This is a genomic window from Angustibacter peucedani (genome assembly GCF_054779595.1).
Window position 1 is genome coordinate 1 of sequence record NZ_BAAGXY010000027.1, and the last position, 55,448, is coordinate 55,448.

Genomic DNA, 55,448 nt, shown 5'->3' on the forward strand with positions numbered 1-55,448 from the left:
GCGACGGCGGCCTCGAGCTCGCCGCGCGGCACCAGCAGCTCGCGCCACGCGCGACCGGCGGCCGGGTGGTCGGCGTCCTCGACGGCCGCGTACGACACGCTGCCCGGCGCCACGGTCGGCCAGGGGTCGCGCCAGACGACGGGCTCGCCGTCCGCGCCCTCGCGCCCGACCGGCTCGCCCAGCACCGCGACGTCCGCGGTGCGGTCGGTGGTCTCGACGCGCAGCATGAACTGCATCGAGCGCAGCCAGCCGGTGAGGGCGTCGCCCGTGCCCGGCTCGGCGGTGATCCAGGTGGTCTCGCCGTCGTCGACGACGTGCAGCGCGTGCTCGACGTGGCCCTTGGGGCTGAGCACCAGCGCCTCGGTGGACGTGCGCGGCGCCAGACCGGTCAGCGCCTGGGTCGTGATCGAGTGCAGCCAGCTGAGCCGGTCGGGGCCGGTGACGGTGACGACCGCGCGGTGCGAGAGGTCGACCACCGCCAGCCCCTCCTCGAGCAGCCGGGCCTCGCGGGTGGGGTCGCCGTAGTGCCAGGCGACGCCGGCGTCGGGGCCCTCGGCCGCGACGGCGCCGGGACGCGCGAGCAGCGGGCTGGCCACGGTGTCGACGCTCATGCCGGGGTCAGCGTCCGCGGGCGGTCGGGCATTCCGCGACCCCGCTCAGGAGACGCGCTTGAGCTGCGCGGAGGCGTGCGACTGCATCGGCTGCCCCACGGCCGCCATGTCCATGACCCACATCAGGTCGCCGTCGACCAGGCCGTACATGCGGCTGGCCGCCGTGTACTCCTTGGCGCTCGGCGTGCGGGCGACCAGGTCGGTCTGCAGCTGGATGCGCGGGCCGTCGGCCTGGCCGACGTAGATCTCGACGTAGCCCGTGGGGTGCGTGAGCAGCACCTCGAGGTCGCCGCCCTCCTGCGGGCGCCAGAACCCGGTCTCGCTGGCCAGCGGGCGCACCTTGGCCCCGGCGTCGTCCAGCAGCCAGGCCTGGCTGGAGTAGTGCAGGAACGGGCGGCCGTCGTGGCGGAACTCGACCTCCTGGCCGAAGTTCACCGAGTCCATCGTCGGGTAGCCGACGACGCCGGCGCCCTCCCAGCGGCCGATCAGCCAGGCCAGGGGGACCAGCGGGGTGGGCAGGTCGGGAGAGATCTCCATCGCGGTGTCCGTCCGCCCGCTCAGCGCTGCCCGCGGTAGAGGCGGTAGACGACGAAGCCGGCGAACCAGGTGATGACGAGGGCGCTGGCGACCAGCAGGCTGGTGTAGAAGATCTCGAGTCCGCTCACGAGCCCGATGCTACCGGCGGCCCGGGCGGGGGCCGCCCGCGCGGCGGTTACCGTGAGCGCCATGGCGCGCTCCCTCGTGGTCAAGGTCACGGCCGGCTCCGACGCGCCCGAGCGGTGCGCCCAGGCCTTCACCGTGGCCGCCACCGCGGCGGCGTCCGGGGTCGCCGTCAGCCTGTGGCTGACCGGCGAGGCCAGCTGGTTCGCGCTGCCCGGGCGGGCGGCGCAGTTCGAGCTGCCGCACTCGGCGCCGCTGCCGGACCTGCTCGACGCCGTGCTCGCTGCCGGGCGGGTGACCTTGTGCACGCAGTGCGCGGCCCGGCGCGAGATCGGGCCGGACGACGTCGTGCCGGGCGTGCGGGTGGCGGGCGCGGCGGTCTTCGTCGAGGAGGCGCTCGCCGACGGCGCCCAGGCCCTCGTCTACTGAGCCGCGACCGCCGCAGCGAGGGCCCGCACCGCGGGCGCGAGCGCCTGGGTGGTGCGGCGGTAGTGACGGCGGGACCGGCCGTAGGGGTCGGGCACCTCGTCCCGGTCGAGCGGCGCCACCCCGCTGCGCCGCCGGACGGCGCGCGCCGCCAGCCCGTCCAGCCCGAGCGGGGGCGTCCAGCCCGTCTCGGTGGTCTCTGCGAGCAGGTGTGCGAGCTCGAGCAGCAGGAAGGTCTTGTGGACCGCCTGGGGGTCGCGGTCGACCACCCAGGAGCGGTGCCGCCGTTCGGCCGTCAGGACGAGGTCGGCCTCGGCGATCATCGCGTCGGTGAGCTGGCGTCCTCGGTGGTCCTGCGGCTGCAGGCCGAGCGAGCGGGCCTGCTCCACCGCCTGCGGGGTCATGGGCTCGCCGACGAGAGCCGCCACGCCGGCGGACGACACCTGCACGCGGTCGGGCCCCACGCCTCGCCCGTCCAGCTCGTGGCGCAGCAGCTGAGCAGCCAACGGGGAGCGGCACACGTTGCCGGTGCAGACGAGCAGCACCCCTCCTCCGCTCATCCGAGCGTGAGGCGCAGGGCGACGTAACCGGCCATGGCCGACGTCGCCAGCGGCGCGACGGCGAGGGCCAGCCAGCCGGGCGCGCGGCCGGCGGCGGGCAGCGGCTCGAGCAGCCGGTGCACCATCAGGGCCACCGCGGTGGCGACGCCGCCGCACAGCAGGCCGGCCACGACCGTGCCGTCGTCGAACAGGCCGCCGAGCAGGCCGCCGACGAGAAGCCCCACCAGCACGCCGAGCGGCAGGGTGAACCGCCGGGGCAGCGGGGCGAGCTGCACGAGCGAGCCGGCCACGACGGGCGCGGCCCACGTGACGACGCCGGTGGCGGTCGAGGGGCTGTCGGGCAGGGCCAGCACCGAGGCCGCCGACCCCAGGACGACGACGCCGGCCACCGTGCCCGACACCGACTCGACCAGGCGCGGGCGGCCGTCGCGGCGCAGCAGCTGGTGGACGAACTCGGTGACCACGCCGCCGGCGAGCGCCAGGGCCAGCCACTCCAGCCGGGGCTCGGCGTCGGCGCGGGCCACGGCGACCGCGGACGCCGCGCCGCTCAGCGCGAGGACCGCCGTGGTGCCCCGCGGCGAGGGCAGGTCGAGCAGGCGCGACCAGCCGCCGGCGAGCAGCAGCGCGAGGACGACGACGGCTGCGAGCGCCATCACGTCACCGGCGAACGCGCCGAGGCAGACGAGCGCGGCGACCACGGTGGTCAGCCCGGCGGTCCACAGCCGCACGGCGCCGACGGGCGCGGACGGCAGGGCGGGGACGACGTCCACCCCCTGCTGCTCGTCGGCGCTCATGGGCGCTCATCCTGCCAGGTCGGGGGACGCCGTCCGGCCGCGCGCGGCGTCACCCGCCGGCGAAGGGCGGCAGCACCTCGACGGTCTGCCCGTCGTCCAGCGCGGCGTCCAGGGCGTCGTCGCGGACCACTCGGCCGTCGACGAGCAGCGAGCTGCGGCGCACGACGGCGTCGAGCGGGGCACCGCGCGCGGTGAGCTGGTCGACGACCTCGCGCACGGACGCCGCCGCGACCGGCTCGTCGTCGACGCCGGCCGCCTCGCGGGCCCCGGCCCAGTACCGCACCGTCACCTCGGCCACCGGTCCGTCTCCGTCCGTCGTCGTGCTCGCTCGTGTCTCACCCGCCGGGACGACGGGCCGCCCCTCGGGACGCCATGCCCTATCCTGCCTGCAGTCGGCCGCCGACGCCCGACCCCGATGGGTCGCGAGCGCGCGGACGACGGCACGACTGCACCGCCTGCGCCGCCCGGCCCGCCCCACGCCGGAAGGAGGGCCCGCCATGGCGAGACTGCTGCTGCTGACGAACGACCTGTCGCCCAGCGCCGAGGTCCTGCCCGCGCTCGGGCTGCTGGCCCACCAGGTGCGCGTGCTGCCCGCGGAGGCGAGCGCCCTGGTCGAGACCCCGCCCACCGACGTGGTGCTGGTCGACGGCCGGCGCGACCTCGCGCCGTCCCGCTCGCTGTGCCGGCTCATGCGCACCACCGGCGTCTCGGCCCCGGTGCTGCTCGTGGTCACCGAGGGCGGGCTCGCCGCCGTCACCGCGGAGTGGGGCGCGGACGACGTCCTGCTGGCGACCGCCGGACCGGCCGAGGTCGAGGCCCGGCTGCGGCTGGCGATCGGCCGCTCGCTCATGGCGACGGACGGCGAGGACGACCTGGCCCCCGAGATCCGCGCCGGCGACGTGGTGATCGACGAGACGACCTACTCGGCGCGCGTGCGCGGCCGGGCGCTCGACCTGACGTACAAGGAGTTCGAGCTGCTCAAGCACCTCGCGCAGCACCCGGGGCGCGTCTTCACGCGGGCCCAGCTGCTGCAGGAGGTCTGGGGCTACGACTACTACGGCGGCACCCGGACGGTCGACGTCCACGTGCGGCGGCTGCGGGCCAAGCTCGGTCCGGAGTTCGAGCAGCAGATCGGCACGGTGCGCAACGTCGGCTACCGCTTCGTGCCGCCCGGGCGCGATCACCAGGCCGGCTCCGACGTCCCGGCACCCGCCCTCCCCTGACCCGCTGGCCCTTCCCTCACCCAGGCCGCGGACGTGCGACGGCCCGGCTCCCACGAGGGGGGCCGGGCCGTCGCCGTCCGGTCAGGACGGGTGGCTCACCGGGAGGTCAGGGGACCTGGGTGATCCGGTCGGCGTCGATCGGCGTGTACGGCGAGTGGGCCGTCAGGTACGTCGCGAGGGCGTCGATGTCGAGCCCGCCGAAGTACTTGTTCGTGCCGACCAGGCCCGGGAAGTTGTCGCCGCCGTCCGAGAGGAAGGAGTTGACCGCCACCCGGTAGGTCGCCGTCTTGCTGATCGGCGTGCCGTCCAGCGCGACCGAGCCCGGCACGACCTTGGAGCCGGCCGGGGCCGAGGCGCTCCACGAGTACGTGAAGCCCTCGCTCACCTGCAGGATCTTGTTGGCCGAAGCGTTGGGGCCGGACCACTGCTGCTCGAGCGTGTCGTAGATCTGCTGACCCGTGAGCGTCTCGGACACCACGTAGTTGTTGAACGGCTGCACCGTGAACGCGGCGCCGAAGGTGACGTCGCCGTTCGGCTGGGGCACCAGGTCGGCGCGGATGCCGCCCGGGTTCATGAAGGCGATCTGGGGCGCCACCCCGCCGGTCACCGTGGTCGCGTCGTCCTTCTGCGCGTCGGCGATGAGGCGGCCGAGGGAGGTCTCGACGTCCGCACCGGTCTTGGGCAGCGTGGCGCCGCCCGCGACCTGGCCGATCACCTTGTTGGCGATGGGCTGCACCAGCGTGTTGTAGGTGTTGATGATCGACGTCTGCGCGGCGTCCTTGGTGACGTCGCGGGACACGACCACGTTCGTGCCGCTCACCGACGCGCGGCGGATGTCACCGGCGCGCAGGTCGTACGCCAGGTCGGTCTCGGTGAAGAGCCGGCCGAACGACGAGGCGCTGGTGATCAGGCGCTGCTGGCCGTTGCTGTCGCGCTGCGAGCAGATGTACGGCTGGTGCGTGTGGCCCGAGATCACCATGTCGATCTGCGGGTCGAGGTGGCGCGTGATGTCGAGGATCGGGCTGTCGTCCTTGAGCTGCGCACCCTTGACGCCGTTGCGCGTCGCGGTCGAGCAGGTGGCGTCGAACGGCGGGGCGACGTTGTACGTGCCGTGCGCGGCCTTGTACGTCGTCGTGGCCGGCGTACCGCCCTGGTGGATCAGGACGACGATCGCCTTGACGCCCTGCGCCCGCAGCACCGGCACGAGCTTGTTGGCCGTCGTGGCCTCGTCCTCGAAGACCAGGCCCTCGATGCCGGACTTGGTGACGATGCTCGGGGTGTCCTTGAGCGTCATGCCGATGAAGCCGATCTTGGCGCCGCCGGCGAAGGTCTTGATCCAGTAAGGCGGCAGGATCGTCTTGGTCGTGTTCTTGTACCGCACGTTCGCGGCCAGGATCGGGTAGTCAGCACCCTTGAACGCGTGGGCGGCGCAGGAGTTCTGGTTGTTCGCGCCCGCGCCGTCGTCGATGCAGCCGCCGTCGGCGATGCGCTGCAGCTCCTTGTACCCCTCGTCGAACTCGTGGTTGCCCACCGACGTCACGTCCAGGCCCAGCGAGTTCATCGCCTCGACCGTGGGCTCGTCATGGAACGCGGCCGACAGCAGCGGCGACGCGCCGATGATGTCGCCGGCCGCCACGGTCACCGAGTTGGTGTGGCCCGCGCGCGCCTGCTTCAGGTGCGTGGCGAGGTACTCGACGCCACCTGCCGGCACCGTCGTGCCCTTGGCCGAGAACACCGAGGTGACCGGGTCCTGCACCTCGGTGTAGCTGGTGGTGAGCGTGCCGCTCGAACCGCCCGGCGCCTCCAGGTTGCCGTGGAAGTCGTTGAACGAGAGCAGCTGGATCTGCAGCTCGCGGGGCCGCGGGTTGCCGGGGGCCGCGGTGGCCGATCCGGTGGACGACATCGTGGCGGCGAGCGCTGCGGCCGAGGTGACGGCCAGCACGCTCGCGAGCCGCTTCGAGCGACGCGTGGACATGGAGCTCCCTGAGGGTTCGATGAGGACCGGTGGGTCAGCCCCGCACGCTAACCGTCGGAGGCGTCGTCCGACAGACCTTCGACGTCACGAAACGCGAACGGACGGCGACCGGCGGGCGACCGCCCGGCGGCGGCTAGGCTCGCCGACGTGCCGCCCGACATCGACGCCCGCGTGGAGGTGCTCGAGCAGCTGCCCGCGGACGATCTTGCCGCGGTGAACGCGCTGGTCGCGGCGGCCACCGAGACCGACGGCCTGCACCCGCTCAGCGAGCACGTGATGCTGCACCTGCCGTCCGGCCGGCCCGGCCCCGACCGGCACCTGCTGGTCTTCGCCCGCCGGGTCGGGGGCGAGGATGACGGCGACGGCGAGGAGCGCCTGGCCGGGTACGCGCACCTCGACCCCACCGACGCGGTCGAGGGCTCGAGCGTCGAGGTCGTCGTGCACCCCGAGCTGCGCGGCCAGGGCGTCGGGCGGCTGATGGTCGAGCACCTCGAGCAGCTGTCCCCCGACGGCCGGCTGCGCCTGTGGGCGCACGGCCAGCAGTCCCCCGCGCGGGCGCTCGCCACCTCGCTCGGCTACCTGTCGGTGCGCGAGCTGTGGCAGATGCGGCGCTCGCTGCGGGCCGCGCTCCCGGCGGTCGAGCTGCCCACCGGCTACTCGCTGCGCACCTTCAGGCCCGGCGTCGACGACGAGGCCTGGCTCGCCGTCAACGCCGCCGCCTTCGCCGACCACCCCGAGCAGGGCAGCTGGACGCTCGACGACCTGCAGCACCGGGTCGCCGAGGACTGGTTCGACGCCGAGGGCTTCCTGGTGCTCGACGGCCCAGACGGCGACCTGGCCGGCTTCCACTGGACCAAGGTCCACGGCGCCACCGACCACGACCACGACCCGATCGGCGAGGTCTACGTCGTCGGCGTCGCCCCCGCCCACCAGGGCAAGGGCCTCGGCCGCCAGCTCACCGTCGCCGGGCTGCGGTACCTGCGGGCCGCCGGGCTGACCCAGGCGATGCTGTACGTCGACGCCGACAACACCGCCGCCGTGCACACCTACCAGCGCCTGGGGTTCAGCCGCTGGGACGTCGACGTGCAGTTCTCCCGGCCCGTCGGCGGCGCCGACCGCTGACCGACGGGTGGGACGTCCGCTACCCCTCGTTCACCTGCGGGTGGCAGCATCGAGAGCATGAGCCTGGTGACCGAGCCCGCAGCGGACGACGCCGCCACCGACCAGACCGCCGTCGCCGCGACCGACGAGCCCGCTGGTGGCGCGCCCGCCGCCGAGGCGCCGGTGCTGCAGGACCTCGACCCCGAGCGGTTCCTGGACCGCGAGACGAGCTGGCTGCAGTTCAACGAGCGGGTGCTCGAGATGGCCGAGGACACCTCGGTGCCGCTGCTCGAGCGGGTCCGCTTCCTGGCGATCTTCGCGAGCAACCTCGACGAGTTCTTCATGGTGCGCGTCGCCGGGCTCAAGCGTCGCATCGCCACCGGCATCGCCGTCCGCTCGGCCGCCGGGCTCGAGCCGCGCGAGGTGCTCGAGCAGATCAGCGCCCTCGCGCAGGACCTCATGACCCGGCACGCGCGCGTGTTCCACGACGACGTCCGGCCGCAGCTGGCCGCCGAGGGCATCACCGTCGTGCGCTGGGACGAGCTGAGCGGCGACGAGCAGGAACGCCTGCACGAGATGTTCCGCGCGCAGGTGTTCCCGGTGCTGACGCCGCTGGCGGTCGACCCCGCGCACCCGTTCCCCTACATCTCCGGGCTCTCGCTGAACCTCGCGGTGATCGTGCGCAACACCAAGACCGAGAAGGAGCACTTCGCGCGGGTCAAGGTGCCGCCGCTGCTGCCGCGGTTCGTCGCGGTCGAGGACGTCGACGGCACCGCCACCGGCGTCGACCCCTCGCTGGCCGACCCCTACAAGTCCCGCTTCGTGCCGCTCGAGGACATCATCGCGGCGCACCTCGACCAGCTGTTCCCGGGCATGGAGGTGCTGCAGCACCACAGCTTCCGGGTCACGCGCAACGAGGACCTCGAGGTCGAGGAGGACGACGCCGAGAACCTCCTGCAGGCGCTCGAGAAGGAGCTCATGCGCCGCCGGTTCGGCCCGCCGGTGCGCCTCGAGGTGGCCGCCGACACCGACGACCACGTGCTCGACCTGCTGGTGCGCGAGCTCGGCGTCTCGCACGGCGAGGTCTACCGGCTCCCGGCGCCGCTCGACCTGCGCGGCCTCAACCTGGTGGCCGACCTGGCCCGCAGCGAGCTGCGCTTCCCGCCGTTCGTGGCCGCCACGCACCGCGACCTCACCGAGGGCGTCGAGACCAGCAAGCCCGGCGACATCCTGGCCGCCATGCGGGTGCGCGACGTCCTGCTGCACCACCCGTACGACGCGTTCTCGACGTCGGTGCAGGCGTTCCTCGAGCAGGCCGCGGCCGACCCGCGCGTCCTCGCCATCAAGCAGACGCTCTACCGCACCAGCGGTGACTCCCCGATCGTCGACGCGCTCATCGACGCGGCGGAGGCCGGCAAGCAGGTGCTGGCGATCGTCGAGATCAAGGCGCGCTTCGACGAGCAGGCCAACATCAGCTGGGCCCGCAAGCTGGAGCAGGCCGGCGTCCACGTCGTCTACGGCATCGTCGGGCTCAAGACGCACGCGAAGCTCGCGCTCGTCGTCCGGCAGGAGGCCGACGGCCTGCGCCGCTACTGCCACATCGGCACCGGCAACTACAACCCCAAGACGGCGCGCCTCTACGAGGACCTCGGCCTGCTGACCACCGACGAGAAGGTGGGCGAGGACCTCACACGGCTGTTCAACCAGCTGTCGGGCTACGCGCCGCGCACGCGCTTCAAGCGGCTGCTCGTGGCGCCGCGGTCGTTGCGGGGCGGGCTGGTCGAGCAGATCCAGGCCGAGCAGGCGCACGCCGAGGCGGGGCGTCCGGCCGGCATCGCGCTGAAGCTCAACTCGATCGTCGACGAGGCCGTGATCGACGCGCTGTACCGCGCCTCGCAGGCCGGCGTGAAGGTCGACGTCGTGGTGCGCGGCATCTGCGCCATCCGTCCGGGCGTGCCGGGGCTGTCGGAGAACATCCGGGTGCGCTCGGTGCTCGGCCGGTTCCTCGAGCACTCGCGGGTGTTCCTGTTCGGCAGCGACGAGCGCGAGGACGGGCGCACCTGCTGGATCGGCAGCGCCGACATGATGCACCGCAACCTCGACCGCCGCGTCGAGGCGCTGGTGCGGCTCGAGGACCCCGCGCACGTCAGCGAGCTGCGCCAGCTGCTCGACACCGCGATGGACGACGGCACCTCGTCGTTCCACCTCGCGGCCGACGGCACCTGGACCCGTCACCACGTCGACGCCGACGGCGCTCCCCTGCTGGACCTGCAGCAGGCCGTGGCCGAGCGGCTCGGCAAGCAGCGACGCAAGGCCCGGCGCCGGTGACGTCGGTCGCGCCGCTGGTGGCCGAGCCGGTGCGCGACGAGGGCGTCGTCCGCGCGGCCGGCGCGCTGCTGTGGCGCGAGCGCCCCGGGTCGGACGGCAGCCCCGAGCTGCAGGTCGCGCTGGTGCACCGCCCCAAGTACGACGACTGGTCGTGGCCCAAGGGCAAGCTCGACCCCGGTGAGTCGTGGGCCGCGGCCGCCGTCCGCGAGGTGCTGGAGGAGACGGGGCTGCACGTGCGGCTGGGCATCCCGCTCCCGCACGCGACGTACGAGGTCGGCGGCAACGGGTCGACCCGCCCGAAGGTCGTGCACTACTGGGCGGCGCACGTGCTGGCCGACGGCGGCGAGCTGGCCGACGAGGTGGACGAGGTCGTGTGGACCACGTTCGCGGAGGCGCGCTCACGGCTGGACTACCGCCGAGACCGGTTGCAGCTCAAGGCCTTGCGGGCCGCGGCGCGCGAGAGCCGGCTCGACACCTGGCCGCTGCTCGTCGTCCGGCACGCCAGCTCGGTCGGACGGCGGCGCTGGAAGGACGACGACGCCCGGCGCCCGCTCGACGACGCCGGGCACGCCCGCGCGGCCGACCTGGTGCCGGTGCTCTCGGCCTACGGCGTGACCCGGGTGGTGACGTCCGACGCCGAGCGGTGCGCGGCCACGGTGGCGCCGTTCGCGCGCGCCGCTGGCGTGCGGTTGATCGGTCGCCACTCGCTCAGCGAGGAGGGCTTCGCCGACGACCCCGCTCGGGCAGTCGCGACGCTGGGCAAGGTGCTTTCGCGCGGAGAGCCCGCCGCCGTGTGCACCCACCGGCCCCTGCTGCCCGCGGTGCTCGGCCACCTGGCCGAGCACGCGCCGCACCCCGACGTGGCGGCCGCGCTGCGCGAGTCGGCCGGCCCGGGCCTGGTGAAGGGCGAGGTGCTCGTCGCGCACGTCGCGGGTGTCGGCGACGGCGCGAGCGTCGTGGCCGTCGAGCGCCACGGGGTCTAGGGCGCGGCGAGCTCGAACCGCACCTGCTGCTCCCCCTGCGGCACGATGCGCTCGATCCCTTGCGGCAGCTCGGGTCTCATCGACGTCGAGGGCGTGCACGGCGTCACGCGGTGCGCGCGGCGCGGGCTCTCGCTGTAGGTGATGAGGCAGCTGGTGACCGCACCGGAGGGTGCCGTGACCGTGAGCGTGCGGACGTCGAGGTACTGCCCGAGTCCCTGCACGACCACGACGCGCCGGCCGTCGACCGTGGGGACGAGGGCGGTAAGGTCGTAGGTGGACCCGTTGCGCCGCAACGGCTGGAAGCCGACGTCCGCCGTGCCGAGCGGCTGCCCGCCGGACTGCGCCTGCGTCCACTCGAGGTCCTTGCCGGTGCCGGCGGGACCGGGCAGGTCGGGCCCGTCGAACGGCGGCGCGTCGATCGTGTAGGGCTCGTCGACCGCCCCCGCCGCGACGCGCACCGGCGCCTTCACCTCGCCGGTGGGCCGCAGCACCAGGTGCACCTGGGTGCCGTCGGCGACCGGCTCGAGCGCGAGGGTCGCGTCGACCTGCACGACCTCGTCGTCGTCCGGACCGTTGCCCCGCAACGCGTACCAGAACCCGACGCCGACGGCCGCGACGAGGACGAGCGCGACGACGACGCCGATCGCCACCGCGATGCCGACCGCCCGGCGGGGCGACGGCTGCGTTCCGAGCGTCACCGCTCGTCGTGCAGCGGGCTGCGGGCGAGCACCAGGCCGACGCCGAGCACGACGCCCAGCACGCCCTCGAACCACTGCCCGAGGCTGCTGCCGCCGACCGCGCCGAGCAGCACCGTGACGACGAGCGCAAGCCCTCCGGACCACACCGCGGCCACGGCGCGCGCGTGCCGCGCCGGACGTCCGGCCGCGCGCAGCCGGGTGCCGGTGACCAGCCCGCCCGCCAGCACGGCGACGACGACCGAGACGACGCCGAGCACGCCGACCGCGACCGTGCGCCCGGCGGGCACGTCGCCCTCGGCGTAGCCGGACACCAGCGCGTAGCCGAGGAACCCGACGACCACTGCCGCCACCAGGCCCACCACGAGCTGCGCGAGCGCGCCGATCGCCAGCGGCCGAACGTACTCGCCCGGCTCCGCGTGCAGCGCCAAGTCGTCGCGCCAGCCCTCGCCGTCCAGCCGCACGCTCACGCCTGGCCCGCCGAGCTGGACGGGGTGGCAGAGCCCGTGGGGCTGGTCGACGGCGTCGACCCCGGCGTCGACGGCAACGGCGTCGCCGCGGTCACCTCCGACCCGGTGAACCCCAACGACCGGACGACGGCCTCGACCTGGCAGGTCTGCGCCTGGTCCTCGCGGGCAGCTGCCGACAGCTGCACCAGGCCCTTGCCCTGCGTGAGGAAGCTGCGCGACCAGACCTGCACCCCCTGCGTGCGGCCCACCCCCGCGCTGGCCGGCGTCGTGTGGTGCGTGAGCCAGCCCGACGCCGTCCCGTCGGGGCCGGGTCCTTGGTCGTCGACGAGCACCTTGCCGCCCTCCATCTGCTCGACGCGCGTCTTGAGCAGCTGGCGCTCGTTGTCGGGGAACGGCTGGGTGTAGTCGGGCTGCTGGACGAGCGTGACGACGCAGAGCGCGCTGCTCGGGTCGGGGGCGTAGCGCCAGGTGCGCTGGCCGGCGTCGTCCTGCACGGTCGGGGGCGCCTCGACGAAGGCCACGCCCGCGGGCAGGTCGAACTGCGCAGCGCCGTCGGTGACGTGCGTGCCGCCGCTGATGGGCACGGTCTGCGACGTGCTCTGCGCGGCGGACCCCGCCGCCGTCCCCGTCGCGGACGCGCCGGCGGACGGCGAGCCGTCGGCCCCGTCGTCCGACGAGCCCGAGCACCCTGCCACCGCCATCAGCACCACTGCTCCGCAGACCAGGCCGGACCGGCCGAAGGTCATCCGCCGCACCTCCTCCAGGGGACCATCCCCTTGGCCGGGTCATAGTAGAGGCTCGTCACGGCCGACTGGTTGGACGTCGAGACCTCGCCGCCGGCCCCGAAGGTCAGCAGGTCGCCGCCGAAGAAGCCGACCTGGAACTTGCCGTCGGACCCCTCGTACTTCTGCGCCGTGATGGACGCACCCCCCGCGGGACCGGCGTTCTTGAACCGGTCGACCAGCGCCTGGGTGGCAGTCGCGGGGTCCTGGTAGCCGGGCGTGCCGTCGGCCGTCATGACCGGGATGCCCACGCTGTTCAGGACGTCGGCCACCGCGCGCTTGTTGTCGGAGTTGGTCAGGTCGAGGGTGAGCGCGACCTTGCCCTGCTCGGTGCCGGCCACGTCGACCCCCAGGCTGCCCGACGCCTTCGGGAGGTTCTTGCCCAGCGGGATGTCGCCGAGGTCGCCCTTGCCGAGCAGCGAGCTCTTGACCTTGCCGGCGGTCTCGAGGCTCATCTCGACCGGCTGGCCGTTCTCGTAGCTGATCCCGATGACGCTCTCGCCCTCGAGCTCGCCGGTGGGACCGACGCCGAGGATGCCGAGCTCGCCGTTCAGCTTGGAGTTGCCCTTGACGTAGACGGTGTAGCGGTCGGGCTTGGTGCTGCCGTCGGCCGCGGTCTCGCCCTTGGTGACCTTGACGCCCAGCAGCTCGGCGCCCTCGGCCCCCACGCCGGCCTCGATGCCGGCCTCGGCGTTGGCGCTGCCGCTGATCTTGGTGCCGCCCTCGAAGAAGTACTCCTTGGGACCTTCCTTCGGCTCCTTGTACTCGGTGCCGGTGATCTTGTCGAGGCCCCACTTGGCGATGTCGCCGACGCCCGGCGGCAGCGACGCCTTGACGCCCTGCTTGCCCACCTCGGCCGCGCTCGCCTCGATGAACGCCCGGGCGTCCTTCTCGTTGTCGAACGCGAAGGTGCGCGAGCCCTTGCCCGTCAGCCCGGCCTTGACCTGGGCGCCCAGCCCCTCGCCGAGGCCGAACTTGCCCTCCTCGCCGAACATGATGTGCGCGCCGACGTCAGCGCCGACCTGCTGGTCGACGAGGTAGGTCTTCTTGCCGTCGGCGCCGATCACCTCGCGCAGCGCGAGCTTGCCGTTCGCGCCGAGGTTGACGCTGAAGACCGTGATCTCGCCCTTGACCGCGTAGTCCTCGCTGTAGACCTCGCAGTCGGGCAGCTTGGCCTCGAGGTCGGTCGGGCCGTTGCCGGCGCAGCTGCCGTTCGTGACCTTGCAGATGACGGTGTTGACGGCCTGCACCATCTTGGTGTCCAGCCCGAGCGCGGACCCGCCCATCACCGCGAACACCAGGCCCATGAGCACGGCCACGCCGACGTACTCCAGGGTGCCCTGCCCCTGGTCGCCGCGCAGCCGGCGCCTGATTATCCGCATGGCAGCAGCCTGGCAGCGGGCCCGCGCCCGGCCCCAGGGCCCGTGGACCCATCACGGGCCCATCCCGGGCCCGCCCGCCGACGTCCGGGACGCTCGTTCACCTGCTGCTCAGCCGGGGTCCGACCACCGGACGACGACTCGCCCGCGGTCGTTCACCCGCCGTTCACCCCGGGCCATCCGGCCCTTCACCCGGCCTCCCTAGCGTCCCCGGTGACGCCGCACCCGCGACGTCCACGAACCTGCACGGAAGACGGACATCACTGTGACGATCAAGCGGATCGGCCGCTTCGCCGGCGTCGCCCTGGTCGGGGCCCTCGCGCTCGCGGCCTGCGGCTCCGACAACAACACCGCGGGGGGCTCCAGCACCAGCGCCTCCAGCGACTGCCCGACCGGCACGCTGAACGCCGAGGGCTCCTCGGCGCAGAAGAACGCCATCGACCAGGCGATCGCCTCCTACGGCGAGCAGTGCGCTGACGTGACCGTGAACTACAACCCGACCGGGTCCGGCGCGGGCATCAAGCAGTTCAACGCCGGTCAGGTCGACTTCGCCGGCTCCGACTCGGCGCTGAAGACCGAGGAGAAGGACGGCATCATCGAGGCCGACGAGGCCAAGAAGCGCTGCCAGGACAACCCCGCGTGGGACCTGCCCATGGTCGCCGGCCCGATCGCCATCGCCTACAAGCTCTCCGGCGTCGACAGCCTGACCATCACGCCCGAGGTCGCCGCCAACATCTTCAACGGCAAGATCACGACCTGGGACGACGCGGCGCTGAAGCAGATCAACCCCGACGCCACGCTGCCGTCCAGCCCGATCAAGGTGTTCTTCCGCTCGGACGAGTCCGGCACCACCGAGAACTTCACCAAGTGGATGAACAAGGCCGCCCCCGACGCCTGGACCGCCGAGCCCGGCAAGAAGTGGACCGGCAAGGGCGAAGGCAAGGAGAAGTCGGCCGGCGTCACGGACGGCGTGAGCTCCACCGAGGGTGGCATCACGTACGTCGAGTGGAGCTACGCGCGTGACGCCAAGCTCGGCATCGCGAAGGTCGACAACGGCGGCGGCGCCGTCGAGCTGACCGCCGACACCGTCTCCAAGGCCGTCGAGGCCGCGAAGCAGAAGGGCACGGGCAACGACCTGGCCCTCGACCTGGACTACGCCACCAAGGAGCCGGGCGCCTACCCCGTCATCCTCGTCACGTACAGCGTGGTCTGCAGCAAGGGCCTGGACGCCGACAAGACCAAGCTCGTCAAGTCCTTCCTGAGCTACTACGCGAGCGAGGACTTCCAGAAGACGCTGCCGGACATCGGGTACGGCCCCATGCCGGACGCGCTGCGCACCAAGGTGGCCGCCGCGGTCGAGGCGATCAGCTGATCGTCGGCTGACGACCTGAGCACCACCGGCGACGTCGCCCTTCCCGTGACCGGGGCAGTCATGGGAAGGGCGGCTCGCTTCCCCGCCCACGACCCCACGAGGACCTGCCGATGACCGCCGTCACCCCGCCGGCCGACCTGCTCGGCGAGGACCCGCCGCCGCAGGGCGACGGCGCCTCGACCGGACGGCTCGGTGACCGCCTCTTCTCCGGCGCCGCCCACGGCGCGGGCCTGCTGGTCATCGCGATCGTCGTCCTCGTGGGCGCCTTCCTGGTCAGCCAGGCCGTCCCGGCGCTGGCCAAGGACCAGGTCAACTTCCTCACCGCGCGCGTGTGGGAGGTGGACGGCGCGCAGCTGCGCTTCGGCATCCTCGACCTGCTCTGGGTCACGGTCATCTCGTCGGCGGTGGCCATGCTCATCGCGGTGCCGGTCGCGATCGGCGTCGCGCTGTTCCTCACGCAGTACGCGCCCAAGCGGCTCTCGAAGCCGTTCGCCGCGCTGGTCGACCTGCTGGCCGCGGTGCCCTCGATCGTCTACGGCCTCTGGGGCATCAAGGTGCTCGGGCCGCACGTGAAGGGCCTGCAGGACTGGCTGTCCGGCGCGTTCGGGTTCATCCCGCTGCTCGACCCCGACACCACGATCAGCTCGGCTGGCACCATCTTCCTCGCCTCGATCGTGCTGGCCATCATGGTGCTGCCGATCATCACGGCGCTGTCGCGCGAGGTCTTCGCGCAGACGCCCACGACCCACAAGGAGGGCGCGCTCGCCCTCGGGGCCACCCGCTGGGAGATGATCCGCACCGCCGTCCTGCCCTTCGGCAAGCCCGGCGTCATCTCGGCGTCCATGCTCGGCCTGGGCCGGGCGCTCGGCGAGACGATCGCCGTCACGATCATCGTCAGCAAGCTGGCCGACGGCACCCCGTGGTCGTTCTCGCTGTTCAACGGCGGCGAGACCTTCGCGAGCCGGATCGCCAACAACGCCGCGGAGTTCGACACGCCCACCAAGGCCGGCGCGTTCATCGCCGCGGGCCTGGTGCTCTTCGTCCTGACGTTCGTCGTCAACGCGATCGCCCGGATCATCATCGAGCGCAGGAAGGCCTTCAGCGAGTGAGCACCCTGACCTCGAGCCCGGCTCCGGCGTCCGACGTCGTCGTCGACCACCTGTCGCACCGCTCGCGCGGGCGCACCCTCCGCAACGGTGCCGCGACGGTGCTGGTGACGCTGGCCTTCGCCCTGGCGGTCGTCCCGCTCGCGTGGATCCTGTGGACGGTGGTGTCCAAGGGGTACCACCTGCTGCTCGACCAGAGCTGGTGGCTGAACTCGCAGCGCGGCATCACCGCCCGAACCGTCGGCGGCGGCGCGTACCACGCGATCATCGGCACGCTGCTGCAAGGCCTGGTGACCGCGCTCATCTCGGTCCCGATCGCGGTGATGACCGCGGTCTACCTCGTCGAGTACGGCCGCGGGAAGCTCGCCCGCGCCGTCAGCTTCATGGTCGACATCCTCACCGGCATCCCGTCGATCGTCGCCGCGCTGTTCGTCTACGCGCTGTGGGTGACGACGCTGGGCTTCGACCGCGTCGCGTTCGCGGTGTCGCTGGCCCTGGTGCTGCTCATGGTGCCGGTCGTCGTCCGGTCGACCGAGGAGATGCTCAAGCTCGTGCCGAACGAACTGCGCGAGGCGTCGTACGCGCTCGGCGTGCCGAAGTGGCGCACGATCGCCAAGGTCGTGCTGCCCACCGCCTTCAGCGGCATCATGACCGGCATCCTGCTCGGCCTGGCCCGCGTCATGGGCGAGACGGCGCCGCTGCTGATCCTCGGCCCGTACTCGAAGTCGATCAACACCGACCTGTTCTCGGGCTTCATGGCGGCGCTGCCGACCATGATCAACCAGGACCGCACCGAGATCCTCGCGCCCGCCGTCGAGCGGGTCTGGGCCACCGCCCTCACCCTCGTGCTCCTCGTCCTCGTCCTCAACCTCGCCGGGCGGTTCATCGCGCGCCTCGGCTCGGTCAAGAAGTAGGGAACCCCTCATGGCCAAGCGCATCGACATCAAGGACCTCAACGCCTACTACGGCGGGTTCAAGGCGGTCGAGGACGTCACGATGACCGTCGAGCCCCGCTCGGTGACGGCCTTCATCGGGCCCTCGGGCTGCGGCAAGTCGACGTTCCTGCGCACCCTCAACCGGATGCACGAGGTGATCCCGGGGGCGCGCGTCGAGGGCTCGATCATGCTCGACGACCGCGACCTCTACGGCGGCGAGGTCGACCCGGTCGGCGTGCGGCGCACCGTGGGCATGGTGTTCCAGCGGCCGAACCCGTTCCCGACGATGTCGATCTTCGACAACGTGGCGTCGGGGCTCAAGCTCAACGGCGTGAAGAACAAGGCGCGGCTCGGCGAGGTCGTCGAGAAGTCGCTGCGCGGCGCCAACCTGTGGAACGAGGTCAAGGACCGGCTCGACAAGCCCGGCGCCGGGCTGAGCGGTGGTCAGCAGCAGCGGCTCTGCATCGCGCGGGCCATCGCGGTGGAGCCGCAGGTGCTGCTGATGGACGAGCCCTGCTCGGCGCTCGACCCGATCTCGACGCTCGCCATCGAGGACCTCGTGTCGACGCTGAAGTCGACCTACACGATCGTCATCGTCACCCACAACATGCAGCAGGCGGCGCGCGTCTCGGACCGCACGGCCTTCTTCAACCTGGCAGCGACCGGCAAGCCGGGCCGGCTCATCGAGATCGGCGACACCGCCAAGATCTTCAGCAACCCGGTCGAGCGCGCCACCGAGGACTACATCTCCGGCCGCTTCGGCTGACCCCTTTGCGCCACCCGAACCGCTTTCCGCCGCCGGAACCGCTGCCGAGTGGCGCAAAGCGGGTCGGGCGGCGCAAAGGTCTGTGGATGGCGCGCACGCAGGGGCGGCCGCACTGGGCAGGCTCGTGCCGTGCCCCGAGATCCTGACCTGCCGCTGCTGATCAGCCGAGAGGTCGCCCTCGCCGCGGGCCTGACCCGGCACCAGGTCACGCAGCGCCTCAGGTGCGGGCGGTGGCACGTGGTGCGGCGGGGCTGGTACGTCGACAGCGACCGCCTCGCCGATGCCGACCCGCGCGAGCAGCACCTGCTCAGGCTGTGCGCAGCCCTGGCCCTCCGGGGCGATCGCGACGTGGCGAGCCACCTGTCGGCCGCGGCCGTGCTGGGGTGGCCCGCACCGTTCGACGGCTTCGGTCCGGTGACCGTCACGAGCACCGACCTGCAGCGGTCAGCCCGGCGGCGCGAAGGACTCGTCGTGCAGGTCGCCACCACCCCGCCGTCCGACGTCCTGGTGCGGCACGTCGACGTCGGCGGCGAGCGGATCGACGTCCGGCTGACGTCGCCGGCTCGCACCGCGGCGGACTGCCTCCGCCACCTCCCGCGCGAGGACGCCGTCGCCGTCGTGGACGCCGCGGTGCGCGGTGGCGCGACGACGGCCTGCGAGATCCAGCGGGTGCTCGACCGCCAAGAACCCTGGCCCTACCTGGCTCGTGGTCGCGGCGCGCTCGAGCTCGTCGACCCGCGGCACGAGTCCTACCTGGAGAGCTACTCGTTCGCCCGGCTGGCGCGAGCCGGCATCCGCAGCGAGCCTCAGGTCGTGGTCCGGGACGAGACTGGTCAGTTCGTCGCCCGGGTCGACGGATGGATCGGCAGCGCTGCCGTCGCGCTCGAGTGCGACGGTCGCGGGAAGTACCTCGGGGCCGCCGACGACCCGACCGACGTGGACGACGTCGCCCGCAGTGTGAGGTCGACGACGCGCGACGAGATGCGCCGTGAGCAGCGGCTGCAGCGGCTCGGCGTGGCCGTCGTCCGCTGGGGCACGGCGGACGTCGTCCGGCGTCCAGAGCAGGTGACGGCCCGCATCCGCGCGGCAGTTCACCGGGAGCGCGGCGCCTTCACCGGCTCCGCGACGCCCACCGGTCGCGCCTGACCGTTTCCGCCACCCGAGCCGCTTTGCGTCGGCCAGCAGCGGCACTGGCGGCGGAAACTGGCCGCGGTGGCGGAAAGGGTCAGAGGAGGAGGGAGATGAGGGCGTAGCTGGCGGCGGCGACGAGGCCGGCGCCGGGGAAGGTCAGCACCCAGGCGCCGACGATGTTGCCGGCGACGCCCCACCGCACGGCCGACAGCCGTTTGGTGGCGCCCACGCCCATGATCGACGAGGTGATGACGTGCGTGGTCGACACCGGCGCGCCGAAGGTGATCCCGGCGACGTACAGGATCGACGCCGCGGTGGCCTCGGCCGCGAAGCCGTGCGGCGGGTCGAGGTGGATGATCCGGCGGCCGAGCGTGCGCATGATGCGCCACCCGCCGGAGTAGGTGCCGAGCGAGATGACGACCGCCGACATGATGAGCACCCAGGCCGGGATGTGGTCTCCCGACTGGTACCCGCCGACCGTCAGCGCCAGGACGACGACACCGGCGGTCTTCGAGGCGTCCTGCAGCCCGTGCCCCAGCGCCATCGCCGCGGCCGACACCGTCTGCGCCAGCCGGAACCCGCGCGAGACGCGTCCCGGGTTGGCCCGCCGGAACAGCCACAGGATGGCCAGCATCACCAGGTACCCGAGGACCACGCCGATCACCGGCGAGAGCACCATCGGGACGACGACCTTCTCGAGCACCCCGTGCCACTTGACCGTCGCCGAGGCCGCGATCGCCGCGCCGCCCAGCCCGCCGATCAGCGCGTGGGACGACGACGACGGCAGCCCGAACCACCAGGTGAGCAGGTTCCACCCGATGGCACCGACCAGCGCTGCCGCGCAGATGGCGAGCCCCTGGCTGCCGGACGGCGCCTCGATGATGCCGCTGCCCACCGTCTTGGCGACCTTGGCGCCGAAGAACGCCCCGATGAAGTTCGCGCAGGCCGCCATCAGCAGCGCCACCCGCGGCGTCAGCGCGCGCGTCGAGATGGACGTCGCGATCGCGTTGGCCGAGTCGTGGAAGCCGTTGGTGTAGTTGAAGCCCATCGCCAGCGTGATGACGGCGATGATCGGGATCAGGTCCACGTGGGTCAGGACTCCTTGACCGCGATGCTCTCGACCGTGTGCGCCACCGTCTCGAAGGCGTCGATCGCGTGCTCGAGGCCCTCGACGACGTCCTTGAGCTTCAGGATCGCGGTGGCCTTGAGCTCGCCGTCGAACAGCTCGGCCAGCAGCCGCCGGTAGACCTGGTCGCCCTGGTTCTCGAGCCGGTTGATCTCGATCCAGTACTCGGCGAGGTCCTTCATCGAGCGCAGCCGTGGCATGGCCTCGGCGGTGAGCTCCGACATCCGCACGAGCACCTCGACCTGGCTGGCGACGCCGTCCGGCAGGGTGTCGATCTGGTACAGCATGATCCGGTCGACCGCGGACTCCATGTGGTCCATGCAGTCGTCGAGGTTCGAGGCCAGCGAGTAGATGTCCTCGCGGTCGAACGGCGTGATGAACGAGGAGTTCACCTTGCGCATGATCTCGTGCGTCGACTCGTCGGCCGCGTGCTCGAGCTCCTTCATCTCCTTCGCGAGCGCCTCGCGGCGGCCGGCGTCGGCGCCGAGCACCTGGCCGAGCAGCGCGCTGCCCTTCACCAGGTGCGAGGACTGCTGGGAGAACAGGTCGTAGAAGCTGTTGTCCTGAGGGGTCAGGCGGAATCCCACGTGGTGCTCCGAACAGGTCGGCGGGCAGCGTGGCCGGGGCAGGCGGCTGCGGGTCGGGTCGTGCGGCGGCCGCGAGGGCGGCCCCGACGATGGTAGGTGCACCGGCACCCCCCGTGTCACCTGCCCGCCACCTCGGGTGCACGTGCCGCACGGCCGGGGCGCGCCGACGTGACCGAACGCACGGGACGACGGCCCGTCGTCCGCCATGATGGGCGCCACCGCGCACGGCCGCGCGGGCCCGACGGGGGTGTGCTCGATGACCAGTCCTGCGCTCGAGATCCAGGGCCTGCGCAAGACCTACCGCCGGCGGCGCAAGCCGCCCGAGCGGGCGCTGGACGGCCTCGACCTGCACGTGGACGCCGGCGGCGTGCACGGCTTCCTCGGCCCGAACGGCTCGGGCAAGACCACCACGATCCGCGTGCTGCTCGGCCTGGCCCGCGCGGACGGCGGCACCGCGCGCCTGTTCGGCCACGAGGTGCCGCGCCAGCTGCCGGACGTCGTCGGGCACGTCGGCGCGCTGGTCGAGAACCCGCTGTTCCTGCCAGGCATGAGCGGGCGCACCCAGCTGCAGCTGTTGGCGCAGTCGGTGGGCGTGCCCCGCACCCGGGTCGAGGCCGTGCTCGAGCGGGTGCGCCTGGGTGAGCGCGCCGACGAGCGGGTGAAGGGCTACTCGCTGGGCATGCGCCAGCGGCTCGGCATCGCCGCGGCCCTGCTCAAGGACCCCCGCCTGCTGATCCTCGACGAGCCGAGCAACGGCCTCGACCCGGCCGGCATGAAGGAGATGCGCGAGCTGGTGCGCGAGCTGGGCGCCGACGGCCACACGGTGTTCCTGTCGAGCCACCTGCTCGGCGAGGTCCAGCAGGTCTGCGACCACGTGGCGATCCTGTCCAAGGGCCGCTGCCTGGTGCAGGGGCCCGTGCGCGAGGTGCTGAAGGCGCACACCACCGGCGGGGTGGTGGTCGGCGTCCCGGACGTCAACGCCGCGTACGCCGTGCTGCGCGAGGCCGGGTACGACGTCTACGGCCTGCCGGACGGGCGGATCCAGGTGGGCACGACCGGCAAGCGGCTCGAGGACCCCGCGCTGGTGACCCGCCTGCTCGGCGAGCGCGGCCTGTGGGTGAGCGAGCTGTCGCCGGTGGCCGCCGACCTGGAGAGCGCCTTCCTCGAGATCACCCGAGGTCAGGGCCTCGGCGACGACGGGAGCCAGCCGTGACGACCCTCGAGCGCACGGCGGACTTCGTGCCGCCGTCCGACCCGCGCCCGCGCGCCGCCACCGGCCGCGGTCACCTCCTGCGCGCCGAGATCGGTCGGCTGCGCCGTCGCCGCCTGGTGCTGCTCGTGCTGGGGCTGGCGACGCTCGCCCTGCTGGGCGCGATGGTCGCGGTGTTCTTCACGCACAGCAACGACCTGGCCGGGGCGCGCGCCGATGCCGTGCAGCAGGCGCAGCAGGCGAACGAGGACCAGCAGGCCTACCACGACCAGTGCCTGAAGGACCCGACGATCCCGGACGCCGACAAGCAGGCCGGTGCGTGCGGGCCCGACCAGACCGAGGCGCAGCCCGCCGACGCGTTTTTCCAGGACCCCCGGCTGCGCGCGGACGTCGGCCTGCCCATCATCGCGATCGCCGTGGCCGTCGCGGGGGCGCTGGTCGGCGCCCTGGTCGGCGCCACCGCCGTCGGCGCGGACTGGTCGAGCCGGGCGATGCTCACGCTGATCACCTGGGAGCCGCGGCGGGTGCGGCTGCTGACCGCCCGCTTCACGGCCGTGGCCGTGGTGACCGCCGTCGTGGCGCTCGTCGCGCAGGCCGTCGCCCTCGGGCTCGGCGCGCTGGTGGTCGCCACGCGCGGCACCTGGCAGACGTCGCCGCAGCCCGACGGCGACGCCGTGTACTACTCGCAGCCGGCGATCATCGGGCCGGCCCACTTCTGGCGCGACCTGGTGTCGCTGCAGGTGCGCGGGGTCGGGCTCGTCGTCCTGGTGGCGGTGACGTCGGCGGCCGTGACCATGCTGACCCGGCACACCGCGGCGCTGCTGGGTCTGGGGTTCTTCTGGGTCGCCATCGTCGAGAACGCCGTCCGGGCGCTGTTCGGGTCGCGCGGCTGGCCGCGCTGGCTGCTCACCGAGAACGTCGTGGCCTACCTGCAGCCGGGAGGCTCGCACCTGTCGGTGGGCCAGCACGTCGACCGCACCGGCAGCGTGGTCGAGAAGACCGTGCTGGTCTCGAACCTCGACGCGCTGCTCTACCTGGGCGTGGTGGGGGCGGTCTTCGTGGTCGCCTCGGCCGTGCTGCTGCGGCGGCGCGACCTGTAGCTCACTCGAGCCCGAGAGCCTCGTCGATCTCGTCCTGCGACAGCGGGCCGTCGTGGGCCGTCGCCGCGACGACGAGGTCGCCCACGAGGGTGATCTCGTCCTCGAGCGGCGCGTCCCGCAGCGAGTCCTCGGTGTCGGTCAAGAGTCCTCCCAAACCCTGGAGCTCCAGCGTACGCAGCGGGTGCTCCGGCCGAGTGATCTTGACCAAGTCATTACCCAACCGCGGGCAGACCGGGGGACCGAAGCCGTCTGCACCGCCACGAAAGGGACGGGGTCAGGGCGTCGCGGACGCCGGGCTCGAGGTGGACGTGGTGGCCGTGGGCGTGGGCGTGGGCGGGTTGACCTCGTCCTTCGGCACCAGCGTGCGGTCGATGCTGACCGACGTCAGGCCCAGCCCGCCGACGGTCACGGCGTCGTACGCGAGCAGGCGCCCGGCGTCCGGGCCGGTCTTGGCGAAGTACAGCAAGGTCGCCTCGAGCGGCACCGGCTTGCCCTCGGTGAGCCGGTCGAGGCCGCCCGCCGTGAGGCCGGCCCCACCGGTGGAGCCCTCGACCATGACCCGGGTGCCGGCGTCGTAGGTGACCGAGCGCTCGTGCATGTGCCCGGACAGCACGAGCGGAACCTTGCCCTGCAGTGCGGCCAGCCGCGTGGGGTCGTGGACGACGGCGATCTGCACCCCGGCGTCCGGGTGGGCCGCGTCGTAGGTGTCGACCACGCCGGCCAGCCGGTCGACCGAGGCGGCGACGTCGTCCTTGCCCTGGTCGTCCTTGCTGCCCTCGGCCGGCAGGTCGCGCGGGTCGGCCACCCCGGCGATCCGCAGCCCGGCGACGTCCGCGACGTCGCCGTCGAGCACCACGGCCCGGCGCTGGCGGGCCACGGCGTCGGCGATGGCCTGGCTGTCGTGGTTGCCGCGCACGAACACGTACGGGACGCCGAGGCTGCCGATCCGCCCGACGAAGCCCTCCTCGGCGGTCGTGCCCCACGTGCTGAGGTCGCCCGAGTCGACGACGGCGTCGACCTTGAACTGGTCGACGAGCCGGTCGGCGAGGTCGAAACCGATCGGGTTCAGGTGCAGGTCGCTGATGTGCAGCACCGTCGTGACCTCGCCGTCGAGCCCGCTGTCGACGCGCGGCAGCTGCTGGCCGACGGCGTAGAGCGTGGTGACCGACTGCACGAAGTCGGCCAGGCCCGAGCGGTAGGACTCCAGCCGCGCGGCGAGCGTCTCGGTGCGTCGCTGCACGTACGGCGCGCTGCTGAGCAGGCCGGTGAACTGCGGCTGGGCGAGCTTGGCGCTGTCGAACGTCGCGGCCGTCGCGACGCCGAGCAGGGTCGTCGCGACGCCGACCACGGCCAGCCCCAGCCCGAGGCCCCGCCAGGTACGGGTGGCGAGGAACGACAGCAGCGCCGCACCGGCGAGCGCCAGCAGCAGCGAGACGGCGAGCGCCCGCGCCGCGGCCTTCTTGACCTGGTCGGGGGCTTCGTCGGAGACCTGCTGCAGCAGGGCGGGGGTGTTGATGACCTTCTGCGCCTGCTCGACGTCCACCGAGCGGATCGACGCGCTGATCTTGACCGGCGTGCGGTGCGTGGCGAACCGCACCGACCCGACCGGCGGCAGGTCGACCGACGCGCCGGACGGCAGCCCCGGACGCACCCGGACGTCGACCGAGAGCGGCCCGACGTCGGTGTGGGCGGCGGGGGCGACCGCGGCGCCCACCAGCGCGCCGAGCAGGGCCAGCAGGCCCACGGCCACCCGGCGAGCCACCCGTCGGCCCTGGGGGGAGGTCAGAGGTCGTCGCAACCGCATGATCACCCCACTGTGCCGTGGACGGTGCCGCGGCGCACCGGCAGAGGGGTCGCACCGGCGGGTACGACGGGGGGTGGGCGTCGGGCTGGGAGCGCCTCACGGCGCGCGGCCGCTCGTAGCGGCTCCAGTTGGGACCCGGGGCTACCGCAGCCCGACGCCCGGGTGCCCCGAGGGGCACCACGATGGTGCACAACCACCGACCGGCCCCGCAACTTCCCGCGGCACGGTCGACGTCCCGTTCATCGGCTCGCGGGGGCCCCTGGTTGAGCCGGTCAGGGGCTCAGGTCAGGTCGCCGGCGCGCCACGAGCGGGCGGCCGCCTCGAGGTCCTCGGCGGTCTGCTGCAGCGAGGCGGCCCGCCGGGTGAGCACGACCGAGTCGTCGTGGTCGGGCAGGTCGTCGGCCCGGACGGCGCGTCCGGCCGACACCACGCGGCAGAAGGCGGCGGCCCGTTCGAGGGCCACGGCCAGGTCGCCGGAGTACACGCCGGTGAGCACGGCGTCGGCGAGCGCCCGCACCTCGTCGGGCCCGGGCGGCTGCGCCACGCCGGCGACGACGTCCGCCACCTCGGCGAGCGCGCGGCCGGCCTCGTAGTCGCGCGCCGCACCCAGCGCGTCGCGCCGCACCCACTCGCGGACGACGTAGAGCCGCCACAGCGCACCGGGCAGCGACCGCGCGGGGCGGTCGCACCAGAGGTCGGCCACGGTGTCCAGGCCGTGGTCGTCGACGAGGCGCACCAGCCGGGCGGTGAGCTCGGGGTCGGAGGCGCTGCGACCGGCGTCGACGACGGCCCAGGCGGTGGCGTGGGCGGCCTCGGCGAGGGCGGCGGGGTCGGTACCGCCGTCCAGCGAGTCGAGCGCGGCGGGACCGAGCAGCGCGGGGCGACGCGGTCGCGACTCGTCCGAACGGCTCATCGCAGCATTCTCGCACCGGCACCGGAGGCCCCTCACGCCGTACGCTGTCCGCCGTGACCGAGACCACCGCCACCACGAGCACCAGCGACCCCACGCACCTCGTGGAGGTGCTGCACCAGTCCGTCGCCCGCGAGCCGCGCCGCGTCCTGTTCGGCCGCCGCGACGGCGACACCTGGCGCGACGTGACGGCCGAGGAGTTCCTCGCCGAGGTGAACGCGGTGGCGAAGGGGTTCGTCGCCGCCGGGGTCGGCGTCGGCGACCGCGTCGGCATCATGTCGAAGACCCGCTACGAGTGGACGCTGTGCGACTTCGCGCTGTGGACGATCGCCGCGATCCCGGTGCCGATCTACGAGACCTCCTCGGTCGACCAGGTCGAGTGGATCCTCGCGGACGCGCAGGCGGTGGGATGCGTCGTCGAGACCAAGGCGCACACCTGGCGGGCGCAGGTGGTCAAGGACCGCGTCCCCGGCGTGAAGCACCTGTGGCAGATCGAGGCGGGCGACGGCCTGCCCGGCATGGACCAGCTGATCGCCGCGGGCCGCGAGGTCTCGGACGACGAGCTCGCCACCCGCCAGTCGGTGCTCGCGGGCAACGTCATCGCGACGCTCATCTACACCTCGGGCACGACCGGGCGGCCCAAGGGCTGCATGCTCACGCACGGCAACTTCGTCGCCGAGTGCAGCAGCGCCCTGCGCACGCTGCCCGAGCTGTTCGAGGCGCCCGACGCGTCGACGCTGCTGTTCCTGCCGCTGGCGCACGTCTTCGGCCGGATGATCCAGGTGGCCGTCGTGATGAAGGGCGTCAAGCTCTCGCACAGCGACCCCGGCCGTCTGGTCAAGGACCTCGCCGTCGTCCGGCCGACGTTCGTGCTGTCGGTGCCGCAGGTGTTCGAGAAGATCTACGAGACCGCGCGCCGCAAGGCCACGGCCGACGGGCGCGGCGGCATCTTCGAGAAGGCCGCCGACACCGCGATCGCCTACAGCGAGGCGATGGACGACGGCCGGCCCGGCCCGCTGCTCGCGGTCCGGCACGCGGTCTTCGACAAGCTCGTGTACTCCAAGCTGCGCGCGGCGTTCGGCGGCAACGTCGACCTCGCGATCAGCGGTGGCGCGCCGCTGGGCTCGCGGCTCGGCCACTTCTTCCGCGGCATCGGCGTCACGGTGCTCGAGGGCTACGGCCTGACCGAGACCACCGCGGCGGCGTCGGTCAGCACGGTCGAGCACCAGAAGATCGGCACCGTGGGCCGTCCGCTCGACGGCTTCGAGGTCTCGCTCACGCCCGACGGCGAGGTGCTGCTGCGCGGCGGCCACGTCTTCGGCGGCTACTGGCGCAACGACTCCGCGACCGCCGAGTCGCTCGACGCCGAGGGCTGGCTGCACACCGGCGACCTCGGCCAGGTCGACGACGACGGCTACCTGACGATCACCGGCCGGCTCAAGGAGATCATCGTCACCGCGGGCGGCAAGAACGTCGCACCGGCCGCGATGGAGGACGTGATCCGCGCCCACCCGGTCGTGTCGCAGGTCATGGTCGTCGGCGACCAGCGCAACTTCGTGGCCGCGCTGGTGACGCTCGACCAGGAGTCGCTCGACCAGTGGATGGACGAGCAGGGCCGCGGCCGCCAGCCGGTCGCGGAGGTCACGCACGACGAGCAGGTGCGCGCCGCCGTCCAGACCGCGGTCGACGCGGCCAACGCGACGGTGTCGGGCGCCGAGCAGGTCAAGCGGTTCGAGATCCTGCCGGGCACCTGGTCGGAGGAGTCCGGCCACCTGACGCCGACCATGAAGCTCAAGCGCAACAAGGTGATGGAGGACTTCGCCCGCGAGGTCGAGGCCCTCTACGCCGCCCGCGCCTGACCCAGCACCGGGGGTTCTCGTGATCCGCTTCGTCCTGCCGCTCGTCGAGATCGGCCTGCTCGTCTACTGCCTGATCGACTGCATCCAGACCGACAGCAGCCGCGTCCGCAACCTGCCGAAGGTCGCGTGGATCCTCCTCATCATCATCCTGCCGCTGATCGGCGGGATCGCGTGGCTGGTGGCGGGCCGGCCCGAGCGGACGACGGCCAGCCGGGCGCCGTGGCTGGCGACGCGCACCAGCGGGTTCCCCGAGTACGAGCGCCCGCCACGCGGTCCGGACGACGACCCCGACTTCCTGCGGCAGATCCGCCAGGTCGACGAGGAGCACGAGCGCACCCTGAAGCAGTGGGAGGACGACCTGCGCCGGCGCGAGCAGGAGCTGCGCGGCGACGGCACCGAGCCGCCGTCCCCGGGGGGCTCGCCGGGCGCTTCCCCGGACGACGGCACCGACCCCGGCCCGCAGGACGACCCACCCGCCGCGGGCTCGCCTCGCTGACGTAGCGTGCGGGCGTGACCGCGCCTCCCGTGCCCCGCTGGCGGCGCGTGGTGGTCGACACGACCCCGCTGCGGCACCGCCCCTACCGGCGGCTCTTCTCCTCCACGGTCGTCACGGCCGTCGGCGCGCAGCTGACCGCGGTGGCCGTGCCGAAGCAGATCTACGACGACACCGGCTCGTCGACCTGGGTCGGCGTGAGCGGGGCCGTGGCGCTCGTGCCGCTGGTGGTCTTCGCGCTGTGGGGCGGCAGCATCGCCGACGCCGTCGACCGGCGCACCATGCTGCTGCTCACCAACACCGGCATCGCCCTGACGTCGGCCGGGCTGTTCGCCCAGGCGGTGGCCGACAACACCTCGGTATGGGTCGTGCTGGTGCTCCTCGCGGTGCAGCAGGCTTGCTTCGGGCTGAACAGCCCGGCACGCGGGGCCACGATCCCGCGCCTGGTGCCGCCCAAGGAGCTGCCGGCGGCCAACGCGCTGAGCTCGACCGTGATGGGGCTGGGCGCCGTGCTCGGGCCGCTGCTCGCGGGTGCGCTCATCCCCCTCGTCGGCCTGCCCTGGCTCTACCTCGTCGACAGCGTGGCCCTGCTGGTGGCGCTGTGGGCGGTCTACCGGCTGCCGCCGCTGCCGCCGATCGCCGCGGCGGACGGCACGCGAAGCACCGCGGGCCTGCGGTCGATCGCCGACGGCCTGCGCTACATCGCCACCAGCGCGGTGCTGCTGGTCTCGTTCCTGGCGGACGTCGTCGCGATGGTGCTGGGCATGCCGCGCGCACTGTTCCCCGAGCTCGCCGAACGCACCTTCGGGGACCCGCCCGGCGGCGGCCTGGCGCTCGGCGTCCTGTACGCCGCGATCCCGGCCGGCGCGCTGGCCGCCGGCCTGCTGTCGGGCACGTTCACCCGGCTGACGCGGCACGGTGCCGCAACAGCTGTGGCAGTGGGCGCTTGGGGCCTGGCCGTGGCCGCCTTCGGGTTGTCGCGCTCGTTGTGGCTGGGCGCGGCATTCCTCGCGCTGGCCGGTGCGGCCGACCTGGTGAGCATGGTCTTCCGCGGCGCGATCTTGCAGAGCGCCGCCACCGACGCGATGCGCGGCCGCATGCAGGGCGTGCACTTCCTGGTGGTCGCCGGCGGCCCGCGGCTGGCGGACCTGCTGCACGGCACGGTCGGCGACCTCGTCGGGGCGCGCACCACCGTGACGGCGGGCGGCCTGCTCGTGGTCGCCGGCATCTCACTCGTCGTCCTGCGGTTCCCGGCCTTCTGGCGCTACCGCCCGGTGCCGTCGTCCGGAAGCGTTGATACGTAACGGTTGTCGGCTTTGCCGAGCACGCAGCGAAGTGCTCGGCAACCCTGCGTCGAAAGTCTGACCCGAAGGGTTCACAACCCGAGCGACCGCTGGCAGCCTCGGGCGGCACCGGCGTCGTCCGGCGTCGGCTGCTGACTTCTGGGCAGGGAGAGTCATGAAGCGCAGACCACTTCTCACGGCTGTCGTGGCCGTCGCGTCCGCGACCGCCGTCGTCCTCGTCACCCCCGGCACCGCGCAGGCCCACGGAGGTCGGCACGGCCCGACCGTCCGCACCATCACCAAGGACGCCCTCGCGCCGTTCCAGCTCGCCGTGTCCCGCGGTTCGCTGTACGTCGCGGACGGCGGCAAGAGCCAGGTGCTGAAGGTCGGCCGCAAGGGCGCCCTCACCCCCGTCGCCGACGGGCCGCAGCCGGGTGAGGTCGCCGGCGTCGCCTTCGACCGCAGCGGTCGCGCCATGGCGTACACGACCACCAGCTACACCGACGGCGCCACGACGCTGACGATCAAGGAGAAGGGCAAGAAGACCGTCGTCGCCGACCTCTCGACGTTCGAGGCGACCCACAACCCCGACTCCGGCGTGACCTACGGCGTCGACAACCCCTCGCAGTGCGTGCAGGACGCGTTCGCCCCGCTCGGCGGCGCGACCTCGACCGGTGGCGTCGACTCGCACCCGTACTCGGTGGCCAGCCTCGGCCACGGCGCGTGGGTGGTCGCTGACGCCGGGGGCAACGACCTGCTGAAGGTCGACCGGCACGGCCACGTGTCGGTGCTCGCGCTGCTGCCCCGCCAGCCCACCGTCATCACCGCCGAGATCGCCGGCGGGCTCGGGCTGCCGGACTGCGTCGTCGGGATCACCTACAACTTCGAGCCCGTCCCGACGGACGTCGAGGTCGGCCGCTGGGGGCAGCTGGTCGTCTCGCTGCTGCCGGGTGGTCCGGAGGACCCCTCGCTCGGGGCTCGCGGCAGCGTCTACCGCGTGAACCCGTGGAACGGGCACGCCACCAAGCTCGCCGGCGGGTTCCTCGGCGCCACCAACGTGGCGCTCGGCCCGTGGGGCCAGGTCTACGTGGCCGAGCTGTTCGCCGGCCGCATCTCGACCGTCGGCTGGAACGGCCACGTCAGCAAGCTCGTCGACCTGCCCGCCGCGCTGTCGGTCGAGTGGGGCGACGGCGGGCTGTACGCCGGGACGCTCGGCACCGACGAGGAGGGACAGCCGAACGGCATGGGCTCGCTGGTGCGCATCACCCGCTGAGCGGGCTGCGCGACGCGTGGACGCGACCTCCCCCCGACGCCCCTCGGGGGGAGGTCGCTCGCACGTCCCGGACGCGGCATGCTCGAGGTCGTGACGACCACGTGGAGCTGGCGCAGCCCGCGGGTGCGGCCCGTCGTGATGCGCACGCTGCGCCTGACGCTCGCGGCCGTCGTGTCCTACCTCGTGGCCCTGGCGCTGTTCGACACGCCGCAGCCGCTGACCGGTCCGCTGACCGCGCTGCTCGTCGTCCAGGCCACGCTGTACTCGACGCTCACGACCGGGCTGCGTCGCGTGCTCAGCGTCGTCGCCGGCGTGCTGCTCGCCGTCGTCCTGTCGTCGGTCGTGGGGCTGACCTGGTGGAGCCTGGGCGCCGCGATCGGCGCGTCGATCGTCGTCGGCGAGCTGCTGCGGCTGGGCGAGCACCTGCTCGAGGTGCCGATCAGCGCGATGCTCGTGCTCGGGGTCAGCGGCGCCGAGACGTTCGCGGTGTCGCGGGTGGCCGAGACGCTCGTCGGCGCGGTGGTCGGCGTCCTGGTCAACGTGGTGCTGCCGCCGACGGTGCGCACCCGCAGCGCCACGGGCAGCGTGCAACGGGTGGCGGACGAGGCCGCCGACCGGCTGGACGCCATCGCCGACCAGCTGCCCGACGGCGTCACGGCCGACCAGGCGCGCGGCTGGCTCGACGACGTCCGCGGGCTGAACCGCTACGTCGAGCTCGCCGACCGGGCGCTGCAGGACCTCGGCGACAGCCGGTGGTTCAACCCCCGCGCCGTCGGCACCCTCGACCCCGGACCGGTGCTGCGCAGCGGCTTGGACGCCCTGGAGCACAGCACCGTCGCGCTGCGAGCGCTGTTCCGGTCGATCGCCGACGGCGTGCGCGACAACGAGAACGAGCCCGGTTACGACGACGAGCTGCGCGCGGCCTTCGCCGTGCTGCTGCGCGACCTGGCCGGTGCGGTGCGGGCGTTCGGGGCCGTCGTCCGGGCCGAGGCGGAGTCGGCCGACGGCCGCACCGACGAGCGCGTCACCACGCACCCGGTGCCCGAGCAGCCGCTCGTGCAGTCGCTGGAGGCGTTGCGGGAGACCAGGGCCAGGGTCACCGAGCTGCTCCTCGTCGACGCCGGCTCCGACCCCGGGCTGTGGCAGGTGCGCGGGTCGCTGCTGGCCGCGGTCGAGCGCGTGCTCGTCGAGCTGGACGTCGAGCAGCGGGCGCGGCGCCGGCGCGAGTGGCAGCGCGACGCGGTCGAGCGCCGACGGGCGGCGCGCGATCCTCGGGCCCGGACGGCTAGGGCCGCCAGCCGCTGGCGCGAGCTCGCGGCCCGGGCACCCAGCGGGCCCGCTCGACGTCCCAGTAGCGACCCGCCAGGACGTCGGACTCCCCCATCGCCCGGTCCGCCGGGCTGACGCTCGGCAGCACGCTGTGCCCGTGGCTGAACATGTCGTCGGGGTCGTACAGCGTCTTGGTCGCCCGCAGCCGCGCCTGCTGGCCCATCGACCACGTGGCGCACACCCGCTGGCGGTCGGCCAGGTCGCCGAGCCAGTTGGTGAGCCGCTGCGCGTGGTGCCACGGCGCGAGGGCCACGACCACCGCGGCGGCCGCGGTCGGGGCGACGTCCTCCTGCCCGGGCAGCACCATGCCCACGAGCGACACGGCGTACGCGGCGCCGCGCGCGGCCACGGCGTTGCCGCCCTCCGGCTCGCGAGCCAAGGCGCCGCCCATGAGCCGCACCTCGACCACGGTCAGCGGGGTGCGGGCGCGCGGTCCCGCCACCGCCAGCAGCGCGTCGACCCCGGCCGCCGGCAGGTCGACCAGCGCGACGCCACCGGACCACGCGGGTACCGGTCCCGCCGGGTCGCGGTGCACCTCGTCGGCCTCGGCGTACGGGCGCGTCCGGACGTCGTCCACGAGCGCACGAGCACTGCGCCGCAAGGGTTCCAGCAGCCGGTCGGCCGTCGCCTGGTCACCCATCAGGGCGAACCGCACGTGCACCGACAGGACGCCCCGCAGCGGCTCGGGCACCGTCGGCGCGTCCGGAAGCCGCATCAGCGCGACCGACGACGTCACCTCCTCGGGCAGCTCGGTAGCCCACGCGCGCCAGGCGTGCAGGACGACGTCCGCGGCCTCGCCGGGGAACACGATCGCTCCGGCGGTGAACTCGGGCACCGCCACCAGCCCGACCTCGAGCGCGGTGACGACGCCGAACGAGCCCTTGCCGCCGCGCAGCGCCCAGAACAGGTCGGGCTCGTGCAGCCGGTCGACGGCGTGCAGCCGCCCGTCGGCCGTGACCAGCTCGACGCGGCGCACGTGGTCGGCCGCGAAGCCGTGCCGGCGGGAGAGGAGGCCCAGGCCGCCGCCGAGCGTGTACCCGACGACCCCCACCCCGGACGACGAGCCGCTGAGCGGCGCGAGCCCGTACGGCGCGGCGGCCGCGACCACCTGCGACCAGCGAGCACCGGCCGCCACCCGCACCGTGCGGTGCGCGGGATCGACGACGACGCGGTCCATGCGCTGCGTGCGCACCAGCACGCCGTCGACGAACGGCCAGGCGTCGCCGTGGCCCGTCGCCAGCACGCCCACCGGCAGCCCCTCGAAGGCCGCGAAACGGACCGCGGCGACGACGTCCGCCGTGCGCTCCGCGCCGACGACGACCGCCGGGCGGTGCTGGACGGCCAGGTTGAACCCGGCGCACTCCTGGGCCAGCAGCTCGGGCGGGTCGACCCCGTGCACGAGCACGGGGCCGGACACGCTGTCGCGCAGGGCCTGCAGGCCCCGCCGGTCGAGCGGCGAGAGCGGCCGCGGGACGTGCTGGGCGGGGATGCGGGGCGCGGTCCGGTGCGTCGGCGTCGGTGAACCCGGACCCCCGCGGGCGTCCGGGCGCGGCGTCGACCCCGGTTCGGCGGCGTCGGCCATGCCTCAGCGTGCTCCTCCCGGCGCGTCTCGCGCAGCGAGATCGGCAGATCCGTCGTCGCCGCGCCCTTCACCGCGCCCGCCTCCTGCCGATCATGCAGAGGACGACCCCGACCAGGAGCACCGCCATGACCACCGACACCGGCACGCCGTACGCCGCCGGGCGCCTCGCCGCGCCCGCGCCCCCGCGCGTGCGGATCGGGCGCCAGTCGGTCGTGGACGAGACCGACCGGTTGGTCGGGTACGACCTGCACTTCGCCGGCCCGCACGACGACGAGCGCGTCGGGGAGCGGGACGACGACCACGACCGCCGCACCTGCCGCATGATCACGGCGGCGTTCGGCGACCTGGGACTGGACCGGCTCGGTCACCGCCGCGCGCTGTTCGTCAACGCGCCGAGGCCGTTCGTCACCGGCGAGCTGCCGCTGCCGTTCACGCCGCAGCACGTGGTGCTGCAGGTGTTCGCCGACGTCGAGGTCGACGACGAGGTCGTGGCCGGGCTGCGCGAGATCAAGTCGCACGGCTACCGGCTCGCGGTCGACAGCGGCGTCGTCGGGCCCGCGTTCGAGCAGCTCTTCCCCCTCGTCGACGTGCTGCGCATCGCCGTCCCGGACGCCGACCCCGACCTGCCCGACCTGGTCGACTACGTCCGCTCCGTGGTGCCGCAGGCCGCGTTGCTGGCCGACCGGCTCCCCTCGTGGGTGGCGCTGCAGGCCGCCCGCGCCGCGGGTTTCGACCTGTTCCAGGGCGCGCTGGACGTCGGCCGACCGGGCCAGGAGACGTCCGCACCGGCGAAGGCGGCGGGCGGTCAGGCCAAGCCGTCGCAGGTCGTGTCGCTGCAGCTGCTGGCCGCGCTGTCGGACCCCGACACCCCGCCGTCCGAGATCGAGCGCATCCTGTCGGCCGACCCGGTGCTGAGCCTGCGCATCCTCGGTGCGGTGAACTCGGCCAGCGGCGCCGGCCGCGAGGTCGGGTCGCTGCGCCAGGCCCTGGTGCTGCTCGGCCGCAAGCAGCTGAGCGCTTGGGTGATGCTCGCAGCCCTCGGCGGTGGCGACGGCTCGCGCGAGCAGCTCACCGACGTCCTCACGCGGGCCCGCACCTGCGAGCTGCTGGCCGACCTCGTGCCTGGCCTGGCGTCGTCCACCGCGTACGCCGCCGGGCTGCTGAGCGGCGTCGTCGACCAGCTCGGCGTCGACGCAGCGCAGGTGGCCCGCGAGGCCCGGCTCAGCGCCGAGCTCACCGAGGTGCTGGTGCACCGGGCCGGGCCCGTGGCCGAGCTCGTCGGCGCCGTCGAGGAGTACGACCGCACCGGCGCGGTCGAGGCGCTGCCCGCGAACGACGTCTCGCGCGCCCGGCTGCACGCCCTCGGGTTGGCCATCGCCACCGTCGACTCGGTGATGGGCGACGCCTGACGGCTCGACCGCGTCCCGAACGGTCGCTGCGGCAGACTGCTGCCCATGCCGGGAGCGGAGGAACGGGCCGAGTCGGTCAGCTGGCTCGAGCTGTTCTTCGACCTCGTCGTGGTCGCCGCCGTGGCGGTGCTCACCGAGGGGCTGCTCGACGAGCTGAGCTGGGAACGGGTCGGGCTGGTCGTGCTCTGCTACGGCACGATCTGGGTCTCGTGGTGCCTGACGGTGCTGTACGCCAACGTCGCGCAGGACCAGACGCGGCTGCGCACCATGGTGGTGGCGATGTTCCTCGTGGCCCTGATGGCCGCGAGCACGCCGCTGCACGCCGAGCACCGCGGCAACCTCTTCGTCGGCGCGTTCCTGGTGCTGCGGGTGATGGTGGCGCGCAGCTCGCTGCACACCGGGCGCGTGCTGCAGTCGTTGCCGCTGCTGCAGTTCGGCGGTGCCACCGCGCCGTGGATCGCGAGCCTGTGGGTGCCGGCACCGGCGAAGTACTGGGTGTGGGCCGGGGCGCTGGTGGTCGAGCTGGTGATGCTGGCCCTGCGGGGCGACCAGCGCGACGACGAGATGCTGCAGCGGCTGCGCGAGCGCACGGCCGAGCGCGAGCGGCGGTCGCGCTCGGACCGCACGCTGCCCGAGCTCGTGGCCGTAGACCTCGACCGCACGCACCTCGACGAGCGGCTCGGGCTCTTCGTCATCATCGTGCTGGGCGAGTCGGTCGTGCAGCTGGTGCACGCCGCGTCGGTCGTGCACTGGACCGGGCCGTTCGAGTGGGTCGCCCTCGCGTCGTTCGTGCTGCTGATCGGGCTGTGGCGCAACACCTTCGCCCACGGCTTCACCGGAGCTCCGCACACCTCGCTGGCCGACCTGCCGCCCCGGCTGGGCCTGCCCCTGCACCTGTTCTCGACGCTCGGGCTGGTGCTCGTGGCGGGCGCCCTGGCACTTCAGCTGGAGCACACGACGGGCGAGACGGAGTGGCCGGTCGTGGGACTCCTGTGCGGCGGTCTCGCGACGACGTTCGTGGTGTCGCTGGTGGCCGGGCTGGTCGGCCGGGCGCCGCGCCGGTGGTTGCTGTGGTCGGCCGGGGCACCCCTGGTGGTGGTCGCCGTCCTCGCGGGGGTCGGCCACCTGCTGCACCCGGTGGCGTTCGCGTGGCTGGCCGCCGCTCCGGCCGTGGCCCTCGGCATCTCGGTGCGCCCGCGGGACGGCGGGGCGGCCACCGCGTGACACCGCCGGAGCTCACACCGGACGGGCGGTACGTCGTGGTCGACGGACGCCGGTGGCGGGCCACCGATCCCACGATCCCGGACGACGCGGCCGACCGGCTGCGGCACGGCCTGATGGACGCCCGGCGGGCGGTCGGCGCGGCGCTGCGGGCGTCGGACGAGGCGGCGGAACGCGCTGCGCGGCAACGGGTCCAGGCGATGAAGATGGCGCTGGGTGAGCGTGGCACGCCGTGGTGGGACCAGGCGGACGACGAGCGGCGCGCCCGGTGGGAGACCGGCCTCGCCGCCCTCGACCACGCCTGACCCCCGCCGTCCACCCCAGCTTGCGTCCGAAGATCTGGTCGCCATGGCGACCGATCTTTCGGACGCTGCAGTCTTGCGGGGTCAGCGGCAGGCGGCGGGCTGCTCGTCGGTGGTGCCGACCACGGCGATCGGCAGCCGCAACGGCAGCCTGTACGTGCTGCGCATGCCGAGCTGGCTGACCCGCAGCGGCACCGCGTCGAACTGCTGGAAGCTGCCCTTCGAGAGCCGGCACGTCCCCGTGGAGATCTCCACCCTCACGCCGGCCTCCTGCCCCGCCGGCAGCGTCAGCTCGTCGCGGTAGTCGGCCTGCTCGTGCGAGGAACCGCCGCCCCGGACGTCGGCCGGCGCGAACCCGACGTCGAGCGTCGTCGAGACGCCGCCGGCGTCGTCCACCGCGGGCCCGAGCAGGCGGATCGGGAACGGGCCGTCGTTGCGGACGCTCACCACCAGGGAGGCGGTCGCCCCCTCGCCGTCCTTCATCACCCAGCGCGTGTCCTCGAGTCCGTCGTCCGCCGTCGTCAGTCCGGCCGGGGCGAGGGTGAAGCTGCCCTGCGACAGCTGGCGGTGGTGCCCCCACCAGGCCCAGACCACGAGCAGCACCAGCGCCAGGCCGACCAGCCCGAACGCCAGGGCTCCGTGCCAGAAGAGTCGCGACGGCGGCGGTGGCGCGACGACGTCCGCCGTCTCGTCGAGCGTGGTGGTGTGCGGCACGTCGTCCCCCCGAGGTGTGCGCCGGTGCGGAGCACATCCTGGCTCCGCACTCGCCCGGCGTCCAGCGTTTCCGGCATCATCACCCGCATGAGGACGCCGGGGACGTCGCGCTGGTCGCTGTGGTCGCAGGACTCCGTGCTGTCGATCGGCTCGAAGGGCTCGGTGCTGTCGGTGGGCAGCATCGGGTCGGTGGCGTCGGCGTTCAGCGTGGGCTCGTTCGCGTCGGCGTTCAGCGCCGGGTCGTCGATGTCCTTCGCGTCCTTCGGCTCCTACCAGTCCAACCTGTCGACGTTGTCGCACCAGTCGAACGGCGCGCTGCTGTCGAGCCAGTCGCACGGCACCGTCGTCGCCCGCCGCGAGCACGGGACGTCGTCGGGCGTGGTGCGTCCGCTGACGGTGGCCGGGGTGCTCGTGGCCGCCGGCATCGCCTGGCTCGCGGTGCGCCGGCGCTAGAACCCCGGGGCGGTGCGGGCCCACGGCGCGCGCCGCTCGAGCTGCGCGGCGACGCCCAGCAGCAGCCGCTCCTCGCCGTGCCGGGCGACGAGCTGGACGGCGAGCGGCGTGCCCGTGCCGGGGTGGACGCCGGCCGGCACCGACATCGCCGGGAAGCCGGCGAAGCTCCACGGCGCGGGGTACGGGGCGTAGCGCGCGTTGGCCGCGAAGGTGCGCAGCCACGGACGACGACCCCACCGTGCCGCCTCCACCGGTGGGGCGGCGAGGGTCGGCGTCACCAGCACGTCGACGTCGGCGAAGAAGCTCTCCATCAGCGCCCGGAACGCCTCGCGGTGCTCCGGCTTCGGGTAGCCGCGGCGGCGCATGCGGTCGCCGATGGCGGCGTGCCGGCGCACCGCCGGGTCGAGCTGGCTGCGGTCAAGACCCTCGGCGTCGGCGGAGGCGCCGGCGAACCAGGACGCCAGCAACGGCACCGGGTTCGTCGGGTAGGTCGGGTCGAGCCGGTCGACCCGGTGGCCCGAGAGCTCGAGCTCGCGCACGGTGCTGACGACGGCACGGACGTGCTCGGGGTCCGGCCGCACGCCGAGCACGGGCGGCTTGGTCGAGACCGCGACGCGCAGCGACCGGCTCGGCTCCTCGACGTGGGCCAGGCGCTCGTCGTCCGCCATCACCGACAGCACCAGCGCGGCGTCGGCGAGGGTGGTGGCGAGCGGGCCGTTCTCGGCCAGGCCGTACCAGTCGTTGGCGCCCAGCCCGGCCGGCACCAGACCCGTGCCGGGCTTGATGCCGACGAGACCGCAGCAGGCGGCCGGGATGCGGATCGATCCCATGCCGTCGTTGGCGTGCGCGACCGGCACCATGCCCGACGCGACCGCCGCCGCCGATCCGCCGGACGAGCCGCCCGGGGTGCGCTGCACGTCCCACGGGTTGCGGGTGATGCCGAACGACGAGTCCGTCGTCCCGAACACGCAGAGGTCGGGAGCCCGGGTGATGCCGACGACGACCGCCCCGGCGTCCCGGAGCCGTTGCACCACAGCGTGATCGGCTGCCTGCTGCCGGTCGGACGTCGCCGCCGACCCGTCGCGCATCGGCTCACCGGCGACGGGCACGTTGTCCTTGACCGCGACCGGCACGCCGGCGAGCGGGAGCCGGGCGAGGTCCGCGCGCTCGCCCACGGCCCGGGCCTCGGCCAGCGCCTTGTCGGCGCGCACCACCTGGAACGCACCGAGCCGCACGTCGGTCGCGGCGATCCGGTCGAGCGCCGACCGCACGACGTCCACCGGGCTCGAACGCCCGGCGCGGACGTCGGCGGCGATGGTGGACGCGGTCAGCAGCGGCGGCTCGATCACGCTGCGAGCGTAGGCCCGCGAGCGCCCCGCGTCAGGTGGGTCAGCTCTCGTCGAAGGTCCAGGTCGACCGCAGCTCGACGGTCTCGCCCGGCCCGGCGAACCGGGCAGCCAGCTGCTCGGCGCGCTCCTGGCTCTCGACGTCCAGCAGGAAGAACCCGGCGAGGTGCTCCTTGGCCTCCGAGTACGGGCCGTCGGTCATCACCGGCTGGCCGGCGTCCCAGCGGTAGAGGCGCGCGTGGCGCGGGTCGCCCAGCGCCTCGCCGCCCTTGAGCTCGCCGCTGGCCGAGAGCTCCTCGAGCATCGCGTCGAAGTCGGCACCGAGCCGCTCGCGGTCCTGCTGCGGCAGCGCCTGGTGCTCGGCGACCGTGTCGGACGTCGGGTGGCCCCAGGGCTGCGGGTTGGAGTGGATCATCACGAGGTACTTCACGGGTGGTGCTCCTGTCGGTGCGGGGGCGGCCTTCCCGCCCTCTCGTCCTGGACGTCGGAGCCGCCGGACGGTTCTCGACACGCCTCACCCTGCCAGTTCTCGGGACCTTGGTCCGTGGGGGCGGCTGGCCGACCGGTCGACGCTGGACGTGGCACGAACCGACCGGTCGAGAGGACCTCCCATGCTCAGCACGTCCGTCATGCTCGCGGCGCTCCCCACGCACGAACGCTGGTTCGAGGAGTCGACCCCGGGAGGCGACTGGGGCTTCTACCTGCGCGCGCTGCCGCTGGCCCTGACCGCGCTCGTGGTCGTCGTCACGGTCGCGTGGCGGCTGGCGGCCCGACGGCTGCCGAGCCCCGAGCTGCGCGTGCTGCGGCGCGTCGGCGACCTCACCCCGTGGGTGCCGCGGCTGCTGGGGATCCACCTCGGCGTGGCGCTGCTCGCGCTGGCCGCGACCGGCGCGTTCCTGACGCCGGCGGTCGACGACCTGCACGGAGCGGCGAAGGCCCTGCTGCTGCTCGAGGCCGCGCTCGGCGTCTGGCTGGTGACCGGCTTCCGGCTGCGGCCGGCCGCAGTGGTCGTGCTGCTGCTGGGCCCGGCGCTGGCGCTGTTCGCCGGCGCGATGGCGCTCAGCGAGTGCGCGAACCTCGCCGCGGTGGCCGCCTTCCTCGTGGTGCTGCCGCCGGGTGCGGACCGGCACGGTGCCGTCGCGGGCGCGTCGGCGTCGTCGTCCACCGCGCAGCTGCGCTGGGCGCTGCTGGCGCTGCGGGTGGGCGTCTCGGTCGCGCTGGTGTCGTTGGCCTTCACCGAGAAGTTCACCAACCCGGCGATGGCGCGCGAGACCCTCGAGCACCACCCGCAGCTCGACGTGTTCAACCTGGTCGGCATCCACCTGCCGACCGACACGTTCGTGGTCGTCGCCGGTTCGATCGAGCTGCTGTTCGGGCTGCTCGTGCTGTCGGGCGCGATCCCGCAGGTCGCGGTGCTGGTGGCGGCCGTGCCGTTCAACGCGACCCTGCTGCTGTTCGGCCAGACCGAGCTCGTCGGCCACCTGCCCGTGTACGGCGTCTTCCTGGCGCTGCTCGCCTACGGCTCGCACCCGGCCACCGCTCCCGCGGTCAGCTGGCTGCCGTCCCTGCACGGACGCCGGAGCGCCGATCGGGTGGAACCGGGCGTCGGGAGCACCGCCAGGCGCGCGGTGGCCGCACACTGAACGGGTGGGCAGGACCGGACGCGCGCTGGCGGTGGTGACGCTCGTCGTCGTGCCCGTCGTCGGTGGAGTCGCCGGACCGGCCGCCGCGGCCGTGGACACCAGGGTGGAGGCGCGGGTCGAACCCCAGGCCGCGACGAGTGCGGCCCGCCTCCCGCTCGCCGGCAAGGTCGTCGTCCTCGACCCCGGTCACCACCTCGGCAACGCCCGGCACCCGGCCCAGGTGAACCGGCTCGTCGACGCCGGCGGGGTCCGCAAGCCCTGCAACACCACCGGCACCGAGACCGCTGCCGGCTATCCCGAGTCGGCGTTCGCCATGTCCGTGGCCCGGTCCGTCCGGGCCCGCCTGGTGGTGGCCGGCGCGACGGTCTACCTCACGCGCGCCGACGACTCGGCGTCCGGCTGGGGCCCGTGCGTCGACGTCCGGGGCCGGCTCGGGAACACCGTGCACGCGGACGCCGTCCTGTCGATCCACGCGGACGGCACCCCCTCGCGCTACCACGGGTTCTTCGTGATCCGCCCGGCCGACCGGCGAGGCTGGACCGACGACATCGCCTGGGGCTCAGGCGTTCTGGCCTCCCACGTGCGGTCCGGGCTCGACACGACCGGCCTGCCGCGCGCGAACTACTACGGCGGTGACGGGCTCGACACCCGCGGCGACCTCGGCACGCTGAACCTCAGCGACGTTCCCGCCGTCATGGTCGAGCTCGGCAACATGAAGAACGCCACCGACGCGCGACGGATGCAGGCGTCGTCCTGGCGCGAGCGGGTCTACGCGGCCGGCCTGGCCCGAGGGCTCACCAGCTACCTCCTGCGATGACACCAGGGCACGCGCCCGTCACAAGGTGGTGACCAGGCCGCCGTCGACGCGGACGTCGCTTCCGGTCGTGTTGCCCGACCGGTCGCTGGCCAGGAACAGCACGACGTCGGCGATCTCCTGCGTGGTCGTGAAGCGACCGGACGGCGCCGCCGCCTCCTGCTGCCGGACGACGTCGGCGGGGTCGGCGCCGCTGGCGCTGCCCACCGTCTCGGCGACGCCACCAACGCCAAGCCAGAGGTCGGTGCGCACCGGGCCCGGGCTCACGGTGTTGACCCGGACCGCCGGCGCCAGCTCCTTCGACAGCGACTTGCACACGTTGCTCAGCGCCGCCTTGGCCGCGCAGTAGTCGAGCACGCCCGGATCGGGCAGGTAGGCGTTGACCGAGCTGATCGTCACGATGCTCGCGCCCGGGCGTCCGAGCAGGTGCGGGACGGCGGCCCGCATCGTGCGGACGGCGGCGAGCAGGTTGAGGGTCAGCGCCCACTGCCACTCGTCGTCCGTGATCTGCAGGAAGCCTCCGGTCCGTGGCCGCACGGCTCCGACGTTGTTGACCAGGACGTCGATCCCGCCGCGGGCTGCGGCCGCGGCCACCAGCTCGCCCGGCCCGTCGACGGTGCTGAGGTCGACCGTCACCGGGTGGACGTCGGCGGTGGCGGCGAGCTGGTCGAGCTCCTCGCTGCCGTTCAGCGCTCCCGCGACGACCGTGGCCCCTTCAGCGGCGAGCGCCCGGGTGACGGCCAGGCCGATCCCCTTGCTGGCCCCCGTCACGAGCGCCGTCCGGCCGGCCAGCTCGAGGTCCACGGGTCACAGACCTTGGCGCTGCAGCCAGGCCAGGCAGGCGTCGGCGACGTCCCGCCAGCCGTGGTCGATGGTGAGCGAGTGGGCGCGGTCGGCGAACTCGAGGATCTCGGTGACGGCCTCGCTGTGCCGGTACTGCTTGAGCGTGGCCTTCGTGACCGCCTCGGGCACGATGTTGTCGCGGCCGCCCATCACGAGCAGCAGCGGCCCGCGGCCGGAGTTGTCGGTGTCGACCTTCGCCGGCGAGTGCGGGTTGAAGTTGGCGGCGGCGGCCTCGAACAACGGCTTCCCCGGCGCGGGGATCGCCCACCGCTCGAACAACGCGTCCGACTCCTCCTCGGGGATCGCGTTGCCGAAGGCGAACCGGAACTGCTCGGCCGTGAGCGAGACGGCGCGGTGCTTGTTGGCCGGGTTCTTGAACACCGGAAGGGTGGCCTTCAGCGCCGACAGCGGGAGCGGCAGCACCCCCTTGATCTGCGCGGCGTCGATGGCGACGGCCCCCAGCGCGAGGTCCTCGCCGAGCAGCCGCTGGGCGATCATCCCGCCGAACGAGTGCCCCACGAGCACCGGCTTGGCCGGCAGGTCCTCGATGATCCGCGCGTAGTGCGCCACGACGTCGTCGATGCCGTGGTCGGCGATGGCGTCGGGGTTCGCGCGTGCCTCGTCGACGCTCCCGGGGTCGCCCGGCCACCCCAGCGCGCTGCTCTGGTAGCCGGCGGCGGCGAAGTGCTCGACCCAGTCGTCCCACGAGCTGGCGTGCAGCCACAGGCCGTGGATGAACAGGACGGACGGCTTGTCGGACATGGTCGAGCTCCTCGGTCCTAGGTGTACCGATCGATCTACCCACCTGCGCTGGTTACCGTAGGACCAGCAGCACCCGGTGACAAGAGCCCGCCCACCCCTCGACCTGGAGCCCGCCCGATGACCTCGCCCGCGCCCGCCACCCGCCGTCCGTCGCCCGCGCGCGAACGGATCCTGGCGACGGCCGACCGGCTGTTCTACGACGAGGGCATCCACGCGGTCGGCATCCAGCGGATCGTGGCCGAGGCGGGCGTCACCCGGGTGACGCTGTACCGCCACTTCCCCTCCAAGGACGACCTCGTGGCCGGGTACCTCGGGCGACGCTCGGAGTTCGACCACCGCCAGGTCGACGGGATCGTCCAGTCGCACGCCGACGACCCGCGGCGGGCCCTCACCGAGCTGGCGACGGCGCTGACCCGCGACGACTTCGCGGCGGTGCGCCGTGGCTGCCCGTTCATCAACGCGTGCGCGGAGTTCGACGCCTCGCACCCCACCCGCGAGTACGCCCTCGACATCCGCCGGTGGGTCACCGACCGGCTCGAGGAGCTGCTGGTGCGCGTCGGCCACCGGACGCCGCGCGCGACCGCCGAGCAGCTCATGATGGTGCGCACCGGAGCCGTGGTCTCCGGCGCGCTCGACCGCAACCAGCACCTGAACCAGGACTTCCTGCAGGCCTGGGAGGGGTTGATCGACGCCGGGCTGCCCGACGACGCGCGCTAGCCCGGGATCACCAGTCGGCGCCCTGGCAGCCGCTGCCGCCGGCCTCCTCGACCTGGAGCGTCGCGTGGGCGATCTCGAAGCGCTCGCGCAGCACGGTGCTCGCGTCCTGCAGCACCTGCTGCGGCGACCGCTCGGGCGAGCTGAGGACCAGGTGGGCGGTGGCGACGTCCATGCCGGACGTCAGGGTCCACACGTGCAGGTCGTGGACGTCGCCCACACCCGGCACCGACCCGAGGGCCTCGGTGATCTCGACCGGCTCCATGCCCGCGGGCGCGTGCTGCCCGAGCACCGCGACGACCTCGCGACCCAGCGCCACAGCGCGGACGGCGACGAACACCGCGATAGCCAGGGCGATGCCGGTGTCCCACCACGCGCTGCCGCTGGCCCGCACGAGGACGGCGGCCGCGATGACGCCGACCGAGCCGACGGTGTCGGCGACCACCTCGAGGTAGGCGCCGCGCACGTTGAGGCTCTCGGCCGCGCCAGCGCGCAGCATCACCAGCGAGACGAGGTTGACGATCAGGCCGAGGACGCCGACGACGAGCATCGTGCCGGACGCCAGGTCGGGTGCGTCGCCGATGCGGCCGACGGCCTCGACCACGATGTAGCCCGCGACGGCGAGCATCAGCAGCACGGCCAGGCCGGACGCGAAGACCTCCGCGCGGTACGAACCGAAGGTGCGTCGTCCGGTGCTGTCGGCGCGGGTCGCGATGCGGGTCGCCACGAGGGCGGCGCCGAGCGTCACGACGTCGGCCGCCATGTGCCCGGCGTCCGAGATGAGCGCCAGCGAGCCGGAGACCAGGCCGGCCACCAGCTCGACCACGAAGAAGGCGGCGACGAGCCCGAACGCGACGGCGAGCCGCCAGCGGTGCCGGCCGGCGGCGGACGTCGTCCCGTGGCCGTGGCCGTGCCCGTGACCAGCGCTCATGCCGTCCCTCGTCCGACGTCGCCGCGCATGTCCCGATGCTAACCGCGGGCGGAACCGCCGACCGCGTGGCGACGTCGAACCGCCGCCAGGTCGCTCCGCCTCGTGCCATCCTCGCTCCGACGACGTCGTCCCAGGGGGTTCCGATGCTGCTCCGCACGCTCATCACCGAGGTCACCGACCCGTCCGACCTGGGCTTCGACCCGTCCGGCGACAGCGGGTTCGGCGACACCGGACTCGGGGCCTTCGGCGCCTTCGGCGTGGTCTTCGTGGTCCTGTTCGTCGTCGTCGTCGGCGTGGTCCTCTACCGACTCGTGCAGGGCGGGATGCAGTGGCAGGCGAACAACGAGTCCCCGCTCGCAACGGTGCCGGCGACGGTGGTGACCAAGCGCCAGGAGACCGGCGGCGGCGGGCACGACACCCGGGTCGTGACGCGCTACTACGCGACCTTCCAGCTCGCGTCCGGCGAGCGGCTCGAGCTGCCGCTCGACGGGCGCGAGTTCGGCCTGCTCGCCGAGGCCGACCACGGCCAGCTGACCCACCAGGGCACGCGGTTCAAGGGCTTCGAGCGGTCCGGCGCGCCGTCCGCCGTCCAGGACTCGCCCCAGGACTGAGCGCCGGGTTCCCTATCCTTCGACCAGGGAGCCTGTCATCCGGCCCCCGGGCCTCTAGCTCAACTGGCAGAGCAGCGGACTTTTAATCCGCGGGTTGTGGGTTCGATCCCCACGGGGCCCACGACCGCCACGCGCGTCAGGCGTCGACCGAGCGAGCCGCGCCCAGAGCAGCCACCGCCGCGTGCGGTTGCGGCACGGTGACCGTGACGCGCCGTCCGCTGCGCAGCCGCAGCCTCAGCGCCGGACCGCTGCGCACGGTGCAGACGGTGCGCCACGGCGTCCACCAGAACCCGAAGCTCACCGCCCACCACGGGACGTCGACCACCGAGGCCTCCAGGACGTCGTCCAGCGCGTACCGCAGCCGCGGCCAGCCCACGACACCCCAGTAGATGCTCACCCCCTGCGGCCCGCACGAGGCCCGCACGTCCGACGCCGTCATCACCTCGAGCAGCAGGCCGACGAGGGCCAGGGCCACGACCGCGGTGCCGGTGCGGACGGCCGTCCCGGCGCTCAGCGCGAGGCCGAGCAGCGGGACCAGCAGCACCCCGCTGACGACCACGCTCGGCCAGTTGGTGGCCCGTCCGGTGTACGCAGTGGTGCTCATGACATCTCCTTGACGAGCGTGATGACGTCGGACGGACCGAGCCCGTAGCGACGGGCGAGGTCGATCGCGGCCTGGACGGCGTCGCGGACCGGCGCGAGGTCGCCCGGCTCCGTCGACGCGGCGATGCGGGCACCGCGCCCGCGTCGGAACTCGAGGACCCCGGCGTCGCGCAGCTGCCGGTAGGCCGCGAGCACGGTGTTGCGGTCGACCGACAGGGCGGTCGCCAGCTCGGCCGCCGGCGGCAGCTGCTCGCCGACCGAGAGCTCGCCGTCGCGCAGCCCGCGGACGACGACCGCCGCCACCTGGTCCTGCAGGCGTTGGGCGGAGGTGTGGTCGATGGTCCAGAGCATGGTGCTAATGGTACTAGCACCATCTCGATCTGCCAACCCCACCCGAGAGCGCGGTTCCGCACGGGTCCTCCACAACTGCCCGGCCGTGGCGTCCCCGGCCCGACGGCGCCGTCGCCCTAGGTTGGTCCCCGACCGACGGGGGCACGACGAGACCGCGCGCAGCCAGACGCGCAGGGGGGCCGACGCATGGTGAACATCCTGCTGGCCGGCGGGATCTCGATGGTGCTCTCGTTGCTATGCACCCCGCTGCTGGTGCGGTACCTGGCCGGTCACGGCTTCGGTCAGTTCATCCGCGACGACCTCACGCAGCACCACTACAAGCGCGGCAAGCCGACGATGGGCGGCACGGTCATCATCGCCGCGGCCCTCGTCGGCTACTTCGGCTCGCACCTCGTGCTCCTCGGCGCCAACGCCACCGACCTCGTGCAGGTCGCGCCGGGCCGGATCACGCTCAGCGCGCTGCTCGTCCTGCTGCTGCTCGTCGGCATGGGCGTCGTCGGGTTCCTGGACGACGTCATCAAGATCTCGAAGGCGCGCAGCCTGGGCCTGACGTCGAAGCAGAAGCTGCTCGGCCAGGCGCTGGTCACCGTCGCCTTCGCCCTCCCCGCCCTGCTGGCCGAGGACGCCGACGGGCACGCTCCGGCGTCCGCGGCGATCTCGGTCGTGCGCGACACCGCGCTGGATCTCGGTGCGGCCGGCCCGCTGCTCGGCGTCGTGCTGTTCGTCGTGTGGTGCAACCTGCTCGTGGCCGGGGCCTCCAACGGCGTCAACATCACCGACGGCCTCGACGGCCTGGCCGCCGGCGCCTCGATCATGGTGTTCGGCGCGTACACCGGGATCAGCCTGTGGCAGTACAACCAGAGCTGCCTGGTGGCGGCCGGCCCGCGCTGCTACGAGGTGCGCGACCCGCTCGACCTCGCCGTCGTCGCCTGCTCGATCGCCGGCGCCTGCTTCGGGTTCCTGTGGTGGAACGCCTCCCCCGCCAGCATCATCATGGGCGACACCGGCTCGCTCTCCCTCGGCGCCGCCCTGGCCGGGCTCGCCATCTTGACCCGCACCGAGCTGCTGCTGGCCCTGCTCGGCGGGCTCTTCGTCCTCATCACGCTGTCGGTCGTGATCCAGGTGGCGAGCTTCCGGCTCACCGGACGACGCGTCTTCCGGATCGCGCCGATCCACCACCACTTCGAGCTGGTCGGGTGGGCCGAGATCACCATCGTGATCCGGTTCTGGATCGTCGCCGGGATCTGCGTCGTCGCCGGCGTGGGCCTCTTCTACGGTGAGTGGGTCACCGGACTCTGACGAGAGGACCCCGCATGGTCGACCGCACCCGCGCCGTCGCCGAGGCGTGCACCCGCCACCTCTACGCGCACGGGCGGTCGACGCCCGCCCAGACGCTGGAAGCGTTGCAGGACGAGGCATCTCGTGGCGTCGACGCCGACCGCTACGGCGACGGCGGCGTGGTCAGCGAGGTCGAGGAGCAGGTGCGCGAGCTGCTCGGCACCGAGGCCGCGGTGCTCCTGCCCAGCGGCGTGATGGCGCAGGGCATCGCGCTGCGGCTGCACGCCGAGCAGCGCGGACGGCGCGTGGTGACCATGCACCCGTCGTCGCACCCGGTGGTGCACGAGGAGGACGCGCTCACCGCGGCGCACGGGCTCGACGTCCGTGCCGTCGGCGACCCGCACGCCCTGGTCACGGCCGACGACCTGCTCGGCGTCGACGGCGTGGGCGCGGTGCTGGTCGAGCTGCCGCAGCGCGAGACCGGCGGCCAGCTGGTGCCGTTCGACGACCTCGCGGAGCTGTCGCAGCGCTGCCACGACCGGGACGTCGCGCTGCACCTCGACGGCGCGCGGCTGTGGGAGTGCGGGCCGGCGTACGACCGGCCGCTCGCGGACGTCGTCGGGCTGGCCGACACCGCGTACGTCTCGCTCTACAAGGGGTTGGGCGCCACGGCAGGGGCCGTGCTGGTCGGGCCGGCGGACCACGTCGCGGCGGCGCGGGTCTGGCGGCGCCGGCTCGGCGGCACCCTGCCGTCGCTCTGGCCGCTCGCCCTCGGCGCCCGGCGCGGGATGCGCGAGCACCTGCCGCGCATGCCCGAGTACGTGGCCCACGCGCAGGCGCTGGCCGCAGCGCTCGCGGACGTCGTCGAGGTCGTCGCGCCGCCGGCCACGACGCTGTTCCACGTCGTGCTCCCCGGCTCGCCAGACGACGTCCAGGAGGCGCTGCTCGACGTGTCCGAGGAGTCCGGCGTGTTCCTCAGGCACGGCGGTCCCGGGCCGCGCGAGGGCACCACGCAGGTCGAGCTCTACGCCGGCGCCGCCACGCTCGAGGTGAGCCCCGACGAGGTGGCCGAGCTCTTCGGCCGGGTGATCTCCCACCTGACGGCCAGCCCAACCGCCTGATGGAAAACGTTATCGATAACGATTGACACAGCACGTCGCCCTGCTGCACCCTCGGTCAGCGTGGTCCACGTCACACCGGCGTGGCGGACCCGAAGGGACGCTCGATGACGACGAGAACTCGAGCCGCAGCGGTCGCCGTGCTCTGCGCCGGCACGCTGCTGGCCACGGCGGCGTGCGGCGGTGGCGGGAGCGGCGACTCCTCGAAGGACGCCGGTGGCAAGACCACGATCACGTGGTGGCACAACTCGAACAACGAGCCCGGCAAGGGCTACTACGAGAAGGTCGCGAAGGACTTCGAGGCCAAGCACCCCGGCGTCACCGTCGAGATCAGCGCCATGGCCCACGAGGACATGGTCGACAAGCTCGACGCGGCGTTCCAGAGCGGCGACCTGCCGGACATCTACATGGAGCGCGGCGGCGGCGAGCTGGCCGACCACGTGGACGCCGGGCTGGTGCGCGACCTGTCGGGCGACGCGTCGTCCGAGATCTCGAAGATCGGCGGCTCGGTGGCGGGCTGGCAGGTCGACGGCAAGACGTACGCGCTGCCGTTCAGCCTCGGCGTGGTGGGCTTCTGGTACAACAAGCAGCTCTGGAGCAAGGCCGGCATCACCGCCACGCCCACCACGATGGACGAGCTCTACGACGACATCGGCAAGCTCAAGGCCGCGGGCGAGACGCCGCTCTCGGTGGGCGCCGGCGACAAGTGGCCGGCCGCGCACTACTGGTACTACACCGCGCTGCGGTCGTGCCCGCAGACCGTGCTGCAGAACGCGGTGAAGTCGCTGGACTTCAGCGACCCGTGCTTCGTCAAGGCCGGTGACGTGCTGCAGACGCTGCTGCAGAAGAAGCCGTTCAACAACGGCTTCCTGAGCACCCCGGCGCAGGAGGGCGCGACGTCCGCGTCGGGCCTGCTCGCGACCGGCAAGGTGGCCACCGAGCTGCAGGGCCACTGGGAGCCCGGCGTGATGCAGGGCCTCACCGACGACAAGAAGGGGCTCGGCGACCAGACCGGCTGGTTCCCGTTCCCGGCCGTGGACGGCGGGCAGGGCGACCCGAAGGCCCAGCTCGGCGGCGGTGACGCCTGGGCGGTCTCGAAGGACGCGCCGTCCGCCGCGGTCGACCTGGTCAAGTACCTGCTGTCGGACGAGGTGCAGACCGGCTTCGCCAAGAACGACATGGGCCTGCCGACCAACCCGGCCGCGACCGGCTCGGTGTCCGACCCGGCGCTCGCCGAGCTGCTGAAGGTGCGCGACGACTCGCCGTACGTGCAGCTGTACTTCGACACCGCGTTCGGGACGTCGGTCGGCGGCGCGATGAACGACGAGATCGCCCTGCTGTTCGCCGGGAAGGCGTCGTCCGCCGACGTCGTGAAGGCCACCCAGCAGGCGGCCGACGAGGAGAAGTGATCCGACGGTGACGCAGCAGGGGGCAGCAGTCCGCGCCACGTCCACGCGTGGTCCGGTCGCCCGACGTGCCCTGGCACGCCGGGCGACCGGGCGCGAGGGGTCGTGGCGCCAGCGCGTGGAGGTCGCGGTCTTCGTGACGCCCGCGCTGCTGCTCATGGGCGTCTTCGTCGTGTGGCCGGTCGTGTCGGCGGTGCGCATGTCGTTCTACCGCTGGCGCGGCTTCGGCCCGATGGACGAGTTCGTCGGGCTGCGCAACTACCAGCGCGTCCTGCAGGACGACGTCTTCACCGGAGCGGTCGCGCACAACCTCGTCGTGGTGGTGCTGTCGCTGCTGCTGCAGCTGCCCCTGGGGCTCGCGATCGCCCTGCTGCTCAACCGACGCATCCGCTTCCGCGGTGTGCTGCGCACCGTCGTGTTCGTGCCGTACGTCGTCGCCGAGGTCATCGCCGGTGTCGTCTGGTTCCAGCTGCTGCAGCCGGACTCCGGCGTCGTCGACGGGCTGGTGCGCGCGGTCGGCCTGACCCCACCCGAGCAGGGCTTCCTCGGCACGCCGTCCCTCACCCTCGGCACCGTCTTCGTCGTCCTGACCTGGAAGTACGTCGGCATGGCGGTGCTGCTCTTCCTCGCCGGCCTGCAGAGCGTCCCGGACGAGCTGTACGAGGCCGCGCAGCTGGACGGCGCGAGCTGGTGGCAGGTGCAGCGGCGGGTCGCGATCCCGTTGCTGGGCCCGACGATCCGCACCTGGGCGTTCCTGTCGATGATCGGGTCGCTGCAGCTGTTCGACATGGTCTGGGTGCTCACCGGCGGCGGTCCGGCCAACGCCACGACGACCATGGCGACCTACCTCGTGGGACAGGGCACGCAGCGGCACAACTACGGCGTGGCCGGCGCGGCGTCCGTGGTGCTGTTCGCCGTGGCCTTCGTGATGGCCCTGCTGTACCAGGTGTTCGTGCTGCGCCGTGACACGGAGGCGACCCGATGACCACCACCACGGTCGACCGCTGGGGCGGCCGGCGGCGACGGCGCTCCTTCGGCGGGGGCGGCCCGCTCGTCTACGCGCTCGCGGCCGTCGTCGTCGCGGTGACCCTCGGACCGGTGCTGTACGGCGCGATCGGCGGCTTCCGCACCAACGAGCAGCTGGCCCGCGACCCCGCGGGTCTCCCGAGCCCGTGGGTCGGCCACAACTACGCCGACGTCGTGACCAACGACGCCTTCTGGCGCTACGCCCTGAACTCCACCGTCATCGCGATCATCACCACCGTGGTGGCCGTGCTCGCCGGCGTCATGGCGGCCTACCCGTTGGCGCGCTACCGGTTCCGGTTCCGCGAGCCGCTCTTCATGGTCTTCGTGCTGGGACTCCTCTTCCCCGCCGCCGTCGCCATCATCCCGCTGTTCATCCTCGTCACGCGCGACCTCCAGCTGGGCAACACCTGGTGGGGCGTCGCGCTGCCGCAGGCGGCGTTCGCGCTGCCGATGACCGTGGTGATCCTGCGCCCGTTCCTCATGGCGCTGCCGCGCGAGCTGGAGGAGGCCGCGCTCATCGACGGTGCGACGCGGGTCGGCGTGTTCTGGCGGATCGCGCTGCCGCTGTCGGTGCCGGGCCTGGTGACGGTGGGGGTGCTGGCGTTCGTGACGTCGTGGAACGCGTACCTGCTGCCGTTGCTGCTGCTGCGCGACGACATGCGTACGCTTCCCCTCGGCGTCGCCGACTACTCGACCGAGCACTCGGCCGACACCGCGGGCGTCCTGGCCTTCACGACCATCGCGATGATCCCCGCGCTGGTGCTGTTCCTCGCGCTGCAACGGCGCATCGTGAACGGCCTCCAGGGCGCGGTGAAGGGCTAACGGCGTGGACGTCGGAGAGGACAGGACCATGGACCCGATCACCACCCCGGACGACGGCGGGCGCCGTCCGGGGCCGTCGAGCCGGGTCACCATGCAGCAGGTGGCGGCCGAGGCCGGCGTCTCGGTCTCGACGGTCTCGAAGGTCATCAACGGGCGGTACGGCGTCTCCTCGGAGACGGTCGAGAACGTCACGGGCGTGATCAACCGGCTGGGGTACGAGGCCAGCCTGGTCGCCCGCAGCCTGCGCAACCGGCGCACCAACGTGGTCGGCGTGCTGGTCGCGGACTTCGAGCCGTTCAGCACCGAGGTGCTCAAGGGCGCGGCAGACGCGTTGCGCGACACGGGGTACGAGCTCGTCGCGTACTCGGCCGGCGGCCGGGTCGACGAGCACGTCGGGTGGGAGCGGCGCTACCTCTCGCGCGTCATGGGCACGCTCGTCGACGGCGCGGTGCTCGTCACGCCCACGGTCACCGACGTCCAGTACGACGGACCCGTCGTCGCCGTCGACCCGCACACCGGGCCGTCGCAGCTCCCCTACGTGGCGGCCGACAACCTGCAGGGCGGCCGCCTCGCCGTCGACCACCTGCTCTCGCTGGGGCACCGGCGCATCGGCATGGTCACCGGCCGGCCGGACCTGGTGTCGGCGCAGCTGCGCGAGCAGGGCTACCGCGAGGCCCACGCCGCCGCCGGAGTTCCCGTGGACGAGTCGCTGCTGCAGCCCGGCCAGTTCGAGCCCGAGCAGGCGCGAGCGGCCGCCCGTCGGCTGATGACCGCCGACGACCCGCCCACCGCGGTGTTCGGCGCCAACGACCTGTCGGCCCTCGCCGTGCTCGAGGTCGCTGCCGAGCTGGGTGTCGACGTCCCCGGCCGGCTGTCGGTGGTCGGGTTCGACAACGTGCCCGAGTCCGCGCTGGCGCCCATCCCGCTGACGACCGTGCAGCAGCCGATCCGGCAGCTGGGGCACCAGGCCGTCGACATGCTCGTGGCGCTGATCGCCGGAGAACCGTTGCGCGAGAACCACGTCACGCTCGGCACCACGCTCGTGGCGCGGGCCTCCACCGCCGCCCTGGGGGCGTCATGATCGACCTCTGGCAGGACCCCTCCGCGCCGGTCGAGGCCCGCGTCGCCGACCTTCTCGGCCGGATGTCGTTGCGGGAGAAAGTGTCCCAGCTGTCCGGCGTGTGGTCCGTCGATCCTGAGGTCGGCGACATGGCGCCCATGCTGAGCGAGGCGCTCGGTCCGGGTCAGCCGTGGGAGGAGCAGATCGCCGACGGGCTCGGGCAGCTCACCCGACCGTTCGGCACCGTGCCGGTGTCGCCCCTCGACGGCCTGACCTCGCTGGCGCGGCGCCAGCGGGAGGTCGTGGCGGCCAACCGCTTCGGCATCCCGGCGCAGGTGCACGAGGAGACCCTGACGGGCCTCAACGCCTGGGGCGCGACGGTCTACCCGTCGCCGCTGTGCTGGGCCGCGTCGTTCGACCCGGACCTCGTCGAGCGGATGACCGCGAAGGTCGGGTCGACGATGCGACGGCTCGGCGTGCACCAGGGCCTCGCCCCCGTGCTGGACGTCGTCCGCGACCTGCGGTGGGGCCGGGTCGAGGAGACCATGGGCGAGGACCCGTTCCTGGTCGGCCTGGTCGGCGGCGCCTACGTCCGCGGGCTGGAGAGCACGGGGGTCGTGGCCACGCTCAAGCACTTCGCGGGGTACTCCGCCTCGCGCGCGGCCCGCAACCTGGCACCGGTGTCGATGGGCCCGCGCGAGCTCGCGGACGTCGTCCTGCCGCCGTTCGAGATGGCGCTGCGGGCCGGGGCGCGGTCGGTGATGAACTCCTACACCGACACCGACGGCGTCCCCGCGGCCGCCGACGCCGGTCTGCTCACGACGCTGCTGCGCGACACCTACGGCTTCACCGGCACCGTCGCCGCCGACTACTTCTCGGTCGCCTTCCTGCAGACCCTGCACCGGGTCGCAGCCACCCCTGCGGAGGCGGCCACGCTCGCGCTGACCGCGGGCATCGACGTCGAGCTGCCGTCGGTCAACGCGTTCGCCGATCCGCTGCTCGGCGCCGTGCGCGACGGGGCGCTCGACGAGAAGCTCGTCGACCGGGCGCTGGGCCGGGTGCTCCAGCAGAAGTGCGAGCTCGGCCTGCTCGACCCGGGGTGGCAGCCCGAGGAACCGTCCGACGTCGACCTCGACGACGCCGCGGCCCGCGGCCTGGCCCTCGACCTGGCGCGGCGGTCGGTCGTCCTGCTCGCGAACGACGGCACGCTCCCGTTGCGGCAGGACGCTCGCGTCGCCGTCGTCGGCCCCAACGCCGACACCTTCGAGGCCATGCTCGGCTGCTACTCCTTCCCGATGCACGTGCTGGTGCACCACGAGGACGTCGACCGCGGCCTCGCGATCCCCACCGTGCGCGAGGCCCTGGCCGCGACGGCCGACGTCTCGTACGCGCTCGGCTGCCCGGTGCTCGGCGGCACCGACGACGAGCTCGCGGCGGCGGTCGAGGCGGCCCGAGGCGCCGACGTCTGCGTGGCCGTGCTCGGCGACCGCGCCGGGTTGTTCGGCAACGGCACCTCCGGCGAGGGCTGCGACGTCGCCGACCTCACCTTGCCCGGACGCCAGGAGGAGCTGCTGGAGGCGTTGCTGCGCACCGGGACCCCGGTCGTCGCGGTGCTCCTGGTCGGGCGTCCGTACGACCTGTCGCGGCAGGCCGACCGCCTCGCCGCGGTGGTCTGCGGCTTCTTCCCCGGCGAGGAGGGCGGTCGGGCGGTCGCCGACGTGCTCACCGGCACGGTCAACCCGTCCGGCCGGTTGCCGGTGAGCTTCCCCGGCGCCGGGGCGACCCAGCCGTGGACCTACCTCGCACCGCCGCTCGGGCAGCGCAGCGAGGTCAGCGCGGTCGACCCCACACCCCTGTACCCCTTCGGCCACGGGCTCTCCTACGCCTCGGCGACCTGGGGCGAGGTGCGGACGTCGAGCCCGACCTGGGCGACCGACGGGACGGCCGAGCTCGAGGTCGAGCTGTGGTCGGACGCGGACAGCGAGGTCAGCGAGGTCGTGCAGGTCTACCTGCACGACGAGGTGGCCTCCGTCGTGCGGCCGGTGCAGCAGCTGGTCGCCGCGGCCCGGGTCGACCTCGCGCCGGGCGACCGGCGGCGGGTCCGCTTCACGCTGCACGCGGACCTCACGTCCTTCACCGGCCGCGACCTGGCGCGCGTCGTCGAGCCC

At 73.4% G+C, this 55,448-nt stretch carries 56 protein-coding genes and 1 tRNA gene (1 of these 57 running past the window's edge); 33 read left to right on the forward strand and 24 right to left on the reverse strand.

Features of this window, described 5'->3' with window-relative positions; all coding sequences use genetic code 11:
• Positions 1-611 (reverse strand): YgfZ/GcvT domain-containing protein (locus ACYVJ4_RS06320; RefSeq protein WP_460459264.1); only part of this gene is annotated, 611 nt, incomplete at its 3' end.
• 45 nt (positions 612-656) lie between these two features.
• A complete protein-coding gene (locus ACYVJ4_RS06325) occupies positions 657-1,148 on the reverse strand; it encodes a heme-binding beta-barrel domain-containing protein (protein WP_460459265.1) in 492 nt (163 codons plus the stop codon).
• 189 nt (positions 1,149-1,337) lie between these two features.
• Here ACYVJ4_RS06325 and ACYVJ4_RS06330 point away from each other — a divergent pair, with 189 nt between their 5' ends.
• Complete coding sequence (locus ACYVJ4_RS06330) at positions 1,338-1,700, forward strand: DsrE family protein (protein WP_460459266.1); 363 nt, start codon at positions 1,338-1,340, stop codon at positions 1,698-1,700.
• Here the strand turns inward: ACYVJ4_RS06330 and ACYVJ4_RS06335 are convergent.
• From ACYVJ4_RS06335 to ACYVJ4_RS06345, 3 genes are read right to left on the reverse strand one after another with little or no spacing between them, the layout of a single operon-like run.
• Entirely contained in the window at positions 1,694-2,257 is a 564-nt protein-coding gene (locus ACYVJ4_RS06335; protein ID WP_460459267.1) for an arsenate reductase/protein-tyrosine-phosphatase family protein, read from the reverse strand. The two genes, ACYVJ4_RS06330 and ACYVJ4_RS06335, sit on opposite strands and share 7 nt — an antisense overlap.
• The gene (locus tag ACYVJ4_RS06340; protein WP_460459268.1) at positions 2,254-3,051 is read right to left on the reverse strand and encodes a hypothetical protein; all 798 of its coding nucleotides are present in this window, start codon (positions 3,049-3,051) and stop codon (positions 2,254-2,256) included. The genes ACYVJ4_RS06335 and ACYVJ4_RS06340 overlap by 4 nt, the downstream gene beginning before the upstream one ends.
• Positions 3,052-3,100: 49 nt before the next feature.
• Positions 3,101-3,349 (reverse strand): MoaD/ThiS family protein, encoded by a 249-nt coding sequence (locus ACYVJ4_RS06345; RefSeq protein ID WP_460459269.1) that lies wholly within the window; start codon positions 3,347-3,349, stop codon positions 3,101-3,103.
• A 199-nt stretch (positions 3,350-3,548) separates the two neighbouring features.
• On the opposite strand from ACYVJ4_RS06345, the gene ACYVJ4_RS06350 reads away from it, so the two are divergent.
• Positions 3,549-4,274 carry a winged helix-turn-helix transcriptional regulator gene (locus ACYVJ4_RS06350; protein ID WP_460459270.1) on the forward strand — a complete coding sequence of 242 codons (726 nt, stop codon included), beginning with the start codon at positions 3,549-3,551 and terminating at the stop codon, positions 4,272-4,274.
• A 106-nt stretch (positions 4,275-4,380) separates the two neighbouring features.
• Here ACYVJ4_RS06350 and ACYVJ4_RS06355 read toward each other — a convergent pair whose 3' ends face one another.
• Positions 4,381-6,249, reverse strand: a complete 1,869-nt coding sequence (locus ACYVJ4_RS06355; RefSeq protein ID WP_460459271.1) for a bifunctional metallophosphatase/5'-nucleotidase — start codon at positions 6,247-6,249, stop codon at positions 4,381-4,383.
• Positions 6,250-6,396: 147 nt separating this feature from the next.
• Here ACYVJ4_RS06355 and mshD point away from each other — a divergent pair, with 147 nt between their 5' ends.
• Genes mshD through ACYVJ4_RS06370 form a run of 3 tightly spaced genes read left to right on the forward strand, consistent with a single transcriptional unit; the run spans position 6,397 to position 10,661 of the window.
• Positions 6,397-7,371 (forward strand): mycothiol synthase, encoded by a 975-nt coding sequence (mshD, locus tag ACYVJ4_RS06360; RefSeq protein WP_460459272.1) that lies wholly within the window; start codon positions 6,397-6,399, stop codon positions 7,369-7,371.
• 57 nt (positions 7,372-7,428) lie between these two features.
• The gene (locus tag ACYVJ4_RS06365; RefSeq protein ID WP_460459273.1) at positions 7,429-9,678 is read left to right on the forward strand and encodes an RNA degradosome polyphosphate kinase; all 2,250 of its coding nucleotides are present in this window, start codon (positions 7,429-7,431) and stop codon (positions 9,676-9,678) included.
• The gene (locus ACYVJ4_RS06370) at positions 9,675-10,661 is read left to right on the forward strand and encodes an NUDIX hydrolase (RefSeq protein ID WP_460459274.1); all 987 of its coding nucleotides are present in this window, start codon (positions 9,675-9,677) and stop codon (positions 10,659-10,661) included. The genes ACYVJ4_RS06365 and ACYVJ4_RS06370 overlap by 4 nt, the downstream gene beginning before the upstream one ends.
• Here ACYVJ4_RS06370 and ACYVJ4_RS06375 read toward each other — a convergent pair.
• From ACYVJ4_RS06375 to ACYVJ4_RS06390, 4 genes are read right to left on the reverse strand one after another with little or no spacing between them, the layout of a single operon-like run.
• Positions 10,658-11,359 (reverse strand): hypothetical protein, encoded by a 702-nt coding sequence (locus tag ACYVJ4_RS06375; protein ID WP_460459275.1) that lies wholly within the window; start codon positions 11,357-11,359, stop codon positions 10,658-10,660. The genes ACYVJ4_RS06370 and ACYVJ4_RS06375 overlap by 4 nt on opposite strands.
• The gene (locus ACYVJ4_RS06380; RefSeq protein WP_460459276.1) at positions 11,356-11,826 is read right to left on the reverse strand and encodes a hypothetical protein; all 471 of its coding nucleotides are present in this window, start codon (positions 11,824-11,826) and stop codon (positions 11,356-11,358) included. The genes ACYVJ4_RS06375 and ACYVJ4_RS06380 overlap by 4 nt, the downstream gene beginning before the upstream one ends.
• Positions 11,823-12,572 (reverse strand): hypothetical protein, encoded by a 750-nt coding sequence (locus ACYVJ4_RS06385; protein WP_460459277.1) that lies wholly within the window; start codon positions 12,570-12,572, stop codon positions 11,823-11,825. The genes ACYVJ4_RS06380 and ACYVJ4_RS06385 overlap by 4 nt, the downstream gene beginning before the upstream one ends.
• The gene (locus tag ACYVJ4_RS06390) at positions 12,569-13,990 is read right to left on the reverse strand and encodes a hypothetical protein (protein WP_460459278.1); all 1,422 of its coding nucleotides are present in this window, start codon (positions 13,988-13,990) and stop codon (positions 12,569-12,571) included. Before ACYVJ4_RS06390 ends, ACYVJ4_RS06385 begins: the two co-directional genes overlap by 4 nt.
• A gap of 262 nt (positions 13,991-14,252) precedes the next feature.
• Here ACYVJ4_RS06390 and pstS point away from each other — a divergent pair, with 262 nt between their 5' ends.
• The 5 genes from pstS to ACYVJ4_RS06415 all read left to right on the forward strand — a co-directional run bounded on the left by pstS (position 14,253) and on the right by ACYVJ4_RS06415 (position 19,312).
• Positions 14,253-15,359 (forward strand): phosphate ABC transporter substrate-binding protein PstS, encoded by a 1,107-nt coding sequence (gene pstS, locus ACYVJ4_RS06395; RefSeq protein WP_460459279.1) that lies wholly within the window; start codon positions 14,253-14,255, stop codon positions 15,357-15,359.
• A gap of 110 nt (positions 15,360-15,469) precedes the next feature.
• Positions 15,470-16,468 (forward strand): phosphate ABC transporter permease subunit PstC, encoded by a 999-nt coding sequence (pstC, locus tag ACYVJ4_RS06400; RefSeq protein ID WP_460459280.1) that lies wholly within the window; start codon positions 15,470-15,472, stop codon positions 16,466-16,468.
• Positions 16,465-17,379, forward strand: coding sequence for a phosphate ABC transporter permease PstA (gene pstA / locus ACYVJ4_RS06405; RefSeq protein WP_460459281.1), 915 nt, complete (start codon positions 16,465-16,467; stop codon positions 17,377-17,379). The genes pstC and pstA overlap by 4 nt, the downstream gene beginning before the upstream one ends.
• Positions 17,380-17,389: 10 nt before the next feature.
• Positions 17,390-18,166, forward strand: a complete 777-nt coding sequence (pstB, locus tag ACYVJ4_RS06410; RefSeq protein WP_460459282.1) for a phosphate ABC transporter ATP-binding protein PstB — start codon at positions 17,390-17,392, stop codon at positions 18,164-18,166.
• Positions 18,167-18,295: 129 nt separating this feature from the next.
• Positions 18,296-19,312: a hypothetical protein gene (locus ACYVJ4_RS06415; protein WP_460459283.1), complete on the forward strand. Its 1,017-nt coding sequence runs from the start codon at positions 18,296-18,298 to the stop codon at positions 19,310-19,312.
• 79 nt (positions 19,313-19,391) lie between these two features.
• Here ACYVJ4_RS06415 and ACYVJ4_RS06420 read toward each other — a convergent pair whose 3' ends face one another.
• Both ACYVJ4_RS06420 and ACYVJ4_RS06425 read right to left on the reverse strand, forming a co-directional pair.
• Positions 19,392-20,345, reverse strand: a complete 954-nt coding sequence (locus ACYVJ4_RS06420) for an inorganic phosphate transporter (RefSeq protein ID WP_460459355.1) — start codon at positions 20,343-20,345, stop codon at positions 19,392-19,394.
• A 44-nt stretch (positions 20,346-20,389) separates the two neighbouring features.
• On the reverse strand, positions 20,390-21,010 hold the full coding sequence (locus ACYVJ4_RS06425) for a DUF47 domain-containing protein (protein WP_460459284.1): 621 nt from the start codon (positions 21,008-21,010) through the stop codon (positions 20,390-20,392).
• A gap of 256 nt (positions 21,011-21,266) precedes the next feature.
• Between ACYVJ4_RS06425 and ACYVJ4_RS06430 the strand changes: the two genes are divergently transcribed.
• Together ACYVJ4_RS06430 and ACYVJ4_RS06435 are read left to right on the forward strand one after the other, a co-directional pair.
• Positions 21,267-22,223: an ABC transporter ATP-binding protein gene (locus ACYVJ4_RS06430; RefSeq protein ID WP_460459285.1), complete on the forward strand. Its 957-nt coding sequence runs from the start codon at positions 21,267-21,269 to the stop codon at positions 22,221-22,223.
• On the forward strand, positions 22,220-23,320 hold the full coding sequence (locus tag ACYVJ4_RS06435) for a hypothetical protein (protein ID WP_460459286.1): 1,101 nt from the start codon (positions 22,220-22,222) through the stop codon (positions 23,318-23,320). The genes ACYVJ4_RS06430 and ACYVJ4_RS06435 overlap by 4 nt, the downstream gene beginning before the upstream one ends.
• Position 23,321: 1 nt before the next feature.
• Here the strand turns inward: ACYVJ4_RS06435 and ACYVJ4_RS06440 are convergent, their stop codons facing one another.
• The 3 genes from ACYVJ4_RS06440 to ACYVJ4_RS06450 all read right to left on the reverse strand — a co-directional run bounded on the left by ACYVJ4_RS06440 (position 23,322) and on the right by ACYVJ4_RS06450 (position 26,037).
• Complete coding sequence (locus tag ACYVJ4_RS06440) at positions 23,322-23,462, reverse strand: hypothetical protein (RefSeq protein WP_460459287.1); 141 nt, start codon at positions 23,460-23,462, stop codon at positions 23,322-23,324.
• A 132-nt stretch (positions 23,463-23,594) separates the two neighbouring features.
• Positions 23,595-25,082: a metallophosphoesterase family protein gene (locus ACYVJ4_RS06445; protein ID WP_460459288.1), complete on the reverse strand. Its 1,488-nt coding sequence runs from the start codon at positions 25,080-25,082 to the stop codon at positions 23,595-23,597.
• A 322-nt stretch (positions 25,083-25,404) separates the two neighbouring features.
• A complete protein-coding gene (locus ACYVJ4_RS06450; RefSeq protein ID WP_460459289.1) occupies positions 25,405-26,037 on the reverse strand; it encodes a hypothetical protein in 633 nt (210 codons plus the stop codon).
• Positions 26,038-26,090: 53 nt separating this feature from the next.
• Here ACYVJ4_RS06450 and ACYVJ4_RS06455 point away from each other — a divergent pair, with 53 nt between their 5' ends.
• From ACYVJ4_RS06455 to ACYVJ4_RS06475, 5 genes are all read left to right on the forward strand, one after another.
• On the forward strand, positions 26,091-27,893 hold the full coding sequence (locus ACYVJ4_RS06455; RefSeq protein WP_460459290.1) for an AMP-dependent synthetase/ligase: 1,803 nt from the start codon (positions 26,091-26,093) through the stop codon (positions 27,891-27,893).
• Positions 27,894-27,912: 19 nt separating this feature from the next.
• On the forward strand, positions 27,913-28,389 hold the full coding sequence (locus ACYVJ4_RS06460; protein WP_460459291.1) for a PLDc N-terminal domain-containing protein: 477 nt from the start codon (positions 27,913-27,915) through the stop codon (positions 28,387-28,389).
• A gap of 14 nt (positions 28,390-28,403) precedes the next feature.
• Complete coding sequence (locus ACYVJ4_RS06465; protein WP_460459292.1) at positions 28,404-29,690, forward strand: MFS transporter; 1,287 nt, start codon at positions 28,404-28,406, stop codon at positions 29,688-29,690.
• Between the two features lie 184 nt (positions 29,691-29,874).
• Positions 29,875-30,942: a ScyD/ScyE family protein gene (locus tag ACYVJ4_RS06470; protein WP_460459293.1), complete on the forward strand. Its 1,068-nt coding sequence runs from the start codon at positions 29,875-29,877 to the stop codon at positions 30,940-30,942.
• Positions 30,943-31,032: 90 nt separating this feature from the next.
• Entirely contained in the window at positions 31,033-32,346 is a 1,314-nt protein-coding gene (locus tag ACYVJ4_RS06475; RefSeq protein WP_460459294.1) for an FUSC family protein, read from the forward strand.
• Here the strand turns inward: ACYVJ4_RS06475 and ACYVJ4_RS06480 are convergent.
• The gene (locus ACYVJ4_RS06480) at positions 32,228-33,853 is read right to left on the reverse strand and encodes an FAD-binding oxidoreductase (protein WP_460459295.1); all 1,626 of its coding nucleotides are present in this window, start codon (positions 33,851-33,853) and stop codon (positions 32,228-32,230) included. The genes ACYVJ4_RS06475 and ACYVJ4_RS06480 overlap by 119 nt on opposite strands.
• Positions 33,854-33,978: 125 nt before the next feature.
• Here ACYVJ4_RS06480 and ACYVJ4_RS06485 point away from each other — a divergent pair, with 125 nt between their 5' ends.
• The 3 genes from ACYVJ4_RS06485 to ACYVJ4_RS06495 are packed head-to-tail and all read left to right on the forward strand — an operon-like array spanning position 33,979 to position 36,788.
• Positions 33,979-35,262: an EAL and HDOD domain-containing protein gene (locus ACYVJ4_RS06485; RefSeq protein ID WP_460459296.1), complete on the forward strand. Its 1,284-nt coding sequence runs from the start codon at positions 33,979-33,981 to the stop codon at positions 35,260-35,262.
• 45 nt (positions 35,263-35,307) lie between these two features.
• Positions 35,308-36,486 (forward strand): low temperature requirement protein A, encoded by a 1,179-nt coding sequence (locus tag ACYVJ4_RS06490; RefSeq protein WP_460459297.1) that lies wholly within the window; start codon positions 35,308-35,310, stop codon positions 36,484-36,486.
• Positions 36,483-36,788, forward strand: a complete 306-nt coding sequence (locus tag ACYVJ4_RS06495; protein WP_460459298.1) for a hypothetical protein — start codon at positions 36,483-36,485, stop codon at positions 36,786-36,788. The genes ACYVJ4_RS06490 and ACYVJ4_RS06495 overlap by 4 nt, the downstream gene beginning before the upstream one ends.
• Positions 36,789-36,869: 81 nt before the next feature.
• Here the strand turns inward: ACYVJ4_RS06495 and ACYVJ4_RS06500 are convergent, their stop codons facing one another.
• A complete protein-coding gene (locus tag ACYVJ4_RS06500) occupies positions 36,870-37,499 on the reverse strand; it encodes a hypothetical protein (protein ID WP_460459299.1) in 630 nt (209 codons plus the stop codon).
• 87 nt (positions 37,500-37,586) lie between these two features.
• Here ACYVJ4_RS06500 and ACYVJ4_RS06505 point away from each other — a divergent pair, with 87 nt between their 5' ends.
• Positions 37,587-37,952 carry a hypothetical protein gene (locus tag ACYVJ4_RS06505; RefSeq protein WP_460459300.1) on the forward strand — a complete coding sequence of 122 codons (366 nt, stop codon included), beginning with the start codon at positions 37,587-37,589 and terminating at the stop codon, positions 37,950-37,952.
• Here ACYVJ4_RS06505 and ACYVJ4_RS06510 read toward each other — a convergent pair.
• Both ACYVJ4_RS06510 and ACYVJ4_RS06515 read right to left on the reverse strand, forming a co-directional pair.
• Positions 37,949-39,301: an amidase gene (locus ACYVJ4_RS06510; RefSeq protein WP_460459301.1), complete on the reverse strand. Its 1,353-nt coding sequence runs from the start codon at positions 39,299-39,301 to the stop codon at positions 37,949-37,951. The genes ACYVJ4_RS06505 and ACYVJ4_RS06510 overlap by 4 nt on opposite strands.
• Before the next feature lie 40 nt (positions 39,302-39,341).
• Complete coding sequence (locus ACYVJ4_RS06515; protein WP_460459302.1) at positions 39,342-39,728, reverse strand: YciI family protein; 387 nt, start codon at positions 39,726-39,728, stop codon at positions 39,342-39,344.
• A 181-nt stretch (positions 39,729-39,909) separates the two neighbouring features.
• On the opposite strand from ACYVJ4_RS06515, the gene ACYVJ4_RS06520 reads away from it, so the two are divergent.
• Positions 39,910-40,941, forward strand: a complete 1,032-nt coding sequence (locus ACYVJ4_RS06520) for a hypothetical protein (protein ID WP_460459303.1) — start codon at positions 39,910-39,912, stop codon at positions 40,939-40,941.
• A gap of 4 nt (positions 40,942-40,945) precedes the next feature.
• Positions 40,946-41,758, forward strand: coding sequence for an N-acetylmuramoyl-L-alanine amidase (locus ACYVJ4_RS06525; RefSeq protein ID WP_460459304.1), 813 nt, complete (start codon positions 40,946-40,948; stop codon positions 41,756-41,758).
• A gap of 18 nt (positions 41,759-41,776) precedes the next feature.
• Here ACYVJ4_RS06525 and ACYVJ4_RS06530 read toward each other — a convergent pair whose 3' ends face one another.
• Positions 41,777-42,559, reverse strand: coding sequence for an SDR family NAD(P)-dependent oxidoreductase (locus ACYVJ4_RS06530; protein ID WP_460459305.1), 783 nt, complete (start codon positions 42,557-42,559; stop codon positions 41,777-41,779).
• A 3-nt stretch (positions 42,560-42,562) separates the two neighbouring features.
• Complete coding sequence (locus ACYVJ4_RS06535; RefSeq protein ID WP_460459306.1) at positions 42,563-43,360, reverse strand: alpha/beta hydrolase; 798 nt, start codon at positions 43,358-43,360, stop codon at positions 42,563-42,565.
• 117 nt (positions 43,361-43,477) lie between these two features.
• Between ACYVJ4_RS06535 and ACYVJ4_RS06540 the strand changes: the two genes are divergently transcribed.
• Complete coding sequence (locus ACYVJ4_RS06540; RefSeq protein WP_460459307.1) at positions 43,478-44,077, forward strand: TetR/AcrR family transcriptional regulator; 600 nt, start codon at positions 43,478-43,480, stop codon at positions 44,075-44,077.
• Between the two features lie 7 nt (positions 44,078-44,084).
• On the opposite strand, the gene ACYVJ4_RS06545 is transcribed toward ACYVJ4_RS06540, so the two are convergent.
• Positions 44,085-45,005: a cation diffusion facilitator family transporter gene (locus ACYVJ4_RS06545; protein ID WP_460459308.1), complete on the reverse strand. Its 921-nt coding sequence runs from the start codon at positions 45,003-45,005 to the stop codon at positions 44,085-44,087.
• Positions 45,006-45,148: 143 nt separating this feature from the next.
• Here ACYVJ4_RS06545 and ACYVJ4_RS06550 point away from each other — a divergent pair, with 143 nt between their 5' ends.
• Together ACYVJ4_RS06550 and ACYVJ4_RS06555 are read left to right on the forward strand one after the other, a co-directional pair.
• Positions 45,149-45,616, forward strand: coding sequence for a DUF2500 domain-containing protein (locus ACYVJ4_RS06550; protein ID WP_460459309.1), 468 nt, complete (start codon positions 45,149-45,151; stop codon positions 45,614-45,616).
• A 48-nt stretch (positions 45,617-45,664) separates the two neighbouring features.
• Positions 45,665-45,737, forward strand: a tRNA-Lys gene (locus tag ACYVJ4_RS06555).
• 15 nt (positions 45,738-45,752) lie between these two features.
• On the opposite strand, the gene ACYVJ4_RS06560 is transcribed toward ACYVJ4_RS06555, so the two are convergent.
• A complete protein-coding gene (locus ACYVJ4_RS06560; RefSeq protein WP_460459310.1) occupies positions 45,753-46,220 on the reverse strand; it encodes a hypothetical protein in 468 nt (155 codons plus the stop codon).
• A complete protein-coding gene (locus ACYVJ4_RS06565; protein WP_460459311.1) occupies positions 46,217-46,570 on the reverse strand; it encodes a GntR family transcriptional regulator in 354 nt (117 codons plus the stop codon). Before ACYVJ4_RS06565 ends, ACYVJ4_RS06560 begins: the two co-directional genes overlap by 4 nt.
• Positions 46,571-46,756: 186 nt before the next feature.
• On the opposite strand from ACYVJ4_RS06565, the gene mraY reads away from it, so the two are divergent.
• The 7 genes from mraY to ACYVJ4_RS06600 all read left to right on the forward strand — a co-directional run.
• Positions 46,757-47,869 (forward strand): phospho-N-acetylmuramoyl-pentapeptide-transferase, encoded by a 1,113-nt coding sequence (mraY, locus tag ACYVJ4_RS06570; RefSeq protein ID WP_460459312.1) that lies wholly within the window; start codon positions 46,757-46,759, stop codon positions 47,867-47,869.
• A 14-nt stretch (positions 47,870-47,883) separates the two neighbouring features.
• Positions 47,884-48,969: a threonine aldolase family protein gene (locus tag ACYVJ4_RS06575; protein WP_460459313.1), complete on the forward strand. Its 1,086-nt coding sequence runs from the start codon at positions 47,884-47,886 to the stop codon at positions 48,967-48,969.
• A gap of 104 nt (positions 48,970-49,073) precedes the next feature.
• Positions 49,074-50,375 carry an ABC transporter substrate-binding protein gene (locus ACYVJ4_RS06580; RefSeq protein ID WP_460459314.1) on the forward strand — a complete coding sequence of 434 codons (1,302 nt, stop codon included), beginning with the start codon at positions 49,074-49,076 and terminating at the stop codon, positions 50,373-50,375.
• Positions 50,376-50,490: 115 nt separating this feature from the next.
• A complete protein-coding gene (locus ACYVJ4_RS06585) occupies positions 50,491-51,357 on the forward strand; it encodes a carbohydrate ABC transporter permease (RefSeq protein WP_460459315.1) in 867 nt (288 codons plus the stop codon).
• Positions 51,354-52,220, forward strand: a complete 867-nt coding sequence (locus ACYVJ4_RS06590; RefSeq protein WP_460459316.1) for a carbohydrate ABC transporter permease — start codon at positions 51,354-51,356, stop codon at positions 52,218-52,220. The genes ACYVJ4_RS06585 and ACYVJ4_RS06590 overlap by 4 nt, the downstream gene beginning before the upstream one ends.
• A 28-nt stretch (positions 52,221-52,248) precedes the next feature.
• Entirely contained in the window at positions 52,249-53,301 is a 1,053-nt protein-coding gene (locus tag ACYVJ4_RS06595; RefSeq protein WP_460459317.1) for a LacI family DNA-binding transcriptional regulator, read from the forward strand.
• Positions 53,298-55,448, forward strand: the 5' portion of a protein-coding gene (locus tag ACYVJ4_RS06600; protein ID WP_460459318.1) for a glycoside hydrolase family 3 N-terminal domain-containing protein. Its footprint extends 135 nt past the window's final position; the window shows 2,151 of its 2,286 coding nt (coding positions 1-2,151); it begins with the start codon at positions 53,298-53,300; its stop codon lies beyond the right edge, outside the window. The genes ACYVJ4_RS06595 and ACYVJ4_RS06600 overlap by 4 nt, the downstream gene beginning before the upstream one ends.

Bases quoted from the DNA above. Each gene is read 5' to 3' on its own strand.
- ACYVJ4_RS06490 (WP_460459297.1), top strand. From the start codon at position 35,308: ATGCCGGGAGCGGAGGAACGGGCCGAGTCGGTCAGCTGGCTCGAGCTG.
- ACYVJ4_RS06550 (WP_460459309.1), top strand. From the start codon at position 45,149: ATGCTGCTCCGCACGCTCATCACCGAGGTCACCGACCCGTCCGACCTG.
- mraY (WP_460459312.1), top strand. From the start codon at position 46,757: ATGGTGAACATCCTGCTGGCCGGCGGGATCTCGATGGTGCTCTCGTTG.
- ACYVJ4_RS06480 (WP_460459295.1), bottom strand. From the start codon at position 33,853: ATGGCCGACGCCGCCGAACCGGGGTCGACGCCGCGCCCGGACGCCCGC.
- ACYVJ4_RS06355 (WP_460459271.1), bottom strand. From the start codon at position 6,249: ATGTCCACGCGTCGCTCGAAGCGGCTCGCGAGCGTGCTGGCCGTCACC.
- pstB (WP_460459282.1), top strand. From the start codon at position 17,390: ATGGCCAAGCGCATCGACATCAAGGACCTCAACGCCTACTACGGCGGG.
- pstC (WP_460459280.1), top strand. From the start codon at position 15,470: ATGACCGCCGTCACCCCGCCGGCCGACCTGCTCGGCGAGGACCCGCCG.
- ACYVJ4_RS06535 (WP_460459306.1), bottom strand. From the start codon at position 43,360: ATGTCCGACAAGCCGTCCGTCCTGTTCATCCACGGCCTGTGGCTGCAC.
- ACYVJ4_RS06335 (WP_460459267.1), bottom strand. From the start codon at position 2,257: ATGAGCGGAGGAGGGGTGCTGCTCGTCTGCACCGGCAACGTGTGCCGC.
- ACYVJ4_RS06520 (WP_460459303.1), top strand. From the start codon at position 39,910: ATGCTCAGCACGTCCGTCATGCTCGCGGCGCTCCCCACGCACGAACGC.
- ACYVJ4_RS06560 (WP_460459310.1), bottom strand. From the start codon at position 46,220: ATGAGCACCACTGCGTACACCGGACGGGCCACCAACTGGCCGAGCGTG.
- ACYVJ4_RS06590 (WP_460459316.1), top strand. From the start codon at position 51,354: ATGACCACCACCACGGTCGACCGCTGGGGCGGCCGGCGGCGACGGCGC.
- ACYVJ4_RS06545 (WP_460459308.1), bottom strand. From the start codon at position 45,005: ATGAGCGCTGGTCACGGGCACGGCCACGGCCACGGGACGACGTCCGCC.
- ACYVJ4_RS06325 (WP_460459265.1), bottom strand. From the start codon at position 1,148: ATGGAGATCTCTCCCGACCTGCCCACCCCGCTGGTCCCCCTGGCCTGG.
- ACYVJ4_RS06365 (WP_460459273.1), top strand. From the start codon at position 7,429: ATGAGCCTGGTGACCGAGCCCGCAGCGGACGACGCCGCCACCGACCAG.
- ACYVJ4_RS06505 (WP_460459300.1), top strand. From the start codon at position 37,587: ATGAGGACGCCGGGGACGTCGCGCTGGTCGCTGTGGTCGCAGGACTCC.
- ACYVJ4_RS06340 (WP_460459268.1), bottom strand. From the start codon at position 3,051: ATGAGCGCCGACGAGCAGCAGGGGGTGGACGTCGTCCCCGCCCTGCCG.
- ACYVJ4_RS06430 (WP_460459285.1), top strand. From the start codon at position 21,267: ATGACCAGTCCTGCGCTCGAGATCCAGGGCCTGCGCAAGACCTACCGC.
- ACYVJ4_RS06580 (WP_460459314.1), top strand. From the start codon at position 49,074: ATGACGACGAGAACTCGAGCCGCAGCGGTCGCCGTGCTCTGCGCCGGC.
- ACYVJ4_RS06595 (WP_460459317.1), top strand. From the start codon at position 52,249: ATGGACCCGATCACCACCCCGGACGACGGCGGGCGCCGTCCGGGGCCG.
- ACYVJ4_RS06420 (WP_460459355.1), bottom strand. From the start codon at position 20,345: ATGGGCTTCAACTACACCAACGGCTTCCACGACTCGGCCAACGCGATC.
- ACYVJ4_RS06385 (WP_460459277.1), bottom strand. From the start codon at position 12,572: ATGACCTTCGGCCGGTCCGGCCTGGTCTGCGGAGCAGTGGTGCTGATG.
- ACYVJ4_RS06390 (WP_460459278.1), bottom strand. From the start codon at position 13,990: ATGCGGATAATCAGGCGCCGGCTGCGCGGCGACCAGGGGCAGGGCACC.
- ACYVJ4_RS06565 (WP_460459311.1), bottom strand. From the start codon at position 46,570: ATGCTCTGGACCATCGACCACACCTCCGCCCAACGCCTGCAGGACCAG.
- ACYVJ4_RS06450 (WP_460459289.1), bottom strand. From the start codon at position 26,037: ATGAGCCGTTCGGACGAGTCGCGACCGCGTCGCCCCGCGCTGCTCGGT.
- ACYVJ4_RS06350 (WP_460459270.1), top strand. From the start codon at position 3,549: ATGGCGAGACTGCTGCTGCTGACGAACGACCTGTCGCCCAGCGCCGAG.
- ACYVJ4_RS06540 (WP_460459307.1), top strand. From the start codon at position 43,478: ATGACCTCGCCCGCGCCCGCCACCCGCCGTCCGTCGCCCGCGCGCGAA.
- ACYVJ4_RS06485 (WP_460459296.1), top strand. From the start codon at position 33,979: ATGACCACCGACACCGGCACGCCGTACGCCGCCGGGCGCCTCGCCGCG.
- ACYVJ4_RS06575 (WP_460459313.1), top strand. From the start codon at position 47,884: ATGGTCGACCGCACCCGCGCCGTCGCCGAGGCGTGCACCCGCCACCTC.
- ACYVJ4_RS06330 (WP_460459266.1), top strand. From the start codon at position 1,338: ATGGCGCGCTCCCTCGTGGTCAAGGTCACGGCCGGCTCCGACGCGCCC.